Here is a 44,440-nt window from a genome sequence, read left to right on the forward strand (position 1 = left end):
ACCTGTATCGGACGCCCAGCACGTTCGCGCAGGAGAACAAGGTCGACGAGACCCGGCTGCCGTTCGAGGACGCCAAGGTGCACTACCCGGGCCAGTTCGTGGCGCTGGTCGTCGCCGACACCTTCTCGAACGCACGCGACGCCGCCTACCGGGTTCGGGTGGACTACGAGGAAGACGAGCCCGTCGCCACGCTCGCTCAGGCCATGGAAAGTGGCGAGCCGACACCGCACGCTGCCAGCGGCCACACCCGGGGTGATCCGGACAGCGCCTGGAACGATGCGCCGCACCGGATCGAGTCCACCTACATCACACCCATGGAAACCCACAATCCCATGGAAATGCACGCGAGCACCGCGTACTGGGACAAGGGCGATCTCGTGCTTTACGAGGCCTCGCAGGGCGTGGTTTTCGCCCGCAACGTGATGGCCAAGGTCTTCGGCATCCCGCCGGAGCGTGTCGATGTACGGTCACCGTTCATCGGTTCCGGCTTCGGCAGCAAGCTCTGGATCTGGCCGCACGCGGTCGCCGCCGCGGCCGCGGCCCGCGAGGTCGGGCGGCCGGTGCAGCTGGTCGTGCCGCGCGAGGAGATGTTCACCACGACCGGCCACCGGCCGCCCACACACCAGACACTGCGGCTGGCGACCGACGCCAACGGCAAGCTGCAGGCGCTGAGCCACGACGGCATCAACACGACCTCCATGGTCAACACGTACATCGAGAAGACCGGCAGCTGCACCAAGAGTCTCTACGCCTGCCCCAACCTGCGGGTGAGCCACGCCACGCTTCCGGCCAATCACGGCACACCGACCTCCATGCGCGCGCCCGGCGCGGCCCCCGGCCTGTTCGCACTGGAATCGGCGATGGACGAGATGGCCGAGTCGATCGACATGGATCCGCTGGAATTCCGGCGTGCGAACTACACCGAAACCGATGAGAGCCTCGATCTGCCGTTCTCGAGCATTCATCTCATGGAGGCCTTCGACCGCGGCGCCGAAAAATTCGGCTGGTCGAAGCGGACGCCGGAGCCCGGCTCGATGCGCGACGGCGACGAGATTATCGGCTGGGGCATGGCCGCCTGCAACTGGGAGGCCCTGAAGATGGATTGCGACGCCCGCGTATCGCTGCGGGCCGACGGCACTGCCTTCGCCTCCTGTGCGACCCAGGACATCGGCACCGGCACGTATACCATCGTGGCGCAGGCGGTCAGCGACATCACCGGCCTGCCGCTCGAGCGCATCGAGGTCGAACTGGGCGACTCGAGCTATCCGTCCGGCCCGGTCTCCGGCGGCTCCTGGGCCACCGCGACGACCCTGCCGGCGATCGCACAGGCCGCACGCAACGCCATCGATGCCCTCAAGACCTACGCCACGGGTGACGGCGGCGCGTTCTCCGGCAGCGAGGCCGATACGCTGACCTTCGCAGACGGCACCCTTTCCGACGGCAACGGCAAATCGGTGGACTATGCCGAGGTGCTCAACCAGCTCAAGCTCGCCAACGCCGACGGTGAGGCGCACACCCCGGCCGCCACCAACGACGAGTATTCCTTCCGGTCGTTCGGTGCACACTTCGTCGAGATTCGCTGGGATCCGGGCATCTCCAACCTGCGGGTCTCGCGCGTGGTCAGCGCCATCGACGTGGGCCAGGTCATCAACCAGACGACCGCGGCCAACCAGGTGGAAGGCGCGATCGCGATGGGCATCGGCATGGCACTGTTCGAGAACACCGAGTACGACTCGCGCAGCGGGCGGCCGGTGAACAACAACTACGCCGAGTATCTCGTGCCGGTACACGCGGACCAGCCGGAAGAAGTCGACGTGATCCTGCTGGATCATCCGGACTATGCCTTCAACGAGTTTGGTGCCCGTGGCATCGGCGAGATTGGCATCACGGGCCTGGCCGCCGCGGTGGCCAACGCCGTGTACCACGCTACCGGCAAGCGGATCCGGGAGCTGCCGATCACGCTCGATAAACTGATGGTGACCTGACACCACGGCACCGCACGCGCTCTTCGGGCGGCCTTCGGGCCGCCTTTTTTTGGCCCCGGATACAGGACCATGGCGAGACGTTAAACCTGTCGGGATTTGCGTTGTCCGACAACCTGATGCCCGAATCGGGGTCTGTCGAAAGCGTTCGTACAATGCATGTCCTGATCATCGAAGACAACGATGCGCTCGCCGTCCGGATCGGCACCTATCTGGAGGAGGCCGGCGACGAGCCCGACTTCGCCTACGACGGCCGGCTTGGCCTGAGGCTCTGCGAGATCAACCAGTACGACGCCATCGTGCTGGATGCACGACTGTCACGGGCGCGATGCATCGATTTCTATCGAGACCTGCACGCCCGTCTCGATAACCCGGTACCGATTCTCCAGCTGGGCCGCGGCCGCACGGACGAGCATCCGACATCGCACGACGGTCTCCCAGCCGGTGCGGACGAATGCCTCGATGCCTCCTTCTCTCTGCACGAACTCCGCCGCTCGCTCCAGACACTGGTGCGTCGGCGGAGGGCAAGGTCACGCGAGGTCGTGGCCGGACCGCTTCGCATGGATGTCGACCAACGAATGGTTCACTGCGAGAGTCGATCGGTCGAGCTCTCGCCCATCGGCTTTCGTATCCTAGAGATGCTCGCCCGGGCCTTTCCCGGGATGGTCACACGCGACGAGATCGAGCACCGCGTCTGGCAGGGCGACCCACCCCGCTCGGACGCCGCCCTGCGCGGGCATATTCATCGTCTGCGCCAGATACTCGAGTCGACCACCAGCGGACCGACGATCCGCACGGTACCAGGCGCAGGCTATAAGCTTTCGATCGAAATGGAGAACGAAAGAAAATAGAAAATAAATTCTAATTATCAATTATTTGCGAAATAATATTTATGTGTTTTATATCTTTTGATTCGAGATTATGCCGCCTGAGAGCGCGAGCAGTTCGCCCCGCGGGGGGAGGAACTGGCTGCTTGAATATTGACGGCGCGAGCCGGGCTGTGGCGATCCCCGTAGCGCGGGCCGACGATGCACGACCCAGTGCGCAGTTCATGTGAAATCCACGCCAAACGCGATAATGAACTGATTTTCATTGACTAGACTTTAGTCGTAATACGCGAGCAGGCGAATCCCGCGGCATCGCTGGCGCGTAGTATCCACAAACGACAAGATGCTGCGGGTCGCAGCACTCGCCCTCTTTGCACGCGCATGCTGGCGCGAGCATTCTTGCCGGCGACATCACGACCTGCAGATCGGTTGAACAAGTACCGGAGGAGAATCCGATGAGAATAAGCAAGGCCGCCCTTCTGGGCGCGTTGATCGTGCCCGCGGTGGGCGTGACCGCCGAGTTGCCGGAACACAATTATCCGACACAGGCGCGCGTGGAATACGTCTTCGGCTGCATGCAGCAGCTTGGTGGCGAAAACTACGACACGCTGTACAAATGCTCCTGCAGCATCGATTACATCGCGGACAAGCTGAGCTACGACGACTACGTCACGCTGGACACCTACACACGCGGCGCCCAGGCGGGTGGCGAGCGGCCTGAAGTCCTTCGCGAAGGCGATCTGGCACGGGGCAGCCGAGCGGAATTCGACAAGATCAAAAGCGAAGCGGCGGACCGCTGTCTCATCGACACCACGCAGGCAGACGATGGGTCTGGAGACGCCGAATGAGCGCCGGCAGATTTGATTGTATGCCGCAGCGCGATCATCGCCAGAGCGTTCGTTCTGCAGGCATTTTTTTGCTGCAGCGCAACGCGCATTTAGCCTCGCAAAACCGGTGCGGCACCGCAGCGAAAAGATTCGGCCGAACACGCGGCCTGCCTGACCGTACCGTTGTGGGCGTCGATCGCGAGCCGCAGAAACACCGCGATCGGGAAGATTTCCCGGTTGTTGGAGCGGATTCGAAGCAGCATTCTCGGCATGTGTCTCATGACCAACGCCGTCGTTCCCAATTGACGGTAAATAGGACGCGTGCTATCGAAGAGCGTGAGGGGTTGACCGGACATCGCGTTCGATAACCCAAAGGGATGGCCGCCACGGTCATCGACAACGATGGGCATCCGCCCTTCGAACATGAGACGGAGGAGAAACGTCGTGAAATTTAATCCAGTCAAGGGGGCACTCCGCGCGACGACTACGGCATTCGCCGTGTCTGCGCTGATGGCTTCCTCAACAGTCCTCGCCCAGGACAACGGCGACAAGGAGAGCTCCGACAAGAGCGACTCCGGCAGCACGAACCTGGTCGAGATGCAGAAGGATGCGTCGAACTGGCTTATGTGGAGTGGTCAGTACAACGGCCAACGCTACAGCGAACTCGACCAGATCACCGCCGAGAACGCCGGCGAGCTTGCGCCCGCGTGGACCTTCTCCACGGGTGTGCTCCGCGGCCATGAAGGCGGCCCGCTGGTCAAGGGCGACACGCTCTACATCCACACGCCGTTCCCGAACAAGGTCTTCGCGATCGATCTCGATTCGCACGCGATCAAGTGGAAATACGAGCCGACGCAGAACCCGCAGGTCATCCCCGTGATGTGCTGCGACACGGTCAACCGCGGCCTAGCCTACGGTGACGGCAAGATTTTCCTGCAGCAGGCCGACACTACGCTGGTCGCGCTCAACGCGGAAGATGGCAAGGTCGTCTGGAAGAGCAAGAACGGCGACCCGAGCAAGGGCGAGACCGCCACGAACGCCCCGCTGGTGATCAAGGACAAGGTCCTGACCGGCATTTCGGGCGGCGAGTTCGGCGTTCGGGGCCACTTGACGGCCTACAACATCGAAGACGGCAAGCTGGCCTGGCGTGCCTACAGCACCGGCCCCGACGATTCGATGCTGATCGACCCGGAAAACACGATCAACGGCATCACGCAGGAGCCGGTCGGTGAGGACACCAGTCTCAAGAGCTGGGAAGGTGACCAGTGGAAGATCGGTGGCGGCACCACCTGGGGCTGGATGACCTACGATCCGGAACTCGATCTCGTGTACTACGGCACCGGTAACCCCGGCACCTGGAACCCGACCCAGCGTCCGGGCGACAACAAGTACTCGATGACGATCTTCGCCCGCGATCCGGACACCGGTGAGGCCAAGTGGCTCTACCAGATGACGCCCCATGACGAATGGGATTATGACGGCGTCAACGAGAAGATCCTGGTCGACCAGAAGATCGATGGCGAGATGCGCAAGCTGGTCGTTCACTTCGATCGCAACGGCTTCGCCTACACGCAGGATCGCACCAACGGCGAGCTGCTCGTTGCCGAGAAGTACGACCCGGCGGTCAACTGGGCCAGCAAGGTCGACATGAAGACGGGTCGCCCGCAGGTCGTGGACAAATACTCCACGTCGGGCAAGGTCGGTACGAACGTCGAGAACATCTGCCCGGCGGCGCTGGGTTCCAAGGACCAGCAGCCGGCGTCCTACTCGCCGAAGACCGGTCTGTTCTACGTGCCGACGAACCACGTCTGCATGGACTACGAGCCGACCAAGGTCGACTACACCGCCGGCCAGCCCTACGTGGGTGCCACGGTCGCCATGTATCCGGGTCCGAACGACATTACGAACCCGGTCAAGGAGCCGATGGAAAACCGCATGGGCACGTTCATCGCCTATGACGCCACCACCGGCAAGATCAAGTGGTCCGTGCCGGAGCGTTTCTCGGTCTGGAGTGGCGCCCTGGCCACGGCGGGCGACGTCGTGTTCTACGGCACGCTGGAGGGCTACCTGAAGGCGGTTGACGCCGAGACTGGTGAGGAGCTCTACAGCTTCAAGACGCCGTCGGGCATCATCGGCAACGTCAATACCTGGAAGTACAAGGGCAAGCAGTACATCGGCGTGCTCTCGGGTATCGGCGGCTGGGCCGGCATCGGCATGGCCGCAGGCCTGACCGACCCGAACGCGGGTCTGGGTGCCGTGGGCGGTTACAAGGACCTCAAGAACTACACCCAGCTGGGTGGCGTGATGACGGTCTTCGCCCTGCCCGATTCCGTGGTCGAGAAGACGGAGTCCGGCAGCGACGAGGTCGCGTCCAATTAAGACGCATCGTCGTATGACGTAAGTGTCGTACCAGCCCGTACTCGCCGTACCATCTGGTCGGCGGGTACGGGCTTTTTATTGGCTGCTAAAGGCGGCCCGTGCAAAAGAGGAGAAGAGAATGATCAAGAATGGCCCGGCGATAGCGGCGATCGCTCTTGCAATGGCGCTGCCGTTCGCAACGACCACTGTTTTTGCCCAGGATGACGAGCCGATCGTCAACGATTACAGCAACATGGGCGCGGAATACAACCCGTCAGACGATTCGGGCGGCGATGCCTCGAGCGATGACACGAGCGCGTCAACGGACGCCGACGCGAAAAGCGCTTCGACTGACGAGTCGTCCGCCGACGAGGCATCCGGATCCGGAAAGGACGACGGCCAGCTCTATGTCGTCGAATGCACCGACGGCAGGGACTGCAAGGTCGGCGACGATGTGATGACGGGCTACGAGAAGTTCGGCAGCCACTGCTCGCAGTGCCATGGCCAGAACGCCGAGGGCAGCACCTTCGCGCCCAGTCTCGTTCAGCGCCTCAAGGACATGAACCAGGGTCGATTCACCGCGGCGGTCGCCGGCGGCGTGACCCGAATGGATTCGACGACAGGCCAGTACAGCGTCATGCCCGCCTGGTCGGAGAACGACGACGTCATGAGTCATCTGCAGCAGATCTGGGCGTTCCTGCGTGCACGCTCCGACGGTGAGCTCCCGGCCGGGCGCCCCGAGCCGCTGAAAGGCAACGGTTAGAGTTCGCGATGCCGGTCTGGCGACTGGCGCTCGGGGTAACGACGGGCACTATGCTGGCGCTGTCCGTGGCGGTCGCCGGTGACAGCGCCGAAACCGCCCTCGCCGTGAGTGAGCTCGCGCCCGGCATCTATGTACACGAGGGCGCGCAGGCCGACGCCGATCGACACAATCGGGGCGACATTGCCAACATCGGCTTCATCGTCGGGTCGCGGTGTGTCGCAGTGATCGATACCGGCGGCACCCCGACAATCGGCCGTCGACTCAGAACGGCAATCGAGCGCGAGACGAATCGCCCGGTGTGCTACGTGATCAATACGCACATGCATCCTGATCACGTGCTCGGTAATCGTGCGTTCGTCGAAGGCGAAACGCAGTTTATTGCGGCTGAGGGGTACTGGCGGGCTCTATCCACGCGCGCCTCGTCCTATCTCGATTCGGCAGCCGATCACATCGGCGTCGACGCGGACGAGCGCTGGATCGTCGAACCCGATCGGATGATCGCGGACCAGGCAACGATCCGGCTCGGTGACCGATCGCTCACCCTTACGGCGCATCAGCGTGCTCACACCGACAACGACCTGACCGTGTTCGACCCGAAGAGCGGGACACTCTGGCTCGGCGATCTCCTCTTCGTCGATCGTGTGCCGTCTATCGACGGCAGTCTCAGCGGCTGGCTCGATGTGCTTGCAGCGCTCGAGGATCGCGAGGACGTGAATACGGTGATACCCGGCCATGGCCCGCCCGGTCACGATCTGATGCGGATGCTCGGGCCGGAGAAGCGCTACCTGACTCATCTGCGCCGGGATGTTCGAAAAGCGATCGACGACGGCTACGGGATCGATTACGCGGTCGCTCACGCAGCCCGTGAAGAACGCGACGACTGGCGGCTGTTCGACCAGTACCACCCGCGCAACGTGACCGCCGCCTATACCGAACTGGAGTGGCAGTGATGAACTCTCGAGATCGGCACGGAAGGAATCGGCTGATGCTGACGATCGGCATCATGGCCACCTGTCTCGCAGCCGCCCTGACGCTGCATGCCGGCCCGAGCACGGCGCAATCCAATATTCGTTCGACCGACCGCGCGGAGGTCGCCTGGAAAGCGCTCCGCGACGAGCATTTCGGCGATCGTCCAATCGTGGACGGCAGCGACGTGATCGCGCTCGATGCGCCGGATCAGGCCGAGGATGCTGCGGTGGTGCCCATCACCATCACCGACAAGCGGGCCGATACGGACCGGCCATCCATCGAACGGCTCTGGCTGGTGATCGATAACAACCCCGTGCCCATGTCGGCGGAATTTCGTTTCGGGCCCGCCGCGGCGTCCGCGACGATCGGCACGCGCGTTCGGGTCAATACCTACACCTATGTGCGCGTGCTCGCGGATACCGGAGAGGACTCGCTCTACATGGTCAAGCACTACGTGCGGGCCGCCGGCGGCTGCTCCGCACCGATCGGCTCCGACCCCACGGAGGCGCTCAAGCACATGGGTGAGATGCGGCTTCGGCGGGTCCGCCGGAACGCCGGCGATGCCGCCCGCTCGCAGCTGCTGATCCGCCATCCGAACATCACGGGGCTGCAGATGGATCAGCTCACACGCCATGTCTGGCCCGCCCATTTCGTCGATGCCATCACCATCCGGAAAGGCGACGCGCTGGTGCTTGACGCATCGATGACGTTCTCGCTCAGCGAAAACCCCGCGCTGGAATTCGATGCCCGACGCGGCGCATCCGGTCCCATTAGTGTCCGGGTGCACGACAACAAGGACAATACGTTCGACAAGACGTGGCAGCCGCAGACCGCGCAGGCCGCGCACGAGGAGGAAACCGACACATGACACGCCCCAAGACAGACATCTCGCGAAGGCTACGCGCCGTACTGGCCACCAGCGTGGGGGTGGCCGGCCTCCTGGTCGCCACCCACGCTTTCGCGCAGAAAGATGACGCCCAGAATCCGGCCAGCGAGACGCTGCGGGTCTGTGCGGATCCCAGCAACATGCCGTTCTCGAACGAAGAACGCGAAGGCTTCGAGAACAAGATCGCCGCCCTATTCGGCGAAAAGCTCGATGTGCCGGTCGAATATGCCTGGGCCGCCGAGCAGATGGGCTTCGGCCGCAATACGCTCAAGCGCTGGATCTCCGAGGAGAATCGTTACGCCTGTGATCTGGTCATCAGCATCGGCAGCGGTTTCGACGTGGGTAAGGCCACGCGGCCCTACTACCGTTCCACCTACGTCATGGCCTTCCGCGAGGATCACGGTCTCGATTCCGTCGAGGCGCCGGACGATCTTCTCGACCTGCCCGAGGACCAGCTCGAGTCGCTGCGCATCGGCGCGTTCACCGGCTCGCCGGCCGCCAACTGGCTTATCGAGAACGGCTTTATCGACCAGATCGTGAGTTACCGGGCACAGTCCGGCGGCTACGATTCCGATCCCGGCGACATGATCACCGACGATCTCGTCGGAGACGATATCGACATCGCCGTGATCTGGGGGCCGATTGCCGGCTACTACGCCAAACAGGTGGATGCCGATATCACCGTGGTGCCCTTCACCCGGGCGGACGGCAGCCAGTTCGATTTCCCCGTATCCATGGGCGTGCGCTACGGCAACGATGCCTGGCTCGAAAAGGTCCAGAGCCTGATCGACGACAACCGGGAAGAAATAATTGCGATCCTCGAGGACTACGGCGTGCCGCTGGTCCCGCTCCGCGAGGAGGATCGCCAACCCATGGAGGACGACGATGATTGAACGCCTGATGCGTGGCAACGGCCGCCTGCTGTGTCTGTGTATCGCCGCCGCCGTGCTGGCGGCGGGCGCACCGCTGGCCGCAGCGGATACGAACAAGGACGAGTTCTCCAAGGCCAACCAACTGCTGTTCATGACGGACCACTTCGTCGGTCTGCAGACGCCGGCGCGACTCGAGTACACGTTCGAGCGCACCGGCAGTCCGGAAAACGACTTCACTGATGAGGTCGAATTGAAGGTCGCTGAAGGCGACGAGCATGGCAAGAAGGTCGAAACCAGCTTTCTGACGGGCGACCGCCATCGCTATACGCCGAACGTCGACGCCGCAACCGGCAACCCCGTCATCATGATGTTCCTCCAGAACGACGTCTCGTCCATCGCCGAACGCAGCGGCGGGAGCTGGCGCTACCTGCAGCGTCGGGTCAAGACGGCGCTGGAGAACAGCGCCAAGGTGACCGAGGAACAGGCCGAGTACAACGGCCGGAAGATCGACGTGGAGCGTATACGCCTCAAGCCCTTCGCCGGCGAGGAGGAGCATCGCGGCCAACTCGACGACCAGGTCCAGAAGCGTTACGTGTTCACGCTCTCCGATGCGGTGCCCGGCGGCGTGCTCGAGATGCGCAGCGAGATGCCCTCGCCCGCCGAGAATGGCGAGCCGCTGGTGGAACGGCTCACGCTCGCTTCCGTGTCGCATGGCGGGAACGGGGGGCAGAAAGATGGCGACAGCGCTCAGTGATCGCCTCCGTCGGCGCGTCGCCGGCTGTCGTCGCACAGTCGGCGCGGCGGCCGTCGTGCTTGTGATCGCACTGATGGCCACCCCGTTCGCCTCGGCGGCGTCCGGCGATGAGGGCACGGATCAGCAGCCCGAGCGGCTGCTGATTCTGCCTTTCGACATGGTCGACAGCAGTCTCCAGGGCGAAATGAATCACGGCCCGCTCGAGGCCGACGTCGCACGCCTGCGACGCACCGCGGACATTCTGCGTCGCTCGCTCGGCGACCGCGACGAGTTCGAGCTCGTCGACCCGGATTCCGTCTCCGAGAAGATCGAGGAGGCTGCTAGCTCCTATCGATATCTGTACGAGTGCAACGGCTGTCAGATCGATCTGGGCAAGGCGGCGGACGCGGATCTCGTGATGACCGGCTGGGTACAGAAGGTCAGCAACCTCATTCTCAACATCAACGCCACGCTCTACGACGTTGACACGGGTCAGTCCGTCGGCGGCGGCTCGGTCGACATGCGCAGCAATACCAACAAGTCCTGGCGGGCCGCCGGCCTGTATCTCGTCGAGCACGCCATGCTCGAGAACTATCACTCACGACAGCGGGCCCGGGCCGCCGCCGAGACGACGGCGACATCGCAAACCGGCGAGCAGTCCGAGGTGCCCTGAACGTGCGTCGGTCGGCCCGATCGTCGACAGCCCGCATGACGTTATCGCCGTCATCGTGAACCGCGCGGGCTGAAGCCGTTTCGAAACCGGGCCGAAAGCGGATCGGCACGTGCGGGCCGCATCGCCCGGATCCCCGCTGCATGATGCCGGTAGATCCGATAGGACAGCGCGTGCCGCGCCCGGTCATGACACTACTTCGAGGGCACCAGCGGTACAACGGCGAAATCGACGATACGCCGGATTGCAGCATTGATCGTTGTCGCCAGTTCGTTGAATGGCGCGCATTCGGTTGCCGTCGGCAGCAGCAGGCTCGCGGCATGAACCCGACCGTCCTGTTCGAAGGCGACCACGCGACACGGCATGTAAAGCATGTACGACGGATCGATCTCGATCACTCGACGCGCGTATTCAAGATTGCAGAACTGCACGATCACGGCATCCGGAAAATCGGCATGGCCGCGCCGGCGAACGGCGTCCCCGATATCGTTACGCCCCACGATCGCGAAATTCTCGTCGCCAATGGCCTGTTCGAGATCCAGCACGACGTCGGCGAACTGCTTGTCGGCCGGCGCGACGCGATCGTAGTGCTCGCGTTGCGCCTGGGCGGTCGCCGCGCTCGCGCCGAGAACGAGGAAGACGAGCAGCGCCAGGCGCGTGAAGTAAAGAGCCATCGTCGCGGTCTCGCAGGCGGTTTGATTACTGTAGCCACTCTATCGATCGCGGCGCTCTTCGGCCACAAGCCCGGCGCCACCACCAGGCAAACGACGGACCGCCACCGAGGATCATATTCGCAAGTCAAGTTTCGGCACATTCGACGCCCATATTGGATACAATCAAGGCGCAGATCTCTCTGGCCTTGTCGATCATGAGTACATCCCGCTACTACGCCGCACCCGGTGGGCTGCCGCCGCAGACGAACAAGCTCACGGACCGAGCCGTGTTCACCCCCGCCTACGCCGTCATTCCCGGCGGGGTGCTCACCGACATCGTCACGAGCGCGCTGCCCTTCTGGCGCGACACCCGCCTCTGGGTGCTCTCACGGCCGATGTCCGGCTTCTCCGAGACGTTCTCGCAGTACCTCATGGAGGTCGCCCCCGGCGGCGGCAGCGACCACCCGGAGGCCGACCCGACGGCGGAAGCCGTGCTGTTCGTCGTCGACGGGACGCTCACGCTCGAACTGGCGGACGGCACGCATACGATGGCGCCAGGCGGCTACGCCTTCATCCCGCCGGGCACCCCGTGGCGGGCGTCCAACCGTGGTGATGCGGCGGTGCGCTTCCACTGGATACGAAAAGCCTACGAGGCCGTTCCGGGCATCGATACGCCGCCGGCGTTCGTGACCAACGAGAACGATATCGAACCCATCGAGATGCCGGACTGCGGCGGCGTCTGGGCCACCACGCGCTTCGTTGACCCCCAGGATCTGCGCCACGACATGCACGTGAACATCGTCACGCTCCGGCCCGGCGGCGTCATTCCCTTCGCCGAAACGCACGTCATGGAGCACGGCCTCTACGTACTGGAGGGCAAGGCCGTCTACCACCTCAATCAGGACTGGGTGGAAGTCGAGGCCGGCGACTATCTCTGGCTACGCGCCTTCTGCCCCCAGGCCTGCTACGCCGGCGGCCCCGGGCCGTTTCGCTATCTCCTGTACAAGGATGTGAACCGACACATGACGCTCCACCGCTGAGCCGCATCCGCGGATGCGTCGTGTCCTACGGAATATAACGCGCGAACGGGCCGTACCGGCCGACAAAGCGTGCGAGCTCGGTATCGGCGCGCGACGCGGTCCGGGACGGCTCGCGGGTCGCGCCCGCGGGATCGAATATCGTCGGCACACCGCGGACCGGCGGTGTGCGCTCCGGTCGAGTCGTGTCCCGTGCCGGGTCGAAGGCGTCATTGAACAACATGCGCTGTCTCCTCTTGAATCGTGAACGACGTATCTGACGCCGTTACGATAGGACGAAATGCGGGCGCCATCATCGGGCTGGCGGGAAATGCGCTTTTGCGCGCACGGCACAAGCGGAGAGAATCGGTTGGATAAGCTGATCGCGATGACCGTGTTCGCGCGCGTGGTCGAGGCGCGTGGTTTTTCGGCCGGTGCCCGGGCGCTTGAAATGTCGCCGTCGGCCGTGAGCAAGCAGATCGCGCGACTGGAGGAATCGCTGGGCGTACAGCTGTTCTATCGCTCGACGCGTCGGGTCACGCTCACCGAAGCCGGCCGCGCCTATCACGAGCGCTGCATACGGATACTCGACGAGATCGCCGACGCCGAAGCGGCCACCACCGCGCTCAACGCCGAGCCGCGCGGCACGTTGCGGATTGCCGCCACGGTGTCGTTCGGACGCGTGGAGATCCTGCCGCGCATCGACGCCTTCATGCGCCGTCATCCGGAACTGTCGATCGAATGCGAGCTGACGGACCGCCACGTCGACCTGGTCGAGGACGGCATCGATGTCGCCGTCCAGTGGCGGGAACAGGTGGACGATCCCGATATCGTCGCGCGCAAGCTGTGCGTAAACCGACGCATCATCTGTGCGGCACCGCGTTACATCCGGCATCACGGCATGCCGCAGCGGCCGGAGGATCTGCGCGCGCACAACTGCCTCACGCTGTCCGCGCTCGACGAGTTCAACGACTGGGCGTTCGAGGACGCCGACCAGGGGCACCGCGTGCTGCGCGTGCACGGCAATTTCCGAGCGAATACGGTGGACGGGCTCTATGGCGCGGCGCTGGCCGGCCTGGGCGTGGCGCGGCTGTCGACCTGGCTGGTCGCACCGGACATCGAAGCCGGACGACTGGTGCCCGTGCTACCGGACTATCGCCACGACTATTCCGCCTTTTATATTCTCTATCCGCACCGGCGGCATCTGTCGACCAAGGTGCGTGCCTTCGTGGACTTCCTGGTCGATGTGTTCACCCCGGTGCCGCCGTGGGAAGCCACCGGTGGCAGCGACGACCCCGCTCGGGCCGAGAGCGGCCAAGGGGCGGACGACTAGACACCCTGGAGCGGGGACGCTCGGCCGTCCCGCCCCGGTTCCGCTATCGCGCGCCGGGTGGCCCGCGCCGGCGGGCGCCGCAGTGTTCTGTGATCCCGGGCACGGTCGTCACCGTGTCGCTTCAGTCGCTGCTCGCGCCGATGATGTCCTCCACCGCGGCCGTATCGACCGTGTCGTCGTGCCCGCCCCATCGCTGCCGCAGCCAGGTGGCCAGCGCGGCGATCTGATCGGCATCCATGTCGTCCGCGAAGCCCGGCATGGCCTGTACGCGTTCAAAGGTGCCGAAGGAACGCGCCTCGATGCCCTCGTGGATGACCTTGACCAGATTGCGTGGGCTGTCCAGTCGCAGCGTGGTGTTGCCGGGCATGGCGCTGGCCACCTGGGCCACGCCGCGCCCGTCGCTGCCGTGGCAGCCGGCACAGTTGTCGAGATAGAGCTGCGCGCCCTGCCCGTCCATGGTCGACGACTTGGCGGCCAGCGGCGTCGGCTCCGGCGGGTCGTCGCCCAGCAGCGCGCGGGTCATGGCGCTCAGGTCGTCCTCGCGGAGGTAGCGGGTGCTGTGGTGGAACACCGGATACATCTCGCTGTACATGCTGCCCTGCGGGCTGCGGCCATCGCGCAGAAAACGCGTCAGATCGGACGCCGTCCAGCCGCGGCCGGCCAACGCATCCGGGGTGAGCGCGGGCGCTTCGTAGCCGCCGATCACCGCGCCCTCGAGTCGGTGGTCGGATTCGACCGCGCCGAAGGCGTTGCGCGGCGTATGGCAGGCGCCGCAGTGGCCGAGGGTGTCGACGAGATATCGCCCGCGATCGGCGGTCGAATCGTCCGAGTCATCCGAGTCATCCGAATCGTCCGGGGCGAACAGCCAGTTCCAGGCATTGAGCGTCCAGCGCATGGAGAACGGCCAGGCAAGATCCGTCTGCGTGGACTGCTGATGCACCGGGTCGAGACTCATGAAATAGGCGTAGAGCGCGTCCGAGTCGGCGCGGCTGATGCCGTGGTAATCGGTGTACGGCATGGCCGGATAGAGCTGGGTGCCGTCCGGGAGCTCGCCCTCGGTGAGCGCGCGATGGAAATCGTCGGCGGAATAATCGCCGATGCCATAGTCGTCGTCCGGCGTGATGTTGGTGCCGTAGACCGTGCCGAAGGGCGTCTCGATCGGATGCCCGCCCGCATACGGCGTGCCGCCCTCGCTCGTGTGGCAGGCCGCGCAGTCGGCGGCCCGGGCGAGATAGCGTCCGCGCTCGACGCGGTCCGTGTCGGCACCGGGGTCGGCGGCTCGCGCGACGCCCGTGGCGGCGACCAGCAACCCGGCCATAAGCAGTACGCGTCGCATGATCAGCCCTCCTTGATGGTACCGGGGGTGGCGAGCACGGCGTCGCGCACGGCGCGGTAGTAGCGCACATAGCCGGTACAGCGGCACAGGTGATCCTCGAGCGCGTCGCTGATCGTGTCTTCGAGCGCCTCGCGCGCGACGGGTTCGCGCTGCAGCCGTTCCACGAGCACGGTCGCGGCGTTGACGAAACCCGGAGCGCAATAGCTGCACTGAAACGAGAAATGCTCGAGAAACTGCTGCTGGACTTCCGACAGCGAAGCGATTTCGCCGTCCTCATCGCGCTCGGCGTGGCCCTCGACCGTGCGGATGGACTTGCCTTCGAAGAAATGCGCGCCCGTGATGCAGGTGCGCCGTTCCTCGCTGGTGCCGTCCTCATGATCGACGATCACCGTGCAGGCGCGGCACAGGCCGATACCGCAGCCATAGCGTGTCCCCGTGAGGTTGCGATACTCGTGCAGGTAATCGAGCATCATCAGTTCGTTGGGCACGTCCTCCACGGGTTGGCGGCGGCCGTTGATGGTGACGTGCAGCGGTGTGCTGGGAATACGATCGCGTTCGCTCACAGAACCTCCCGGATACGCTCGGGCGTGATCGGCAGCCGATGAAAATGATGATTGATGGCGTGCGCCACGGCGTTGCCGATGGCGCCGGCGACGGGGATCATCACCACCTCCGCGATGCCCTTCGGCGGGTCGGTACGCGACAGCGCCGGCAGAATCTCGGCCGTCTGCTTCCAGACCGCGACTTCGCTGGCGCGCGGGATGTGGTAGCGGTTGATGTTCCAGGTGCCGTTGCCCGGCCCGTCCTCGTAGAGCGGCATGTCCTCGTACAGCGCGTGGCCGATACCCATGGCCAGCCCGCCTTCGAGCTGGCCGTGGACCAGTTCCTCCACGATCGGATTGCCGCATTCGAGAAACGAGTGGTGGTCGAGCAGGCTCACTTCGCCGGTGCCGGTATGAACCGCCAGTTCGACCAGCGTTCCGCAGGCGCTGTAATAGGTCACCCCGGCGTTGTTGCGCTGGGTCGACGGATAGTCGACGTTGCGCCGCTCGAGCCGATGAAAGCCGCGCGCGGTGTCCATCGCAGCTTTCTTGTCGGGTCCGGCGCCACGGCCGTACTGCACCGCCAGTCCGTCGAGCGGCAGATTGTCGCTCGTGCCGTCGATATCGAAATCCGCTCGCGACCAGGCCCAGCGGTTGAAGGCGTGCGCCATCACGCCGGTCACGCGGCCGGCGGCGTGGGCGCGCTCGGCCAGAAACGTCAGTGACAACGGTTCCATGCCGTTGGCCGTCAGCTTGCCGTTCTCCCAGCGCGCGTCGGCCTCGCGCAGGACATAGGGTCGGGCCTGGCCGCCGCCGATGCCGCGGCGCCAGTACGCCTCGGCTTCCGGCCAGAGCGCGTGGCGGAATATCACCCGCGCGGCTTCAATGGTCGGAAACGACAGATAATAGGCGGAGTTGCTCGCGCTCGACGCCTGGATCAGCTGCGGCGTCCAGCGCGGGTCCCCGGCCGCCTCGTCCTGCTCGGACTGACTGATCGTGTACGGACTGGCGGTCTCGAACATCGCGAGATCGGACCAGTCGGTCTGGGCCGTCTGCACCACGTCGGCCGCGCGACCCAGCCAGGCCGAAACCACGGCCGCCTGACTGGTGGAATAGCCGGTGCCCATCTCGGCGCCGGTGTTGCGGATCTCGATCCGGCCGTCGGGCCGCAGCCGCACCTCCGAGAACACGCCCTCGGCGCCGTGTCCGAAGTCCTTCTGAACGCAGGCGAAGCCCACGCCGTAGCGATGCTGCGGGTGGGCGGCCTCGTATTCGCGCTTGCGCGCGTTGCGCTCGCGCCAGATCGGGTGCTTTTCGGCGCGCTCGAGAATCTCGTCGCCGCGCAGGTGACCGGCGGGAATCGCCCCCTGGGTGTTCTTCATGCCCGACTTGAAGACGTTCGCGCGCCGCAGCGCCATCGGATCCTTGCCGATGGCGGCCGCGATCTCGTCGACCATGAGTTCGGTCGCCGCCATGGTCTGGATGGTGCCGTAGCCGCGCATGGAGCCGGCCTCGGGCATGCGCGAATACGCCGCCTTGGCGATGAGATCGCTGCTCGGCATGTAGTAGATGCCCTGCGCGGCCGTGGTGCCGACGAACGCCACCGAGTTGGAGAAATTCGCCCGGCCGCCGCCGTTGGCGGTCAATTCCTGCTTGAAGACCCGGAACCGGCCGCTGTCACGCTCGACTGCCAGCCGATTGCGGATCGTGAACGGATGCCGCTTCATCGTGGACTGGAACTGTTCGAAACGATCGTTGGCCAGCCGCACCGGCCGGCCGTCGCCGTAGAGCGCGGCGATCAGGCCGTAGTAGGGAAAGATCGTGTTGTCCTTCGAGCCGTAACCGACCGTGTAGGTCGGGTGCAGGAAAAAGCGCGGCGACTCGAAGCCGGAATCCGACAGCATCGGCGTCATGCGCTTGACCATGTCCGCCGGGGACTGGCTGCCGCAGACCAGATGCACGTCGTGCGTGTCCGGGTCGTGCCAGGCGTTGGTGTTGTCCGCCTCCATGGCGAAATGGTCGATGTAGGGCGTTTGATACTCACCGTCGAAGACGAAGACGTCCTCGTCCGGCGAATCGAGCTGATCGGCCAGCTGCTGCGCGTGATGCATGGCGCGCTCGCCGTCCTTGCCGTTCTCCAGCGCCTCGGGCCATACCGGGTGACGCTTGCGAAAGTCCGGGTAGAGCACCGTCTCCTGCAGGGCCGAGAACACGTCGGGCGCATAGGCGTCCTCGCCGCCCACGCGGATATAGCGGAAGGCGCCGTAGGGCGGCTTTTCCGGGTAGCCGGTAGCCTCGCCGTAGACGACCGCCTCATCGGCGGAGCGAATGCGGTTCTTGGCCAGGCGGTAGCGCACGAAATCGTGGTAGATCAGCATCGCGACCGGATAGCCCAGATAGTCGGCCGTCTCGCCTTCAGAAAGGAAGAACGGCGCGTCGTAGAAGGCCGGCACCTCGATGCCGTCGCGCGCCATGTCCTGCGCCGTGACCACGCGGTCCGGTTCGAGGCCGGCGTCTTCGAGGGCGGACAGGTCGATGCCCGTGAAGCGGGCGTCGCAGCGCGTCGCGCGCAGAATGAAGGCGTGGGACTGCTGATCGGGCCAGTGCGGCATGTCCCGGGCGCGGATGTCGCGGGCGAATACCTTGGAGCCGGTCACCTTGGCGATGCCGTCCAGGCGGAACCGCATGCCCTCGCCCGCGCGCCAGACGTTGTCGGTCGGCGCCAGCACCTTGTCCTCGAACAGCGAGGCGAACGCCGGGCTGCCGAGATTGGCCACGTAGACACTCACCCCGGCGATCACCGATCGCTTGAGGAACTGTCTGCGGGAAGCGTCGAAGGTCGTCATCGGTTCGGCCCTCCGATGGCCGTTGCGGGCTGTCTGTCCTGATCCACTGAAAACATCTCCTGCGCTTGCGCCTAGCCGTCGACCAGCCGTGTCGCGATGGCGTTGTGTTCGCGTACGAGCGCCGGCAGATCCACGCCCAGCAGTTCACCCCGATGCACGCGCAGCCGGCCGTTGATGAGACTGAGATCCACGCGCGGCGGCAGGCAGAAGACAAGCGCGGCCAGCGGGTCGTGAACGGCGCCGCCGGCCAGCGGCAGACTGTCCAGCCGATAGCCGACGATGTCGGCGGCCATGCCCGGGGCGAGCTGGCCGATATCGCCGCGTCCGAGCACTTCGGCGCCGCCGCGCGTGGCCAGCCGCAGCGTATCGCGGGCCGAGAGCGCATCCGGCCCGTTGGCCAGACGCTGCAGCAGCATCGCCTGGCGCGCCTCGCTGAGCATGTGCGACGAATCGTTGGACGCCGAGCCGTCGACGCCCAGCCCGACCCGGGCACCGGCCTGCTGCAGGGCCTTGACCGGTGCGATGCCGGAGGCCAGACGCATGTTGGAGCTCGGGCAGTGGGCGACGCCGCAGCGATGGGCCCCCAGCCGATCGATCTCAGCGGCATGCGGATGCACCATGTGCGCGAACCAGACATCGTCGCCGACCCAGTCGTTGGCCTCCGCATATTCCACCGGGGTCTGGCCGAACTGGGCGCGACAGTAGTCCTCTTCGTCGCGGGTTTCGGCCAGATGGGTGTGCATGTCCACGCCGTAGGCGCGGCCCAGACGCGCGGTCTCGCGCATGAGATCGGTCGACACCGAGAACGGCGAGCACGGCGCCAGCACGATCCGCGTCATCGCCCCGTCGCGGTCGTCGTGATGGGTCTCGATCACGCGCTGCGAGTCCTCGAGGATGAATTCTTCGTCCTCGACCGCGTGGTCCGGAGGCAGCCCGCCGGCGCTCTCGCCCACCGACATCGACCCGCGCGAGGCATGAAAGCGAAACCCCATCGCCGCCGCGGCGGCGATCTGATCGTCGATGCGTGCGCCGTTGGGCCAGATATAGGTGTGATCCGCGGCGGTGGTGCATCCCGAGAGCATCAGTTCGGCGATCGCCACACGGGTCGCGATCTCGATCGCGCGCCCGTCCATGCGTGCCCAGATCGGGTAGTGGGCGACCAGCCAGTTGAACAGATTGCTGTCCTGGCCCGCCGGCAGATTGCGGGTCAGCGTCTGATAGAAATGATGATGCGTGTTGACCATGCCCGGAATCAGGATATGGCCGCTCGCGTCGATCACCTCGTCGACCGGGCCCTCGCCCGCGACATCCGCGCCGATCGCCTCGATGCGATTGTCGCGGATGCGGATGTCGGCGTCCTGGAACAGCCGGTCGGCGTCGTCGCAGGTGGCGATCACCGAGGCGTTGCGGATCAGCGTCGTTGCCATAGGTTGTTCTCGCGGTCGGAAATACTAGCTGCCACGATAAGTGCTGTAGCCGTAGGGCGAGACCAGCAGCGGCACGTGGTAATGCTCATCTTCGTGGGCGATGCCGAAACGAATGACGATCTCGTCGAGAAACGCAGGATCGTCGAGCGCCTCCCGCCGCTGTGCGAAGTAGGCGCCGACCCGAAAGATCAGTTCGTAGCGGCCGGCGGTGAATTCGGCGCCCTCGAGCAGGGGCGTGTCGCAGCGGCCGTCGGCGTTGGTCGTGCGTTCGACGAGGACGGCGGCATCGCCGGGCGCGAGACGCCGCAGCGTGAGGTCGATACCCGCGCCCGGGCAGCCGTTGGCGGTATCGAGTACATGCGTCGTGAGATAACCCATCGATCAAGGCTCCTGTGCAGTGTTTGGCGGCATCAACGGGGGCCCGGCGAGCCGTGTTCCGGCGTCGTGGCCTCGGCCTGGTCCTCGGCCGCGGATTCGAGTTCGGCGCGTTCCGCGGCCGCGTCGATATCGTCGGTGCGGCCGTTGAGCGCGCGGTTGGTGACCACGGCCGCCACGGATGTCAGAAGGATGCCGCTGTGCACGATCGGCGTGGTCCACTGCGGCAGCGCGGTGAAGAAGTCGGGGGCCGCCAGCGGGATCATCCCGCAACCGAGCGACACCGCGATCACGAGCTGGTTGTTCCGCTGCGACAGATCGGTCTTGCTAAGGATGTTCAGACCGGCCGCGGCCACCATGCCGAACATCACCAGGCCGGCGCCGCCCAGCACCGGCTTGGGTATCGAGGCGACGACGAACGCCGCCTTGGGGAACAGGCTCAGCAGCAGCAGGATGACGCCCGAGACGACGGTGACATAGCGGCTGGTGACGCCGGTCATGCCGACGAGCCCGATGTTCTGCGAGAACGACGTATGCGGAAAGCCGTTGAACACGCCGGATATGAGCGTGGCCGCCCCGTCGCCGTAGAGGCCGCGGCTGAGCCGGCGTCGATCGACCGGTTTGCCCACCATTTCGCCGAGCGCCAGGAACATGCCGGTGGATTCGACCAGCGTCACCACCATGATGATGCACATGGCCAGCACGCCGGAGATCGGGAATTCGAGCATGCCGAAATGCAGCGGCGTGACCACCTCCATCCAGTTGCGGCCATCCAGCCCCGCGAGATCCACCTGCCCCAACAGCGCCGCGGCGATATAGCCGATGCCGAGCCCGAGCAGCACGGAGACATTGACCCACATGCCGCGACCGAAGCGGTTGATCAGCAGGATCACGGCGAGCACGAACAGCGCCAGGCCGAGATGGATCGGCGCTCCGAAGTTCTCGGCATTGGCGCCGCCGCCCGCCCAATTGATCCCGACCGGCAGCAGTGACAGACCGATCGAGGTGATGACCGTGCCCGTGACCAGCGGCGGGAAGAACTTCAGCAGACGCGTGAAGTAAGGCACCAGCAGCAGGCCGAACACCCCCGAAGCGAACGTGGCGCCGAAGATGCCGGCGATGCCGATCTGGCCGCCCGAGGCCATGGCCACCATCGGACCCACGGTCACGAAGCTCGAGCCCATGACCACCGGCATGCGGATGCCGACCATCGAGACGCCGAGCGACTGGATCAGCGTGCCCACGCCCGCGCAGAGCAGATCCGCCATGATCAGATAGGAGATCTCGCTGCGCGGCAGTTCCAGGGCATAGCCGACGATGAGCGCGACGGCGACCGAGCCGGCGTACATGACGAGCACATGCTGCAGCCCCGTCAGAACGAGCTCGTGCAGGGGCAGTTTCTGGTCGGCGGCGCAGGCGGCCTCGTTCGGCGGTGCGTCCGATCGCTTCGATGACATCAGCTCTCCTCCTCGCGTGTCTTGTCATGATCGACCGCCATGCACACGGCCGACCTTCTTGACCGCAGGCCCTCTATTTCTTCGTGTACGGACACGTGGCGGTCAGCTACTGGACGCCGGACGTCCCGGCGGCCAATTCTTGAAGTGTTTTGGGCGCGGCGGCGCAAACGCGCCTGCCTTGGACGTGCGCAGACCCAGCCGGACCAGCGACTCCGCCACGGTCACCGCGGCGGCGACGCCGTCGACCACGGGGACGCCGACGCGCGCGACCACCCGCGCCTGCAGATCCGCCATGCCGGCGCAGCCGAGACAGACCACCTCGGCACGATCCCGAGCGACGACGTCCTCGCAGCAGGCGACGATGGCCTCGATCGCCGCGGCGGGATCGCGTTCCAGGTCGAGCACCCCCCGGCCGGTCGCGCGTACCGAGGCACAGCGGGCCGCCAGGCCCGCGAGCGTGAGGCGATCCTCGATCAGCGGCACCGCGCGTTCCAGGGTGGTCACGACCGAATAGCGACGGCCGAGAAACTGCGCCGTGCTGGCGGCCGCTTCGGTGATATCCACCACCGGCACGTCGAGCAGTTCCTGTAATCCTTCTCGACCGTGTTCGCCGTAACCCGCCTGGATCACCGCATCGAACGGCTCGGGAAAGGCCCGCACCGCCTCCATGACCGCGACCGCTGCCAGGTGGCTTTCGTAGTTGCCTTCCACCGACTCCGCGCCGAAATCCGGGGTGAGCGGCACGATGTCGGTGCCGGGGGCCGCGACCGCGGCCGCCTGCCGCCCGATCGCGCCGGTCATCGACTCGGTGGTGTTCACGTTGACTACGAGAATGCGCATGCGTGGCTCCGGACAATCCACCGGGGGCTATGCGCCGGCGGGTGGGGCGCGACGGTTGCGAGTCGCCGGACGACCGCTGCCAGGCGGCCGATCCGCCGGTCCGAACGACCTCGCGGTCTGAAAACCAAGCCCATTGCGCGCGGGCCGCGGGTCACGGCCGTGCCGCCCGATGGATCTCGACGGGGCCGTCCGGGATGGGGATCTCCTCGCAGTTCGCGCCGGGGCCCTGACGATCCACGATCAGAAAGTCGGCGTCGGCTTCGAGCGCGATCATGGGGTGATGCCAGATGCCCTTGTGGTAGTTCACGCCCTGGCCGTAGCCGCCCACGAAAGCGCGCAGGGCATCGCGCGGCGGCGCCTCCCGTCCACCCGCGACCACGACCAGAAACGGGTGGCCCGACAGCGGCATGAAGATCTGACTGCCCAGCGGATGCCGCTCCAGCAGGCGTAGTGCCACCGGTGACTCTTCCGCCTGCACATGCGCGAGGCTGATCTGAACCCGGCCCTGTTGATCGGTGACATCGACATCCGCCAGATCGTGATACCGCCGCGCCCAGCCCTGATTCATCGGCACCGCCTCGTGGCCGGCCGTCTCGATCACGTCGCCATAGGGCGCGAATGCCGATGCCGTGAGCGGCTCCGCCTCGATTACATGCGTTTCGGCCCGGCTGTTCATTGGTGAGGTCTCTTCTGCGCGTCCGTCGATGCTCGTGTTGGATCCGCGCGACACGGATTCGCACAACGGGAGCGGGATATTCGTTACAAGTCGTATCGCGTTTATGAATACACGTCAAACGATCTGTGAGATACAATCGTATATCAAATTGGATACATATTGGCGGCAACCACTGTGTCGCCGATCCGCAAAACCAAAGGAGATTTCGCATGACGCAGCCGACGTCCGGCGCCATCCCGGCGCCCAGCACCATGGATGAAGCGTGTTTCGTCGCGCATTTCGGCGCGATCTACGAGCATTCACCATGGGTGGCGCGCTGCACATGGCAGCGCGGCCTGGGCCGCGAGCACGACGCCGTCGACGCCCTCGCGGGCGCCCTGGCCGCTGAAGTCGAAGCCGCGGATACCGAGGCCCAGCTACGCCTGATTCGCGCCCATCCCGATCTCGGCGGGCGTGCCGGACTCGCGGGCGAGCTGACCCCCGAGTCCGCTCGCGAACAGGCCGGCGCCGGGCTCGATGCCTGCACCCCGGCCGAATACGATCGACTGCAGTCGCTGAATACGGCCTATACCGAGACCTTCGGCTTTCCTTTCGTCGTCGCGGTCAAGGGACTGACGCGGGAGGACATCCTCCAGGCGATGGCCCAGCGCCTCGAAAACACACCCGAGGTCGAGCGCCGGCGCGCGCTGGACGAGATCCACCGCATCGCCCGTTTCCGGCTGGAGGCCCTCGCCGGCCCGGCGTTCCCCCTCGATCAACCGGCGTAGGGATGCTCCGCGCGCCAATGGCGCGCGATCTGGTCGCGTCGGGCGATCCAGACGCCCGCGTGTGACCGCACGTAATCGAGAAAACGCGCGAGCGCGGCGGCTCGGCCGGGATGGCCGGCCACGCGCCCGTGCAGCCCGACCGACATCATCTTGGGCGCGGTCTCGCCCTCGGCGTAGAGCGTGTCGAACGTGTCCTTCAGATAGGCGTAGAACTGGTCGCCCGAGTTGAATCCCTGGGGCGCGACGAAGCGCATGTCGTTGACGTCGAGCGTATAGGGCACGATCAGCTGCGGCGCGCCGTCGACCCGCTCCCAGTACGGCAGATCGTCGGCGTAGGAGTCGGCGTCGTAGAGAAAGCCGCCGTGCTCGGCGACGAGCCGCCGCGTGTTCGGGCCGCAACGGCCGGTGTACCAGCCGACCGGCCGCTGTCCGGTCATGCGCTCGATCGATTCGACCGCCAGCCGGACATGCTCGCGCTCGGTCGCTTCGTCGACATACTGGTAGTCGATCCAGCGCCAGCCGTGCGCGGCGATCTCGAAATCCGCCGCCACCATGGCGCGTGCGGCCTCCGGATTGCGCTCCAGCGCCATGCCGACCGCGAACACGGTGGCGGGCAGGCCGCGCTCGGTGAACAGCCGGTACAGCCGCCAGAACCCCGCCCGGCTGCCGTATTCATAGAGCCATTCCATGCTCATGTGGCGCACGCCCTCGCGGGCGTCGGTTCCGATCATCTCGGACAGGAAGCTCTCGGAGGCGGCATCGCCGTGGAGGATGTTGTTCTCCGCGCCCTCCTCGTAGTTGATCACGAACTGGACGGCCAGGCGTGCCCCGCCCGGCCATCGCGGGTCCGGCGGATGCGCGCCGTAACCGACCATGTCGCGCGGATAGTCGGGCGAAATCCCGTCGTCGGTATTCATCGCTGGTGCTCCTCGTCGATAGTCCGCCCCGACGCGCGGCGCTCGCACAGGTTTCGGACGTACTCATGTGTCGTGAAAAATCGTGTCAGTGCGGGACCGCCCGCGGGCCGGCCGCGGGATCGGCAACGGCCCCGGGCCGATGGCATTTCCGGCCCATCGGATCGCGCGGTTCCGGCAGAGGCGTCCTCGAGGCCGCATTCCGAGCGCCGCGCGGCGAAAACAGGCGAGCCGACGCGGCGCGAACCGCCCGTCGGCATGCCTCAGGCGGTGCTGTCGAGATCCGTGGAAAAGATCTCGCGCAGATCGATCTCGCGATTGCGCTGCTCCAGCCCCAGCCGCTGTTCGCAGGCGCGCAGATGATCGACCATCGCGGTCACCGCGGCCTCCACATCGCTGCCGGTGAGAATGTCCAGCAGCTCGGCGTGTTCGTCGTGCGTGCAGGCCGTGCGCTGCATCGGCTCGTACAGCCCGATGATCAACGAGGTGCGTCCGATCAGCTCCTTGAGGAACGACTTGAGCACCTGATTGCCCGCGATGTCGGCGATCTCGAGATGAAAGGCGCCGGAATAGCGGATCCAGTTGCGGCGCGCGCTGTCCTGATGCGCGGCGTGATCCTTGTCCACCAGACGCGCCAGGCGATCGCGATGCTCCGGCGTCATGCGCGGCACCGCGGCCTCGACGCTGGCGGCCTCGATAACGCGCCGGGCGGCAAAGACTTCACGCGCCTCTTCGACGCTGGGGCTCGCGACCATCGCGCCGCGGTTGGGGCGAATATCCACGAGCTTCTCGCTGGCCAGACGGAAAAGCGCCTTGCGCACCACCGTCCGGCTCACGGAAAAGATCTCGCCGAGATTGTCTTCCGGGAGCTTGGTGCCGGAAGGCAGTCGCTGCTCGAATATCGCATCCGCAATGGCGCGATAGATGCCCTGATCGGTCGAGCCGCCGCTCTCGCCCTCCAGCGCTGCGGCGTGATCGACCGGCGCGGCACGGGTTCGTTTCGTTCCTGCCATCTGCGATGCTCCTGTTACGCGTCCACGCGGTTCAGATTACGGAAGCGGCCACGTTGTATCAATAAAATCGCTTTTTTGTATCCTATCAATGAAACGACGGGACGCGCATCAACCAGAAGATGGGCGCCGGCCCCCGATATGCGCGGTGACGCGCGCGGCCGCCGCATGTACGGCATCGCCCAGCGGTTCGATGGCCGCATCGTCGATGCGCGCCGTCGGTCCGGATACCGATAGTCCCGCAATCGCCTCTTCGAAGACATTGAAGATCGGCGCGGCAATGCATCGCATGCCCGGATGCCGTTCCTCGTCGTCGACGGCCCAACCCCGCCTGCGGATGCCGTCCAGCGCGGCGTGAAGCTCTGAAGCGCTGGTGATCGTGTTGGCCGTGAACCGCGGCCAGGGTTGGTCGCCGAGCATCCGTTCCGCACGTTCCGGCGGCATATGGGCCAGCAGCGCCTTGCCGATGCCGGACGCCTGGGGCAGCCCCCGTGTACCGGGCGGCAGAAAGGCGCGGATCGGGGCCCGCGTCTCGACCTGCGAGACGTGGACGACGTCGTGCCGTTCGATCACCGCGATGTTGCTGGTCTCACCCGTCTGGTCGGTCAAATCCCGCATGGCCTGACGGCCGGCCTCGAGGTAGTCGCTGCGGCGCGCATAGGCATGGCCGATGCAGAAGGCCTCGACCCCGATCGACCATGTCTGTGCTGCGGCGTCGAAATCGACCAAGCCACGGCAGCGCAGCGTTTCCAGAACGCGATGCGCCGTCGACGGTGCCATGTCCGAGGCCGCCGCGAGCACCTTCAACGTCGCCGCGCCCTCTTCGGCCACCCGCTCTAACAGGGCCAGCCCTCGATCCAGGGCCTTGATGCGGACACCCGCCGTATCGCTTGCGGGTTCCGCACGGGGGCGACCGCGGGCGCGCGCTGGAGGTCTATCACTCATGCCGCTGCCGTTCGATGCCTGTCTTGGTCCGCCGAATTTTTCGCGCGCGTGGCCCGAGCACGGCATGTGTCGGCGGTTTTTCCATGAAATCAGACATTTGTATTTTTCCGCTCGATTTGTACCAAATTGTAGCATTTGATTGAATACATATCGCATCGGCTCTAGAGTTGAACAAAACAACGCGAGGAGAACCGATGCGCACCCAGAATCCCGTATTCATCCCGGGGCCGACGAACATGCCGGATCGCCTTCGACACGCGATGGACACGCAGACCGTGGACCATCGGGCCCCGGATTTCGCCCGTCGCTTCCTGCCGTTGCTGGAAGATCTGAAGACGGTGTTCGGCACGCAGCTCGGCGAGGTGCTGCTGTTCCCCGCCACCGGGACCGGCGGCTGGGAGACGGCGGTGACGAACACGCTGTCGCCGGGTGACGAGGTGCTCGCGGCCCGGCACGGGATGTTCTCGCAGCGATGGATCGACCTGTGCCGCCGGCAGGGTCTGTATGTCCACGCCGTCGAGGGCCAGTGGGGTGAAGGCGTGCCCGTCGACGAATACGCACGGATTCTGGCTGCGGATAGCGATCATCGGATCAAGGCCGTTCTGGCCTGCCACAACGAGACCGCCACCGGTGTTACCAGCGACATCGCCGCCGTGCGGGCCGCGCTGGACAAGGCCGACCACCCGGCCCTGCTGTTCGTCGACGGCGTGAGCTCGATCGCGAGCATGGACTTCCGCATGGATGAGTGGGGCGTGGACGTCGCCGTCACGGGGTCGCAGAAAGGCTTCATGCTCGGTGCGGGGCTCGCGATCCTGGCGTTCAGCCCGCGCGCGATCGCCGCCTGCCGCGATGCCCGCTGTCCGCGGGCCTATTTCGACGTGGAGGCGATGCGCGAGGCCAACCGCGCCGGCAGTTTCCCCTATACCCCGCCGGTGGGCCTGATCAACGGGCTGGCGGAGAGCGTCTCGCTGCTGCTGGACGAGGGGCTGCCGCGCGTGTTCTCGCGGCACCATCGCATCGCCGAGGGCGTACGCCGGGCGGTCGACGCCTGGGGCCTGAGCCTGTGCGCCCGGCGCCCCGCGCTCTACTCCGACACCGTCACGGCGATTCGGGTGCCGCGCGGCTTCGATTCGAACGCGCTCGTGCACCACGCCTACGAGCACTACGGCGTGTCGTTCGGCGCCGGCCTGGGGGAAGTCGCGGGCAAGGTCTTTCGCATCGGCCATCTGGGCGACATGACCGACGTCATGGCGCTGTCGGGGCTGGCCACCGCGGAGATGGCGATGGTCAATCTCGGCTATCCGGTGGAGCTCGGCTCGGGCGTCGCTGCGGCCCAGCGCTACTACAGCGCGACCCGCAATCGCTGGAAGCGGGAGGTGGCGTGATGGATTCGCCCCTGGCCCGCGGCGCCGCCAACGCCGACGCCGCACCGACCCATGACGATGTCCAGGCCGCACACAGGCGGATCGCTGACTGGATTCACCGGACGCCGGTGCTGACCAGCGCGACGCTCGATCGCATGAGCGGCGCCGAGCTGTTCTTCAAATGCGAGAACTTTCAGAAGGCCGGTGCCTTCAAGGCGCGCGGGGCGACCAACGCCGTGTTCAGCCTCGATGAGGCCGCGGCCGCCCGGGGCGTGGCGACGCATTCGAGCGGCAATCACGCCCTGTCGCTGTCGCGTGCGGCGGCCTGCCGGGGCATTCCCTGCACCGTGGTCATGCCACGCACGGCGCCGAAAGCCAAGATGGATGCCGTCCGCGGCTACGGCGGCAAAATCGTGACCTGCGAACCAAGCCTCGAGGCACGCGAGCGGACCCTGGAATCGATCGTATCGCGATCGGGCGCGAGTTTCGTGCATCCCTACAACGATGCCCGCGTGATCGCCGGCCAGGGCACCTGTGCCCGCGAACTGCTCGAGCAGGCCGGCGGGCTCGACGCCGTGGTCGCACCGATCGGCGGTGGCGGCATGATCAGCGGCACGTCACTGACCTGCGCCGCCCTCGCCCCGGAGACGCGGGTCTTCGCCGCCGAGCCCGAACAGGCCGACGATGCCTGGCGCTCGCTGCGGGCGGGCCGGATCATCGAGGACGACGCGCCGGACACCGTCGCCGACGGATTGCGGGTATCGCTGCGACCGCTGACCTGGCACTTCGTCCATCGCCATGTCGCCGACATTCTGCTCGCCAGCGAGACCGACATCGTGGATGCCATGCGCCTGATCTGGCAGCGCATGAAGATCGTCGTCGAACCCTCCAGCGCGGTGGCGGTGGCCGCCATCCTCAACAACCCGAGCGTATTCGCCGGCCGGCGTGTCGGCGTGGTGCTGACCGGCGGCAACGTCGATCTCGACAAGCTGCCGTGGACGCAGCCCGTCTAGCCCCGCTTTCATCACAAGAAAAACCACTGCATACGAGGAGATCTCATGCCCGTGAACATCCCCGCCGACGTCGGCGCAGGCATCGAGGCTATCGATACGCCCTGCCTGCTCATCGATCTCGACGCCTACGAACGCAACATCCAGCGCATGGCGCGCTTCACTCGCGACCACGACCTGCGCCACCGGGCGCACGCCAAGACCCATAAATCCGCCGATATCGCCCACGACCAGATGGCGGCGGGTGCCGTCGGCGTGTGCTGTCAGAAAGTCAGCGAGGCCGAGGCCCTCGTGCACGGCGGCGTACGCGACGTGCTCGTATCCAACGAAGTGGTCAATCCGCACATGATCGAACGCCTGGCGGCCATGGCCCGGCAGGCGCGCGTACTGGTCTGTGCCGATGACGCCGCGAACGTCGACGCGCTGGCAGCCGCCGCCGCACGCTACGACGCGAGGCTGGAAGTGCTGGTGGAGATCGATGTCGGCGCCGGTCGCTGCGGTGTCGCCCCGGGGGCGCCGGCCGTGGCCCTGGCCGAGCGGATCGATGCCGCACCGCATCTGGCATTCGCCGGCCTGCAGGCCTACGAGGGCAAGGCGCAGCACGTGCACGACTTCAACGAACGGCGGGCGCGCATCGACGAGGCGATCGCGCGGACGCGGGACACCGTCGAGCGCCTGGAGCAGGCCGGACTCGCCTGCGACATCGTCGGCGGCGCCGGTACCGGCACCTACGCATTCGAAGGCGGCAGCGGCGTCTACAACGAACTCCAGTGCGGCTCGTACATCTTCATGGATGCCGACTACCAGCGCATCGCCATGGCCGACGGCCGGCCGATCGACGACTTCGAGAACAGTCTGTTCCTCTATACCACGGTCATGAGCAAGACCAAGGCCGACAAGGCTATCTGCGACGCCGGCCTGAAGGCCCAGAGCGTGGATTCCGGGCCGGCCGTGGTTTTCGGTCGCGACGATATCGAATACATCGGCGCCTCCGACGAGCACGGCGTGATCCGGGACCCGGACAACGTGCTGCGGCTGGGCGACAAGTTGCGCCTGGTGCCGGGCCACTGCGACCCGACGGTGAATATTCACGACTGGTATGTCGGGGTGCGCGGCGGCGTGGTGGAACGCCTGCTGCCGGTCACCGCCCGCGGCATGTGCCTCTGAGCGGAGCCGTAGATCATGCTGATCATCGATGAACAGACCGCCGGCCATCTGCTGGATGCACAAGAGGCGTTTCACGCCGTCGAGGAGACGTTCGCCGCCATGGCGCGTGGCCAGGCGCGCAACTTCCCCGTGGTGCGGGAGGCGCTGGGCCATGCGGACGCGCTCTACGGCTTCAAGTCCGGGTTCGACAGCGCGGGCGCGACGCTCGGACTCAAGGCCGGCGGCTACTGGCCGCACAACGCCGAACACGGGCTGACCAACCACCAGTCGAGCGTGTTTCTCTTCGATCCGGATACCGGCCGCCCGACCGCGATGGTGTCGGGCAACCATCTGACCGCGATGCGCACCGCCGCCGCCTGCGCCGTGTCCATACGGCACCTGGCCCGGACGGACGCCGACACCCTCGGCATCGTGGGGGCCGGCCATCAGGCCGTCTATCAACTGCGCGCGGCCGCGGCCCAGCGCCGTTTCGAGCGGGTTGTGGCCTGGAATCGCACCCCGGGCCGGCTCACCGAGCTGGCCGCAGCCGCCGAGGCGCTCGGCCTGGCCTTCGAGACACCGCCGCTGCATCGCCTCGGCCACGAGGCGGACGTGATCGTGACCATCACATCGTGTCACGAGCCGCTGCTGATGGCCGAGCATGTCGGCCCGGGCACGCACCTGGCCTGCATGGGCACCGACACGGCGGGCAAGCAGGAGATCGATCCGCTGATCCTCCAGCAGGCGCAGGTCTTCACCGACGAGGCCGCCCAGGCGGTAGGCCTGGGTGAATGCCAGCACGCGGTGGATGCCGGCCAGCTTGACGTGGAGCGCATCCAGGCGTTGGGCGACGTGGTCACCGGCCAGTGCGCGGGCCGGACGGCCGCCGGCGACATCACCGTATTCGACGGCACGGGCGTCGGTCTGCAGGACCTTTCGGTGGCCCGACGCGTCGCGGCACGGGCCCTCGAGGCGGGCCGCGGCCAGCACATTCATTTCGGCCATTGAGGGCGCCATGATTCTTGAACGAACACCCGTGTATCGCCGCAACGGCGATCGAGCCCGATGCAACGCCGGCGTGCCGCTGCGCGAGCTGGCGTATACGCTCGCGCTCCTGACCGCGACGGGCACGCTCGGCGCGGCGCATGCGGCGGAGGCCGCCAACTCGACGCGGGCCGACAAGCCCGCACAGAATGCGAGAGCCGACGAGACGGCGCCGGCGAAAGAGGCCTCGACCGAGCACACCGACGATCCGCAGTCGCTGCGCAAGATGTTCACGCAGGGGGATTTTGACGGCGAACTTCGCCTGCTTTACTTCACCAATCGCAACGCCTTCTTCGCCGAGGACGTGGACCGGAACACCGCCACGGTCGGCGGCCACCTGGGATTCACCAGCGCGTCGCTACACGGCTTTTCCCTGCGTGTGAGCGCCTATGCTCAGCGCGGCATCGACCACGCCGGCGACCCCGCGGAGCGCAACCGCGACCTCGGGCCGGATCTGTCGACGCTGGGCGAAGCCTATGTTCAGTGGCGGGGCCGTGACTTTCGTGTCCGCGCCGGCAACCAGGCCCTTGATGCGCCGTTCACGGCGACCTACGATTACCGGATCATTCCCCAGCTCTATCAGGGCGTGTCCGCGCGCTGGGGCGATGACACACGGTTTCTGACCGCGATGCGCATGTTTCGCTACAAGTCCCGGATCAGCGAGTCCTTCGACAGGACCACCAACTACAACCGCGAGTTCGAACCCTTCGCACCGAACACCGACGCCCACACCGACGGCTTCTGGGCCGTGGGTGCGGGCGACACCGTGACGGCGGGGCCCGCCGAGTTCGCCGGGCAGGCCTGGTACTTCGAGTACAAGGACTACGCCCGCATGTTCTACACCGAAGGCCGGATCGCCGAAGCCGAGGGTGACTGGCGCCCGTTTCTCGGTCTCCAGTACATCCGCGAGACCGAGGACGGGCGCGCCCTGGTCGGCGAGGTCGATCATCACACCTACGGCGCCCAGCTCGGCGTCGAACACGGCTCGCTGACTGCGACCCTGAACTACGACGCGATCCCCAGCGAACCGGATACCTATCTCAACGGTGCGCTGGTGACGCCCTACGCGCATAACGAAGCCTCCGGCCCGCTGTTCGCCCAGCCGTTTCTGACCAGCACGCAGGATCTCGGCTCGGGTGACGCCTACGCCGCCGAAATAAAGGGAGCGCCGCTGGCCGATACCGTACTCGGCGCGCGCTACTCGTACATGGATCTCACGCCGGCCGCGGGCGCCGGTTCGATCGATCAGTCCGAGTATCTGATCTACGGCATCTACCAGTTCGACGGTGCGCTTTCGGGGCTCAGCATCGCCGACTTCATGGCCTACCAGAGCCAGCCCGGGCAGCCACACGACTTCTGGGAAAACCGGCTGAAACTGAGCTACTCGTTCTGACCAAACGGCGGCGCGGTTGCCGGCTCAGGCGGATGCCGGCCCCTGTGCCGAACGGTCCCAGTCGTAAGGTTCCAACAACAATTCGGCCGGTTTGTATCCAAACCAAAGACCATTTAGTATCCCGAAACGGTACCGGTGCAAGGACGCCGGGCCGGGATCCGACCCATCCAACTGGCACGTAAGTCGCACCACGAGCGGTACGCGGTGACGCAGCCAGGCCACCGGATCGACCCCCGGTCGACCCGGTCTTTCTCCAAGTTGAAACCAACCAACAATTGCCGCGGCATCCCGATCCGGGCGATCACCGTGCCGCGGCATCAGAAAGAGATGTCATGGACGCGTATCTGATCGAATTCGGAAACATGCTGCTGCGCTGGCTTCACGTGATCGCCGCGATCGCGTGGATCGGCGAGTCCTTCTATTTCGTCATGCTGGACAACGGCCTGAAGAAACCGGCCGCCGCGGACGACCGGCACCGAGGCGTCTTCGGCGAGATGTGGGCCGTGCACGGCGGCGGCTTTTACCACAACCAGAAATACGCCACGGCACCGGCGAAGCTGCCGGACGAGCTGCACTGGTCCTATCTGAAGGCGTATACCACCTGGCTGTCGGGTTTCGCCCTGTTCGGCCTGCTCTACCTGACACGGCCCGAGATCTATCTGGTCAACGGCGACAGCGCCTGGGGCTGGGCCGCACAGATGAGCGGCTGGCAGGCCAACCTCGCGGCACTCGTCTTCCTGCTGCTCGGATGGGTCGTCTACAACGAACTCTGCAAGCGCATCAGTCCAACGATGAACCGCGACGGGCTACTGGGCGCCGCCGTGGCCGTGCTCATGCTGATCGTGGCCTATCTGGCGACGCACATCTTCGCGGGGCGCGCCGCGTTTCTACTCGTCGGCGCGGTCATGGCGACCGCGATGGCCGCCAACGTCTATTTCTGGATCATCCCCGGCCAGCGTCGCATGGTCGCGGCCATGACCGCCGGTGAGACGCCCGATCCACTCGACGGCAAGCGCGGCAAGCAGCGCTCGGTCCACAACACCTATTTCACGCTGCCGGTGGTTCTGCTCATGCTGAGCAACCACTACGCCTTTCTCTACACCCATTCCTATTCCTGGGTGATCATCGCCGTGTTCATCGTGGCGGGTGCGCTCATCCGGCAGTTCTTCGTCTCCATGCACGCCGGTCACGTGCAGCCGCTCTACCCGGTGGCGGGCGTCGTGCTCGTCGCGCTCGCGTTCGCTCTGGCCGCTCCGGCCGGTTCGTGGCACGCTCCTGAAGACGACCGCACCGAGAACAGCGAGCAGACGGCGTCCGACGACGCGGCCGAGCCTTCGTTCGAGGCGGTGAAGCAGGTGGTTCAGACGCGCTGCACCGCCTGCCACGCGGAGTCGCCCTCCTACGCCGGATTCAGTGCTCCGCCGGCGGGCATCGTGCTCGAAGACAGGAGCGGTATCCTGAAACATGCGTCCCAGATCAAAAAGGCCGTGGGCAACGGCAACATGCCGCTGGGCAACGTGACGAAGATGACAGATGAGGAACGCGAACTGATCTCGGCCTGGCGCGCGTCGGAGTAGCGCGCTCCGGCCATGGCATGGCGTATGCCCGAACCGTCCGGTGCCTTTGTCACGGTCGGTTCGGGCACTCTCGCCGCCGGCCGCGCGCGATCCAGTGACATCGAGATCATCGATCCGTGCGATGACGTGATCCGTTGACGTGATGAACCCGGGCGACGGGAAACATTACGGGAATTCTCGTCGGTATACGGAAGCGCCGAAAAGGACTGGAGCCCGGGCTAAGGGCTTTAGGCCGATTGCGGGCTCGAGCGGGATTCCATTTGGTGCCGCCGGAGGGACTTGAACCCCCATGGCCTTTCGGCCACCAGGACCTAAACCTGGCGTGTCTACCCATTCCACCACGGCGGCGTGCGGCGGCTATCGTAACCGATGCGCGGTCGCCAAGCAGCCTCAGTGGCGCGTGTGGCGCGTCTTGAAACGGCCGGTCAGCAGCGAGCGCTCGGTCAGCGGCATGCTGATGTAGAAACCCTGGGCATAGTCGATGTCGCGGGCGGTCAGCCACTCGAGCTGGAACCGGGTCTCGACACCTTCCGCGAGGACCTCGATGCCCAGATCATGGCCCAGCCGGATGATGGTCTCGATGGTGTGCTCGTCGCGACTGTCCGCGCCGATGCCGCGCACGAAGTCGCGATCGATCTTGAGCGTGTCGATGGGCAGATCCTTCAGATAGGCCAGCGACGAGTAGCCCGTGCCGAAGTCATCGAGCGCGACATGTACGCCCTGCTGCTTGATCGCGGTCAGGATGCGCGTCGCCGTTCGATGATCGTGCATGACCGCGGTTTCGGTGATCTCCAGACACAGGCGCGCCGGCACCAGGCCGCTGCTGTCGAGCACTTCGGCGATCAGTGACGGCAGGTCGCCGCTCAACAGCGTGACGACGGAGACGTTGACCGCGACCGACAGCGTGCCGAAATCGCCGTACCAGCGCGCCGCGCTCGCCGCGGCCGAGCGCAGAACATAGCGGTCCAGCGCCATGATGAGCTGGTTTTCCTCGGCGACCGGGACGAAATCCTGCGGTGCCAGCAGGCCCAGCTGCGGATGACGCCACCGGATCAGCGCCTCGGCGCCGATCGACGTCCGGCCCGGCGCCACCGACCGGATCGGCTGGAATCGCAGCGGCAGATCGCCGGTCGTGATCGCGGTCCGCAGATCCTCTTCGATCAGCCGCTCGTCGTGGAGTCGGCTCGACTGGGTCGGGTCATATTCGCAGTGGGCAAGATTGCGAAGATAGGCGTTGCGCAGGGCGATACCGGCGCGCTTGGTCAGATCCTTGAAGTTGACCGCATGCAGGGGCGCGCGGGCGTTGGCCGTGCGTATCGATAGATGGAGATGGGCGCGATCGGCTCGAAACGGCTCTCGGAATGCCTCGTGCGCGATCCGCGCCAGATTCTGCGCATCGTCCACGCTCGCGTCGTAGAGCACGCCGAACTCGACGCCGCCGAGCACGCGGGCGAGCAGCACCTCGCGCTGGCGGAACGCCCGCTTCAGGCGGCGCCCGACCTGGCGGATCAGCGACTCCGCGATCTGATAGCCCTGGATGTCGAGGATGCGCTGCCAGCGATCCAGCTGCAGCAGCAGAAAGCCGACTGAGCGGCCGTGCTGGACGCAGTCCGCGAGCATGCCTTCGGCCCGCTCACGCAGGAGGTTGGCGTTCGCGAGCCCGGTCAGCGGGTCGTAATAGGCCAGACGTTCGATATCGCGGCGCCGCTGGATACGCTCGGTGATGTCGTGCAGCTGCACCGAGATCGACGCGCGCCGACGGCCGCCCGCCGCGCGCCACACCATCGACATCTCAACGTCCACCCAGTGCCCCTCGGCGTGACGTACGCGGGTCTCGCCGCAGAGCAGATGCTCGTCGCGCTTGACCCGGCGCACGAAGGTTTCCAGCGTGGCCGCCGGCTCCGCGCAGATGTCGTAGAGCGAGAGCGCGCGCGTCTGCTGGTCGTCGTAGCCGAGCACGCGCTCGAGGCCGCTGCTGGCGTTGCGCAGCGCCAGCGTGACCGGATCAATCACGATCAGGCACTCACCCGCCTGGGAGAGCACCTGCGCATGACGATGGCGCATCTCCTCGATTCGCGCGTCGAGGTGGCGCCCGGCGGCGATATCGCGCAGAACACAGAACAGATGCTCGATGTGGCCGCCGGAGCCGCGGTACACGTTGAGCGTGGCGGTGGCCTCGACCGCGCTGTCCTGCCGGGTCCGCAGGTGCACCCGGCCCGTCCAGCTGCCGTTCTCGCGAGCCGCGGGATAGATTCGTTGCGTGCCCTGCGTCCGGCTGGCCGGCTGCAGGAAATCGACCAGGCGCAGCCCGAACAACGGCTCGTCCGGGGCTAGGCCGAGCAGCGTACGGGCGCGCGGGTTGAGATATTCGAGCGCGCCGCGGGGCGAGGCGATCGCCATCGCGTCGGCACTGTCCTCCACCAGCAGGCGCGCCTGGCGGGACAGGGCCGCGGAGCGGTGCCGGCGATCCGCGGCGATGATGCGTGCCGCGATCGCGCCGATGCGCAGGGCGCGATCACGTTCGACGCCGCTCCAGGTACGTCTCTCAGCTTGTTCGTGACAGACCACACCGGTGAGCTCGTCACCGACGCGGATGGGCGCATCCAGCATCGAGCGAATGCCGTTGGCGACCATGTAGTCCGTCAGCGCGTCGCCTGCATGCGGCGGCTCGTCGGCCTGCTCCACGCTGAACAAGGCGCCCGCGGCGAGCGTTTCGACGTAATCCGGCCGCTGCGACAGATCCAGGCTCAGGCCGAAATCGTTGCGACCGGTCTCGCGGTGGTCGTGAACGCGGTGCAGACGCTGGAAATCGGCGGAGAACAGCCATATCGAGACCCGGTCGACGCCCAGCGCGGCTGCGGCCGTGCGGGCGATGGCCGCGTAGGCCCGACCGATATCCTCGAAATGGGTGCTGGCAAGCGTCTCGATGCGGATATCGTCACCGCCATCATTCTCCGGCGTCGCGTTCATGGCCGGTGATCGTCGCGATGGTGAACGCCCATGATCAGTTTGGTCCGTCGCTGTCGAAGGCGTCGCGGGGGACGTAGTGGGCCTGGTCGAGTTCGTGGTTGGCGCTGTAATCGATCGGGCAGTCGACGAGCACGACACCACCGCGCTCGAAGGCGGCTTCCAGAACATCGGCCAGATGCGTGCCGGCGGTCACCCGCATGCCGTGCGCGCCGTAGGCCTCGGCGTAGGCGACGAAGTCGGGGTTGCCGAAGGACATGCCGAAGTCGGGGAAGCCCTCGCCGGCCTGCTTCCAGCGGATGAAGCCGTACCCGTCATCCCGCAGGACCAGGACCACGAGATCCATCTCGAGCCGTACGGCCGTCTCCAGATCCTGACTGTTCATCATGAACCCGCCGTCGCCGCAGATGGCGAGCACGCGGCGGTCGCCGTGCACCATGCGTGCGGCCATGGCCGCGCCAAGCCCCGCGCCCATGCTGGCCAGAGCGTTGTCCAGCAACACGGTGTTATTGCCGTAGGCGGGATACATGCGGGCGAACCAGACCTTGTAGATGCCGTTATCGAGACTGATGATGTCGTGTCGCCCCATCACGCGACGCACCTGATTGACCACCCGCTGCGGTTTGAGCGGGTGGCTGTAGTCGAACTCGCATTCGTGCAGGCGTTCGTTGATGTAGGCGCGCATCCGGGCCAGGCGCTCGCGCTCGAAGTGGACGCCGTCCAGCAGCGTTCGCAGCGCCTTGAGCGTGTTCGAGATGTCGCCGATGACTTCATGCGCGGGGCTGTAGTATTCGTCCGGATCCGCGGATACGAAGTCGATGTGAAGGATCGTCTTGTTCATGCCGGCGTTCCATACCGCCGGCGGGTACTCCACGACGTCGTAGCCGAGCGTGATCACGAGGTCGGCCTCGTCGATCGCGCTGTGCACGTAATCGTGTTTGTGGATGCCCATGCAGAACAGGCTCTGCGGATGATCGTCGGCGAGCACGCCCTTGCCCATCTGCGTACCGATCGCGAACAGTCCGGTCGCTTCGACCAGCGCCTGCAGCTGCTGGGTGATGCGCTTTCGATTGGCCCCCGCGGAGTAGACGATCAGCGGCTGCTGCGCCGACTGGATCATGTCGGCCGCCTGGGCCAGCGCCTGCTCGTCGGCGTTGGGACGGCGCAGCATCACGCGTTTCTGGGGCACCGAGGGCTCGATGGTCTCGCCGGCGATGTCTTCGGGCAGTTCCAGATGCACCGCGCCCGGCCGCTCGGCCTCCGCGACCTTGAAGGCGTGGCGGATGCTGCGCGGAATCACGCCGCTGTCGGTCAGCGAACTGTTCCATTTCGTCACCGGTCGAAAGGTGTCGACCACGTCGATGAGCTGGAATTTGCCCTGCTTGTTGTCGCGAATGGCCTTCTGGCCCGTGATCGCGAGCATCGGCATGCCGCCGAGCTGCGCGAAGGCCACGCCCGTGAGGAGATTGGTCGCCCCCGGCCCGAGGGTCGACAGACACACGCCCGCCCGGCCGGTCAGCCGGCCGTAGGTCGCGGCCATGAAGGCCGCATGCTGTTCATGCCGCGTGACGATGAGCCGGATGCGACTGTTGCGCAGCGACTCCAGCAGGTCGAGATTCTCCTCGCCCGGCACGCCGAACACGTAGTCCACGCCCTCCTCTTCGAGGCAGCGTACAAACAGATCCGATGCCTTCAACGTCTGCTCCCGGTTATCGCGCCTTACCGAGCATAGCCGAAAGCCCGGCGTCTGGCGCCTCGATGCGGTTTCTAGTCGCTGCGCGGCCCGTCGCGCGCCGTCACCACCGCGACCGTGAGCCGTGAAACGCAGAGTTGTCGGCCCTCGGCGTCGAAAAGATCCGTCTGCCAGACATGCATACGACGCCCCACGCGAAGCGGATGACAGCGGGCCTGCACGCGGCCGGCGCTGGCGCCGCTCAGATGGCTGGCATTGAGTTCCACGCCGACGCAGCCGTAGCGGCTCCGGTCGACACACAGGTTCGCCGCGATGCTGCCCATCGACTCCGATACCGCACAGGATACGCCCCCATGCAACAGACCGAACGGCTGGCGCGTGCGTTCGTCGATTGTGAATTCGGCTTCCAGATGCGCGTCGCCGATCGCGGTATAGACGAGACCCAGCCGCGAGATCATGTCACGGTCGTTCAGCGCATTGAGTTCGTCCAGATCGACGGGTTCGAACCAGCGTCGTGCCACCGGGCCTCCCTCTTCAAGTGTGCATGCCGCTGAGGCATAGTACACGCCACCCCTTTCAAAGATCCTGCATCCCATGGCATTCAATACCGAGAACGCACCCGGCGTCGAGCCCGAGGCCCCGGACGCCACGCGGGGGTTCATCTTTAATCACACGATGGTCCGCATCGTCGATCCGGAGGCTTCGCTGGCCTTCTACACCCGGGTCTTCGGCATGCGACTGCTGCGCAAGGTGGACATGCCCGAAGGCGAGTTCACGCTCTATTTCCTCGCCTGTACCGGCAACGACGACGTGCCCGAGGACAAGGACGCGCGGGCGCAGTACGTCAACGGACGGGAGGGCGTGCTCGAACTTACTCACAACTGGGGCACAGAGGACGACCCGGACGCCGGCTACCACAACGGCAACGACGAGCCGCAGGGCTATGGCCACATCTGTTTCACCGTGCCCGATCTCGAAGCGGCCTGCCGCTGGATGGACGAAAACGGGGTCGTGTTCCAGAAACGCCCAGAGGACGGGCGCATGAACCACATCGCCTTCGTGCGCGATCCCGACGGCTACTGGATCGAACTGGTCGCCCGCCGCGGTTGAACCGCTCGGACCGCAGGCCGCCGCATCCGTCCCGCGCATCTGCGGGTGGATGCGGCCCTGCTTCCGCCTTCATTCCAGGTCGTCATCACACCCGCCGCGCCCTTTGGCGCGTCCTCGCAGTCGGCCGACACAACGCTCACATCGCTGCACTACAGGCGGGTCGCGCTCCGCGCGTCGGCACTGGTCCAGCCTGTTCTCGGCACGCGCGACTCAATAAGAACGTCCCTGCGACCAAGCCGTATCGCCGCTGGGGTGTGGATGTGGCCCGGCCGGGCTCAGCGCGGCGAACGCGACCGGATCCGCTTCTGCGCGAGCTGTGTCAGCGTCAACGTCTTCGCGAATTCCTCGCTTCGTCGGATATGCCGGGTCATGAGTTGTCGGGCGCCCTGCACGTCCCGCTCGAGCAAATGTCGGCAGATGGCGTGGTGCTCCGCATAGGTCTGCTCGATCCGGCTGCTCTCGGTGAAATCGAGACGCCGAATCACGCGGATGTGATTGTTCACGTCACGCAGGTACTCGCCAAGGGCGACATTCCCGCCGCCCTCGGCCAGCCGCAGATGGAAGGTCTCGTCGCGCGCCTCCATGGCTTCGGAACTGTCCGATCGCCCCGGCTGCGTGCGGGGATCCCACGCCCCCGCGAGTTGTTCGAGCTCCGCCGCCGGCATGAACAAGGCGGCCTTGTCGAGTGACAGCATTTCCAGCGCGATACGTACGTCGTAATAGTGCATCAGCCGGCCGACATCCAGGTCTCGGATGAAACAGCCCTGCTTGGGCCGTATCGACAGATAGCCTTCGGCCTCCAGCCGTTGCACCGCCTCGCGAATCGGAGTGCGGCTGACATTGAAACGCGCGGCCAGTTCGGTTTCGGTGACACGCGTGCCCGGATAGAGCTCGAACTCGAGGATCATGTTCCGGATCTCGGCATAGACGTGTTTGGCCGAGGCGATCCGGCCGCTCGAGCTCGCGGTTTCGTCGTTGCTCATCCTCCCCGACTCCCTGAACCTGCTTCCGGCATGGCGCTCAAAGGGCCGCGGACGAAAGCGTCGCCTGCCAAGCGAGCGCTGTAGCAGAATCGCGCTCTCCTCGCGCCTCTTGCCTGCGCTCGACTATAGCGGATATGCGATCGCGCGCGCCGCCATCGGCCCTATCCCGTCGAATGTCGGCGCCTTGACACCATTCCGAATCGCTGAGGATCTCGCCCCGCCGGCGTCTGGCGAAGCAACTATTGGAAATCGGCTGCTCACGAGATACCGGCGTGGGCCGCTCAGCGCCCCGCCGATGCACACCGGCCCTCCACTCTGCCACGCCAATCGCCACGCCCGCCAAGACAAGCGAGACCGAACCACGCTCGCGTATACGCGAGCGCCGAACACAAAAAAGCCGCAACGCGATTCGGCGATGCGGCTCCGGAGCCACTGCAGGCTGGCGTGTTTGGTGGGCCGTGATGGATTCGAACCATCGACCAATAGATTAAAAGTCGCACCTACAGGTACGGCACAAACCCGTGTCCGTTCGTTTGTCTGCCGTTAACTCACTGAGCTAATGCGACAATAATTGCCGACCATAAGACTTTATGCGACATTATCCGAACCCGGATACATGCCCGTGTCCGGACACCAGCCGGACACGGAAGGGACACGGATATGGCGCAGAAGCTCACGGATCGGAACGTCAAGGCACTGAAGCCGCCGAGCGGAAAGTACAAGATCACGTATGACACGGAAGTCCCCGGCTTCGGAATTCGAGTCACGAAAGCCGGCGTCAAGAGCTTCATTTTCAACTACGCCAGCCAAGGGCGTGAACGTCGGTACACCATCGGCACCTACCCGGCGTGGAGCGTAGCCGCTGCCCGCGAGGAAGCCGGCGACCTGCGAAAGTATGTTGACCGAGGCGGCGACCCGATGGCGGACAGGCATGCACGCCGAGCCGAGCCCACGGTTAGCGAACTGTCGACGCGCTATCTCGACGAACACGCCAAGCCGAAAAAGCGGGCTTCCAGCGTGGCCGGTGACAAGTTTCTGATCGACCGCCATATCAACCCGGAAATCGGCAATCTGAAAGTGTCCGCCGTCGCGTTCACTGATGTGGATCGCCTGCACCGCAAGCTGAGTGCTGACACGCCGACTCAGGCAAACCGGGTGCTTGCCCTACTCTCGAAAATGTTCTCGCTGTCGATCCGCTGGCAGTACCGAGCCGATAACCCGGTCAAGGGCATCGAACGGAATCAGGAAGCGGGACGCAAGCGATACCTGAGCGGCGACGAGATGCAACGGCTCATCAAGGCGCTGAACGAATACCCCTATATCCAGAAGGTCCGCGCGTCGGCCGAGGAAAAGGCAGAGACCGGGCAGACGTGGAAGATCCTGCATCGCGAGAAGCCGATGCGCCAGCGGCAACAGGCGTGCAACGTCGTTCGCCTCCTGCTACTGACCGGGGCGCGTAAGGGCGAGGCGCTGGCGGCTCGATGGGACCAATTCGACTTCGCTAAAAAGACCTGGACGAAACCGGGCGCGACGACCAAGCAAAAGACAGATCACGCCGTACCATTAAGTGCGCCTGCCCTGTCGCTATTGGCTGAAATCGAACAGACCGGACCGTATGTATTTCCCGGCAAGGACGGTAAACCGCTGGGCGAGATCAAGCACGCTTGGGCCAGCCTACAGAAACTCGCCGACCTCCCCGACGTGCGGCTGCACGATCTTCGCCATACCTACGCCAGCCAGCTCGTGAGTGCCGGCCTATCCCTGCCGATCGTTGGGGCGCTGCTGGGGCACACACAGGCCGCGACAACGGCCCGCTATGCGCATTTGATGGATGACCCGCTAAGAGAGGCCACCGAGCGTGTCGGCGCGGCTTACGAGGGCGCTGTGAACGGCGGAGAGTCGAACGTCGTCAATCTTCGGGGGCGATGATGGATATTGCATCTTTGCCAAATTGGGGGCCATGGCATGAGGTATTGCAGAACTGGCGCGAGGGTAATTTGACCCGTGCAGAAGTCGTAAATGCTCTGCAATCCGATATCGATCCACCGGCACCAGCGAAACAAATGCTGTGCGACGTGGTGATGGACCCACACGAGAAAAGCGTGGGCTGGGCGCGTGGTCCGAAAACCAGAATCAGCGCGGCCTATGCAAAGCGCTTATTACGTGAATGCGAGCTGTGGCGGGATGACATCGATCGTTATCGCGAATTTGGCGATCACGAGTTCGATACTCACGAGTTCAGGGGTTTTGCAGATGAAATTGAGCAGCGGGCGCGCATGAAAGGTACTTCGATGGACTTGGCACTGGAGATGATCGCCGAATCACGCGGGCTAAACTTCTACACGCTCCGAGACAAGATTCGTGAGGCGAAGCGGCTCGAAGGAGGTCGACTCGTTGAAACGGTAGTCGAGCGTTTTGGCGTGTCTACTGAAGAAGCGATCGACTTTGTAGCTGAACACTATCGCCACTCTAAAAGCGCCTTGCACCGCTCAGTTAATTGCGAGCATACGAAAAGTAAGTAGTAGAACTACTCACTAGAGGATTCGCGCCACCAAAAACCGACACTGACTCTCAAGCATCGACGTTAGGCAGCCGCGACCACACCACCGTTTGTCTGCCGACCGCGATGCTTCGAATCTCATTCACGAGGTAGAGAGTCAGATGAACCAAGAAAGCAAATCTGCACTTCTGGCGGAGTACTACACCCGCCAAGAGCTTGCCGAAGAATTGGGCATTACGCAGCGTTCGCTAGAGCGGTGGGCATGGCTGCGCAAAGGCCCGGCCCAGACGCGAATCGGCCAGCGAGTTTATTACCACCGCAGTGCCGTCGAGAAATGGCTTTCCGAGCAGACGGAGGCCGCGGCATGAGCGAGTTCCCCGAGCCGAGCAGCGAATACTACGTTACCGAACGATTCGAGCTTGCCGGTGGCCAGACCGTCACCGAGTTTGTAGCCGGCCCGTTCGATGATCCCGACGATGCCCGCCATGCCCGCGACTTCATACGCCACGATGCACCGAGTCGTCGTGTTCGTTGTGTCGAGGTCGTGAGCTTCGGGGACTGCCTGAGCGGTCCCAAAGAAAAAGCCGCCCGGAGCGAATCCTAGGCGGCTAACTGTGGGCGTAGCAGTG

The 44,440-nt window shown here is 65.4% G+C and carries 42 protein-coding genes and 1 tRNA gene (1 of these 43 only partly in view); 24 read left to right on the forward strand and 19 right to left on the reverse strand.

The genetic code is table 11. The annotated features are described in order from the left end of the window. The 3 genes from SAOR_RS11360 to SAOR_RS11370 all read left to right on the forward strand — a co-directional run. A protein-coding gene (locus tag SAOR_RS11360; protein WP_123631519.1) for a xanthine dehydrogenase family protein molybdopterin-binding subunit crosses the window boundary here: on the forward strand, nt 1-1,985 show its 3' portion. It extends 232 nt beyond the left edge of the window; the window shows 1,985 of its 2,217 coding nt (coding positions 233-2,217); the start codon falls outside the window, past its left edge; it ends in the stop codon at nt 1,983-1,985. Nucleotides 1,986-2,137: 152 nt separating this feature from the next. Continuing rightward, nucleotides 2,138-2,833: a response regulator transcription factor gene (locus SAOR_RS11365; protein WP_185015655.1), complete on the forward strand. Its 696-nt coding sequence runs from the start codon at nt 2,138-2,140 to the stop codon at nt 2,831-2,833. A gap of 431 nt (nt 2,834-3,264) precedes the next feature. Next, on the forward strand, nt 3,265-3,657 hold the full coding sequence (locus SAOR_RS11370) for a hypothetical protein (protein WP_123631521.1): 393 nt from the start codon (nt 3,265-3,267) through the stop codon (nt 3,655-3,657). Between the two features lie 89 nt (nt 3,658-3,746). On the opposite strand, the gene SAOR_RS11375 is transcribed toward SAOR_RS11370, so the two are convergent. Next, a complete protein-coding gene (locus SAOR_RS11375; RefSeq protein ID WP_185015656.1) occupies nt 3,747-4,100 on the reverse strand; it encodes a hypothetical protein in 354 nt (117 codons plus the stop codon). A 46-nt stretch (nt 4,101-4,146) separates the two neighbouring features. Here SAOR_RS11375 and SAOR_RS11380 point away from each other — a divergent pair, with 46 nt between their 5' ends. The 7 genes from SAOR_RS11380 (at nt 4,147) to SAOR_RS11410 (ending at nt 10,890) form a co-directional block, all read left to right on the forward strand. Further along, nucleotides 4,147-6,015: a methanol/ethanol family PQQ-dependent dehydrogenase gene (locus SAOR_RS11380; RefSeq protein WP_123631567.1), complete on the forward strand. Its 1,869-nt coding sequence runs from the start codon at nt 4,147-4,149 to the stop codon at nt 6,013-6,015. Nucleotides 6,016-6,133: 118 nt separating this feature from the next. After that, entirely contained in the window at nt 6,134-6,757 is a 624-nt protein-coding gene (locus SAOR_RS11385) for a c-type cytochrome (protein ID WP_123631523.1), read from the forward strand. Between the two features lie 50 nt (nt 6,758-6,807). After that, nucleotides 6,808-7,707 carry a quinoprotein relay system zinc metallohydrolase 2 gene (locus tag SAOR_RS11390; protein WP_185015657.1) on the forward strand — a complete coding sequence of 300 codons (900 nt, stop codon included), beginning with the start codon at nt 6,808-6,810 and terminating at the stop codon, nt 7,705-7,707. Nucleotides 7,708-7,742: 35 nt separating this feature from the next. Continuing rightward, on the forward strand, nt 7,743-8,594 hold the full coding sequence (locus SAOR_RS11395; RefSeq protein ID WP_123631525.1) for a quinoprotein dehydrogenase-associated SoxYZ-like carrier: 852 nt from the start codon (nt 7,743-7,745) through the stop codon (nt 8,592-8,594). Then, complete coding sequence (locus SAOR_RS11400) at nt 8,591-9,505, forward strand: quinoprotein dehydrogenase-associated putative ABC transporter substrate-binding protein (RefSeq protein WP_123631526.1); 915 nt, start codon at nt 8,591-8,593, stop codon at nt 9,503-9,505. The genes SAOR_RS11395 and SAOR_RS11400 overlap by 4 nt, the downstream gene beginning before the upstream one ends. After that, nucleotides 9,498-10,238: a hypothetical protein gene (locus SAOR_RS11405; RefSeq protein ID WP_123631527.1), complete on the forward strand. Its 741-nt coding sequence runs from the start codon at nt 9,498-9,500 to the stop codon at nt 10,236-10,238. The genes SAOR_RS11400 and SAOR_RS11405 overlap by 8 nt, the downstream gene beginning before the upstream one ends. A gap of 55 nt (nt 10,239-10,293) precedes the next feature. After that, nucleotides 10,294-10,890, forward strand: coding sequence for a DUF3280 domain-containing protein (locus tag SAOR_RS11410; protein ID WP_245965454.1), 597 nt, complete (start codon nt 10,294-10,296; stop codon nt 10,888-10,890). Nucleotides 10,891-11,081: 191 nt separating this feature from the next. Here the strand turns inward: SAOR_RS11410 and SAOR_RS11415 are convergent, their stop codons facing one another. Next, entirely contained in the window at nt 11,082-11,561 is a 480-nt protein-coding gene (locus tag SAOR_RS11415; protein WP_123631528.1) for a DUF302 domain-containing protein, read from the reverse strand. Nucleotides 11,562-11,755: 194 nt separating this feature from the next. Here SAOR_RS11415 and SAOR_RS11420 point away from each other — a divergent pair, with 194 nt between their 5' ends. Further along, nucleotides 11,756-12,580 (forward strand): bifunctional allantoicase/(S)-ureidoglycine aminohydrolase, encoded by an 825-nt coding sequence (locus SAOR_RS11420; RefSeq protein WP_123631529.1) that lies wholly within the window; start codon nt 11,756-11,758, stop codon nt 12,578-12,580. 25 nt (nt 12,581-12,605) lie between these two features. Here the strand turns inward: SAOR_RS11420 and SAOR_RS11425 are convergent, their stop codons facing one another. After that, complete coding sequence (locus tag SAOR_RS11425; protein WP_123631530.1) at nt 12,606-12,800, reverse strand: hypothetical protein; 195 nt, start codon at nt 12,798-12,800, stop codon at nt 12,606-12,608. 126 nt (nt 12,801-12,926) lie between these two features. On the opposite strand from SAOR_RS11425, the gene SAOR_RS11430 reads away from it, so the two are divergent. Then, on the forward strand, nt 12,927-13,889 hold the full coding sequence (locus SAOR_RS11430; RefSeq protein ID WP_123631531.1) for a LysR family transcriptional regulator: 963 nt from the start codon (nt 12,927-12,929) through the stop codon (nt 13,887-13,889). 121 nt (nt 13,890-14,010) lie between these two features. Here the strand turns inward: SAOR_RS11430 and SAOR_RS11435 are convergent, their stop codons facing one another. The 8 genes from SAOR_RS11435 to SAOR_RS11470 form a co-directional block, all read right to left on the reverse strand. Next, nucleotides 14,011-15,225: a cytochrome c gene (locus SAOR_RS11435; protein WP_123631532.1), complete on the reverse strand. Its 1,215-nt coding sequence runs from the start codon at nt 15,223-15,225 to the stop codon at nt 14,011-14,013. A 2-nt stretch (nt 15,226-15,227) separates the two neighbouring features. Beyond that, the gene (locus SAOR_RS16945; protein ID WP_184947673.1) at nt 15,228-15,788 is read right to left on the reverse strand and encodes a (2Fe-2S)-binding protein; all 561 of its coding nucleotides are present in this window, start codon (nt 15,786-15,788) and stop codon (nt 15,228-15,230) included. After that, nucleotides 15,785-18,613, reverse strand: a complete 2,829-nt coding sequence (locus SAOR_RS16950; RefSeq protein WP_123631534.1) for a xanthine dehydrogenase family protein molybdopterin-binding subunit — start codon at nt 18,611-18,613, stop codon at nt 15,785-15,787. The genes SAOR_RS16945 and SAOR_RS16950 overlap by 4 nt, the downstream gene beginning before the upstream one ends. A 71-nt stretch (nt 18,614-18,684) precedes the next feature. Next, nucleotides 18,685-20,040: an 8-oxoguanine deaminase gene (locus SAOR_RS11450; RefSeq protein WP_123631535.1), complete on the reverse strand. Its 1,356-nt coding sequence runs from the start codon at nt 20,038-20,040 to the stop codon at nt 18,685-18,687. 24 nt (nt 20,041-20,064) lie between these two features. Further along, nucleotides 20,065-20,418, reverse strand: a complete 354-nt coding sequence (uraH, locus tag SAOR_RS11455) for a hydroxyisourate hydrolase (RefSeq protein ID WP_123631536.1) — start codon at nt 20,416-20,418, stop codon at nt 20,065-20,067. A gap of 32 nt (nt 20,419-20,450) precedes the next feature. After that, a complete protein-coding gene (locus SAOR_RS11460; RefSeq protein WP_123631537.1) occupies nt 20,451-21,872 on the reverse strand; it encodes a nucleobase:cation symporter-2 family protein in 1,422 nt (473 codons plus the stop codon). 102 nt (nt 21,873-21,974) lie between these two features. Then, complete coding sequence (locus tag SAOR_RS11465; RefSeq protein WP_123631538.1) at nt 21,975-22,712, reverse strand: aspartate/glutamate racemase family protein; 738 nt, start codon at nt 22,710-22,712, stop codon at nt 21,975-21,977. 151 nt (nt 22,713-22,863) lie between these two features. Beyond that, nucleotides 22,864-23,388 (reverse strand): ureidoglycolate lyase, encoded by a 525-nt coding sequence (locus SAOR_RS11470; protein ID WP_123631539.1) that lies wholly within the window; start codon nt 23,386-23,388, stop codon nt 22,864-22,866. A 209-nt stretch (nt 23,389-23,597) separates the two neighbouring features. Here SAOR_RS11470 and uraD point away from each other — a divergent pair, with 209 nt between their 5' ends. Next, a complete protein-coding gene (gene uraD / locus SAOR_RS11475; protein ID WP_123631540.1) occupies nt 23,598-24,155 on the forward strand; it encodes a 2-oxo-4-hydroxy-4-carboxy-5-ureidoimidazoline decarboxylase in 558 nt (185 codons plus the stop codon). Here the strand turns inward: uraD and puuE are convergent. The 3 genes from puuE to SAOR_RS11490 all read right to left on the reverse strand — a co-directional run bounded on the left by puuE (nt 24,143) and on the right by SAOR_RS11490 (nt 27,180). Next, entirely contained in the window at nt 24,143-25,072 is a 930-nt protein-coding gene (gene puuE, locus SAOR_RS11480) for an allantoinase PuuE (RefSeq protein ID WP_185015658.1), read from the reverse strand. The genes uraD and puuE overlap by 13 nt on opposite strands. Nucleotides 25,073-25,332: 260 nt before the next feature. Further along, nucleotides 25,333-26,082 carry a GntR family transcriptional regulator gene (locus tag SAOR_RS11485; RefSeq protein ID WP_123591745.1) on the reverse strand — a complete coding sequence of 250 codons (750 nt, stop codon included), beginning with the start codon at nt 26,080-26,082 and terminating at the stop codon, nt 25,333-25,335. 108 nt (nt 26,083-26,190) lie between these two features. Next, nucleotides 26,191-27,180 (reverse strand): IclR family transcriptional regulator, encoded by a 990-nt coding sequence (locus SAOR_RS11490; protein ID WP_221179967.1) that lies wholly within the window; start codon nt 27,178-27,180, stop codon nt 26,191-26,193. A gap of 38 nt (nt 27,181-27,218) precedes the next feature. Here SAOR_RS11490 and bhcA point away from each other — a divergent pair, with 38 nt between their 5' ends. The 6 genes from bhcA to SAOR_RS11520 all read left to right on the forward strand — a co-directional run bounded on the left by bhcA (nt 27,219) and on the right by SAOR_RS11520 (nt 34,558). Beyond that, nucleotides 27,219-28,409, forward strand: a complete 1,191-nt coding sequence (gene bhcA / locus SAOR_RS11495; RefSeq protein WP_123631541.1) for an L-aspartate--glyoxylate aminotransferase BhcA — start codon at nt 27,219-27,221, stop codon at nt 28,407-28,409. Continuing rightward, nucleotides 28,409-29,401 (forward strand): beta-hydroxyaspartate dehydratase BhcB, encoded by a 993-nt coding sequence (bhcB, locus tag SAOR_RS11500; RefSeq protein ID WP_123631542.1) that lies wholly within the window; start codon nt 28,409-28,411, stop codon nt 29,399-29,401. Before bhcA ends, bhcB begins: the two co-directional genes overlap by 1 nt. A gap of 45 nt (nt 29,402-29,446) precedes the next feature. Further along, nucleotides 29,447-30,565 (forward strand): DSD1 family PLP-dependent enzyme, encoded by a 1,119-nt coding sequence (locus SAOR_RS11505; RefSeq protein ID WP_123631543.1) that lies wholly within the window; start codon nt 29,447-29,449, stop codon nt 30,563-30,565. Nucleotides 30,566-30,580: 15 nt separating this feature from the next. Then, nucleotides 30,581-31,552, forward strand: a complete 972-nt coding sequence (bhcD, locus tag SAOR_RS11510) for an iminosuccinate reductase BhcD (RefSeq protein WP_123631544.1) — start codon at nt 30,581-30,583, stop codon at nt 31,550-31,552. A 7-nt stretch (nt 31,553-31,559) separates the two neighbouring features. Beyond that, nucleotides 31,560-32,981 (forward strand): OprD family outer membrane porin, encoded by a 1,422-nt coding sequence (locus SAOR_RS11515; protein WP_123631545.1) that lies wholly within the window; start codon nt 31,560-31,562, stop codon nt 32,979-32,981. 332 nt (nt 32,982-33,313) lie between these two features. Beyond that, nucleotides 33,314-34,558: a urate hydroxylase PuuD gene (locus SAOR_RS11520; RefSeq protein ID WP_123631546.1), complete on the forward strand. Its 1,245-nt coding sequence runs from the start codon at nt 33,314-33,316 to the stop codon at nt 34,556-34,558. A 261-nt stretch (nt 34,559-34,819) separates the two neighbouring features. Here the strand turns inward: SAOR_RS11520 and SAOR_RS11525 are convergent. The 4 genes from SAOR_RS11525 to SAOR_RS11540 all read right to left on the reverse strand — a co-directional run bounded on the left by SAOR_RS11525 (nt 34,820) and on the right by SAOR_RS11540 (nt 39,814). Next, a tRNA-Leu gene (locus tag SAOR_RS11525) sits at nt 34,820-34,906 on the reverse strand. Between the two features lie 42 nt (nt 34,907-34,948). Next, nucleotides 34,949-37,528: a sensor domain-containing phosphodiesterase gene (locus SAOR_RS11530; RefSeq protein WP_185015659.1), complete on the reverse strand. Its 2,580-nt coding sequence runs from the start codon at nt 37,526-37,528 to the stop codon at nt 34,949-34,951. Nucleotides 37,529-37,562: 34 nt separating this feature from the next. Beyond that, nucleotides 37,563-39,221, reverse strand: a complete 1,659-nt coding sequence (locus SAOR_RS11535; protein ID WP_123631548.1) for an acetolactate synthase large subunit — start codon at nt 39,219-39,221, stop codon at nt 37,563-37,565. Nucleotides 39,222-39,292: 71 nt separating this feature from the next. Next, nucleotides 39,293-39,814 (reverse strand): hotdog fold thioesterase, encoded by a 522-nt coding sequence (locus SAOR_RS11540; protein WP_123631549.1) that lies wholly within the window; start codon nt 39,812-39,814, stop codon nt 39,293-39,295. Between SAOR_RS11540 and gloA the strand changes: the two genes are divergently transcribed. After that, nucleotides 39,813-40,328, forward strand: a complete 516-nt coding sequence (gloA, locus tag SAOR_RS11545; protein ID WP_123631550.1) for a lactoylglutathione lyase — start codon at nt 39,813-39,815, stop codon at nt 40,326-40,328. The two genes, SAOR_RS11540 and gloA, sit on opposite strands and share 2 nt — an antisense overlap. Nucleotides 40,329-40,603: 275 nt before the next feature. On the opposite strand, the gene SAOR_RS11550 is transcribed toward gloA, so the two are convergent. After that, nucleotides 40,604-41,311, reverse strand: coding sequence for a GntR family transcriptional regulator (locus SAOR_RS11550; RefSeq protein WP_123631551.1), 708 nt, complete (start codon nt 41,309-41,311; stop codon nt 40,604-40,606). 660 nt (nt 41,312-41,971) lie between these two features. Here SAOR_RS11550 and SAOR_RS11555 point away from each other — a divergent pair. The 4 genes from SAOR_RS11555 (at nt 41,972) to SAOR_RS11570 (ending at nt 44,415) form a co-directional block, all read left to right on the forward strand. Continuing rightward, the gene (locus SAOR_RS11555; protein ID WP_123631552.1) at nt 41,972-43,240 is read left to right on the forward strand and encodes a tyrosine-type recombinase/integrase; all 1,269 of its coding nucleotides are present in this window, start codon (nt 41,972-41,974) and stop codon (nt 43,238-43,240) included. Next, on the forward strand, nt 43,240-43,833 hold the full coding sequence (locus SAOR_RS11560; RefSeq protein WP_123631553.1) for a hypothetical protein: 594 nt from the start codon (nt 43,240-43,242) through the stop codon (nt 43,831-43,833). The genes SAOR_RS11555 and SAOR_RS11560 overlap by 1 nt, the downstream gene beginning before the upstream one ends. 139 nt (nt 43,834-43,972) lie before the next feature. Then, nucleotides 43,973-44,179 carry a helix-turn-helix transcriptional regulator gene (locus SAOR_RS11565; protein ID WP_123631554.1) on the forward strand — a complete coding sequence of 69 codons (207 nt, stop codon included), beginning with the start codon at nt 43,973-43,975 and terminating at the stop codon, nt 44,177-44,179. After that, on the forward strand, nt 44,176-44,415 hold the full coding sequence (locus SAOR_RS11570; protein WP_123631555.1) for a hypothetical protein: 240 nt from the start codon (nt 44,176-44,178) through the stop codon (nt 44,413-44,415). The genes SAOR_RS11565 and SAOR_RS11570 overlap by 4 nt, the downstream gene beginning before the upstream one ends. Nucleotides 44,416-44,440 lie beyond the last annotated feature (25 nt).

Source organism: Salinisphaera orenii subsp. orenii MK-B5, from assembly GCF_003788635.1.
Classification (GTDB): Bacteria; Pseudomonadota; Gammaproteobacteria; order Nevskiales; family Salinisphaeraceae; genus Salinisphaera; species Salinisphaera orenii.

Coding starts and splice junctions, on each gene's coding strand:
- SAOR_RS11490 (WP_221179967.1), bottom strand. CDS start 27,180: ATGCGATATGTATTCAATCAAATGCTACAATTTGGTACAAATCGAGCG.
- SAOR_RS11415 (WP_123631528.1), bottom strand. CDS start 11,561: ATGGCTCTTTACTTCACGCGCCTGGCGCTGCTCGTCTTCCTCGTTCTC.
- SAOR_RS11570 (WP_123631555.1), top strand. CDS start 44,176: ATGAGCGAGTTCCCCGAGCCGAGCAGCGAATACTACGTTACCGAACGA.
- gloA (WP_123631550.1), top strand. CDS start 39,813: ATGGCATTCAATACCGAGAACGCACCCGGCGTCGAGCCCGAGGCCCCG.
- SAOR_RS11370 (WP_123631521.1), top strand. CDS start 3,265: ATGAGAATAAGCAAGGCCGCCCTTCTGGGCGCGTTGATCGTGCCCGCG.
- bhcB (WP_123631542.1), top strand. CDS start 28,409: ATGGATTCGCCCCTGGCCCGCGGCGCCGCCAACGCCGACGCCGCACCG.
- SAOR_RS11515 (WP_123631545.1), top strand. CDS start 31,560: ATGATTCTTGAACGAACACCCGTGTATCGCCGCAACGGCGATCGAGCC.
- SAOR_RS11405 (WP_123631527.1), top strand. CDS start 9,498: ATGATTGAACGCCTGATGCGTGGCAACGGCCGCCTGCTGTGTCTGTGT.
- SAOR_RS11460 (WP_123631537.1), bottom strand. CDS start 21,872: ATGTCATCGAAGCGATCGGACGCACCGCCGAACGAGGCCGCCTGCGCC.
- SAOR_RS11385 (WP_123631523.1), top strand. CDS start 6,134: ATGATCAAGAATGGCCCGGCGATAGCGGCGATCGCTCTTGCAATGGCG.
- uraH (WP_123631536.1), bottom strand. CDS start 20,418: ATGGGTTATCTCACGACGCATGTACTCGATACCGCCAACGGCTGCCCG.
- SAOR_RS11400 (WP_123631526.1), top strand. CDS start 8,591: ATGACACGCCCCAAGACAGACATCTCGCGAAGGCTACGCGCCGTACTG.
- SAOR_RS11560 (WP_123631553.1), top strand. CDS start 43,240: ATGGATATTGCATCTTTGCCAAATTGGGGGCCATGGCATGAGGTATTG.
- SAOR_RS11505 (WP_123631543.1), top strand. CDS start 29,447: ATGCCCGTGAACATCCCCGCCGACGTCGGCGCAGGCATCGAGGCTATC.
- uraD (WP_123631540.1), top strand. CDS start 23,598: ATGACGCAGCCGACGTCCGGCGCCATCCCGGCGCCCAGCACCATGGAT.
- SAOR_RS11425 (WP_123631530.1), bottom strand. CDS start 12,800: ATGTTGTTCAATGACGCCTTCGACCCGGCACGGGACACGACTCGACCG.
- SAOR_RS11420 (WP_123631529.1), top strand. CDS start 11,756: ATGAGTACATCCCGCTACTACGCCGCACCCGGTGGGCTGCCGCCGCAG.
- bhcD (WP_123631544.1), top strand. CDS start 30,581: ATGCTGATCATCGATGAACAGACCGCCGGCCATCTGCTGGATGCACAA.
- SAOR_RS11470 (WP_123631539.1), bottom strand. CDS start 23,388: ATGAACAGCCGGGCCGAAACGCATGTAATCGAGGCGGAGCCGCTCACG.
- SAOR_RS11520 (WP_123631546.1), top strand. CDS start 33,314: ATGGACGCGTATCTGATCGAATTCGGAAACATGCTGCTGCGCTGGCTT.
- SAOR_RS11550 (WP_123631551.1), bottom strand. CDS start 41,311: ATGAGCAACGACGAAACCGCGAGCTCGAGCGGCCGGATCGCCTCGGCC.
- SAOR_RS16950 (WP_123631534.1), bottom strand. CDS start 18,613: ATGACGACCTTCGACGCTTCCCGCAGACAGTTCCTCAAGCGATCGGTG.
- SAOR_RS11555 (WP_123631552.1), top strand. CDS start 41,972: ATGGCGCAGAAGCTCACGGATCGGAACGTCAAGGCACTGAAGCCGCCG.
- SAOR_RS11540 (WP_123631549.1), bottom strand. CDS start 39,814: ATGGGATGCAGGATCTTTGAAAGGGGTGGCGTGTACTATGCCTCAGCG.
- puuE (WP_185015658.1), bottom strand. CDS start 25,072: ATGAATACCGACGACGGGATTTCGCCCGACTATCCGCGCGACATGGTC.
- SAOR_RS11395 (WP_123631525.1), top strand. CDS start 7,743: ATGCTGACGATCGGCATCATGGCCACCTGTCTCGCAGCCGCCCTGACG.
- bhcA (WP_123631541.1), top strand. CDS start 27,219: ATGCGCACCCAGAATCCCGTATTCATCCCGGGGCCGACGAACATGCCG.
- SAOR_RS11435 (WP_123631532.1), bottom strand. CDS start 15,225: ATGCGACGCGTACTGCTTATGGCCGGGTTGCTGGTCGCCGCCACGGGC.
- SAOR_RS11365 (WP_185015655.1), top strand. CDS start 2,138: ATGCATGTCCTGATCATCGAAGACAACGATGCGCTCGCCGTCCGGATC.
- SAOR_RS11565 (WP_123631554.1), top strand. CDS start 43,973: ATGAACCAAGAAAGCAAATCTGCACTTCTGGCGGAGTACTACACCCGC.
- SAOR_RS11465 (WP_123631538.1), bottom strand. CDS start 22,712: ATGCGCATTCTCGTAGTCAACGTGAACACCACCGAGTCGATGACCGGC.
- SAOR_RS11380 (WP_123631567.1), top strand. CDS start 4,147: ATGGCTTCCTCAACAGTCCTCGCCCAGGACAACGGCGACAAGGAGAGC.
- SAOR_RS11450 (WP_123631535.1), bottom strand. CDS start 20,040: ATGGCAACGACGCTGATCCGCAACGCCTCGGTGATCGCCACCTGCGAC.
- SAOR_RS11390 (WP_185015657.1), top strand. CDS start 6,808: ATGCTGGCGCTGTCCGTGGCGGTCGCCGGTGACAGCGCCGAAACCGCC.
- SAOR_RS11530 (WP_185015659.1), bottom strand. CDS start 37,528: ATGAACGCGACGCCGGAGAATGATGGCGGTGACGATATCCGCATCGAG.
- SAOR_RS11485 (WP_123591745.1), bottom strand. CDS start 26,082: ATGGCAGGAACGAAACGAACCCGTGCCGCGCCGGTCGATCACGCCGCA.